Genomic DNA, 46,165 nt, shown 5'->3' on the forward strand with positions numbered 1-46,165 from the left:
TGGCCGACATCAGCGCCGCCTCGGCCGAACAGAGCACCGGCATCGAGCAGGTCAACCAGACCGTGCTGCAGATGGACGAGACCACCCAGCAGAACGCCGCCCTGGTCGAGGAAGCCAACGCCGCCGCCCGCAGCCTGGAGTCGCAGGCCAGTGAACTCAGCCAGGCCGTGGCCGCGTTCCGCCTCGACAGCGGCCGCGCCTCGCCGGTCGCGGCCCAGGTCACCGCCAGGGTCAGCGAAATCGGCGCCAGCAGCACCCGCCGCGAACCACCCCAGCGGCTCGCGCCGAAGAACCCGGCGCCGCAGCGCGCACCGAAACCCGCGCTGGCCCGCGCCGGCGGCGAGCAGGAGTGGCAGGAGTTCTGAGGTTGATCCGGATACCGGATCGGATCGCGGGCCGGGCTCACACCCCGGCCCGCGGTTTTTCCAGCTGCCAAGTACCGGAACGGCGTAGAGCGGAGCTTGCTCCGCTGCCTTGATCTCAACCCCAGCCGAGCAAGCTCGGCTCTACGATTCACGCGCCCCCTGTAGGAGCGCCCCATGGGCGCGACGGTCGCATGTCCTTCAGCGCACCACCCCGCCGACTAATCCAGCTCCCTGCATGTCGACTTTTGCAGCAGAGGGCCGACCTCGGGTGAGCCAAGGCTCCCGTCGCCGTCCGGTCAACCGCAGCCTTGCTCCCCCGCCCCGGTGGCCATCGTAGCGGCCATGAGTTCGGCCACCTCGATGGATCCGCCGATCTCGAAGATCGGGCAGCCCCGCACCATCAGCGCCGCCGCTTCGAGGCTGCCCGCGTCCAGCAGGGTGTAGCCGCTCAGGCGGTCCTCGCCGGGATCGGCGGTTCCTTGAGCAGCATCGGTCACGATCGTCGAGCGGCACAGCACCGCACCCTGGTCGGCGATGGCCGCTCCGAGGCCCGCGGACCATGCCCGCCACCGGCCCATGAAACCGGCCATCTCGTCCTGGTCCACCGGCGGCTTTCCGCCGTGAAATGCAAGTAGGTAACGCGGCATCTTTGTCCCTTTCAGTTGCGCCCCGAACTCAGGGCAACTCCATCCTGACGCGTGACAATTTATGATCAAGAACATATTTTGGCGCAGGCGGCTTTCCTGGCGCGCGCCCATTGGTGGAGATCACTTGCCCTACAGCCCCGATCACAAGAACAAGACGCGCGCGCGCATCGTCGAAGCTGCGCGGTTGCTGTTCAACCGCCATGGCTTTGATTGCGTCTCGATCGACATGATCATGCAAGAAGCCGGCCTGACCCGGGGCGGGTTCTACTCGCATTTCAAGAGCAAGGAGGCGCTGTATTCGGCCGCCGTCGCCAGCTTCCTGATGGGGCGCGGCGCGCAATGGCGTGCCGACGCCGGCGTGGATCCGAACCGCGGTGAGGCGTCGATGGCGGTTCAGATGATCGAAGGGTATCTGTCGGCCGCACACCTGGGCGACCGCGACGGACAATGCCCGATGATCGCGCTGCCGTCCGATATCGCACGCTCCAACCCCGAGGTGCGGCAGGCCTACCAGCACCTGCTGGAATCGATGGTGTGGCTGTTCGAGAGCAATCTGCAGGACGCCACGCCCGAGGGGCGGCAGCGCGCATTGTCGCTGGCCGCGCTCTGCATCGGTGGCATGGTGATCGCCCGAACACTGCCCGATTCCGCCATGGCCGGGGACATCCGCGCAGCGGCGTTCAGCGCGGCCATGCAGCTTGTCGACGGAGCGTCGGAAGCGGCGGACTGCGCCAATTTCAGGACATAGCGGTCAGAGCCATGCTCTTGCGCCGCCAGCGGAACGCAGCCTACAGTTTACGCGCCCCGCAGGAGCGCCCATTGCGCGATGCTTTCGACCTTGGGTCCGCAGAAAAAAACGCGCCGTGCCGGCGCGTTTTTGTTTCAAACCCGGGAGAGAGAGCCCGGCACGCTCAGAGCGTGAAATCCAGCCGCACCTTGCCGCGGCCGCCGCCGGGGGCGAACTCCCACTGCTTGACCGCACGCACGGCGGCCGATTCGAAGGTGCGCGACGGTTTGGCGTTGACCACCGAGACGCTCTCGACCTTGCCGTCGGCGCCGACGGTGAACTCGACCTCGACGAACCCCTCGGTGCCGCCGCGAATCGCGTCCCGCGGGTAATCCGGTTCAACCCGCTTGATCGGCGTGAGATTGGCGTGGGCCGGCATCGCAAGTGCCAGCGCGAGGAACGCGGTGGCAACGACGGATCTACGGGACATGGGGTGCTCCTCCGGTATGGACGGCCGAGTTGCGGTCTGCACTCTTGGCAACGGCCGCGGGCGGGCATTCTTTAGCGTCCGCATGTGCGCGCCGTCGCATATCCACTCGGATGTCCCTATGGGGCTAAATCTCGAAAGTCGCCCGGTCGAGTGGTGGTGGTGGCGCAGCCGAGCAAGCTCGGCTCTACGGAGGCCCACTGTCACGAACCTAAAGTTTCCGCCGCGGCCGCCGTTGCCGGGGGCAGACACAGTCGCGCTTCCCCTTTGCCGAGGTCCCCATGTCCAACCGCCTGCCCTCCTCATTGCTTGACCGCGTACTTGCGCCGGCCTCCCGACTGATGGCGCGCCTGCGCTTCGGCCAGAAGGCGCTGGTGATCGGCGCGTCGTTCATGCTGACCTGCGGCGTGCTCGGCGGCATGCTGATCACCCGCGCCAGCAGCGATCTGGAAACCGCGCGCATGCAGCGCGATGTGATCGATCCGCTCGGCGGGCTGCACCGTTCGATGCTGGCGATGCAGGAATATCGCCAGCTGACTACACGCAACACGTCCGGCGACGCCGTAGCTCCGCAGGCACTCAGCAACGCGTCCGCGCAGGCCAGCCGCGAGCTGGATCGCGTGGAGCAGTGGACCCGGGGCAACCTGCCCGAATCGGCCGCGCTGAAAGCCGCGTTTTCCGAAACCCGGGCCGCCTGGACCAAGGCGACCAGCGGCACCGATGCGAACGCGCTGGTCGAGGAGCGCAACGAGGCGGTGCGCCAGTTGCGCCAGGTGATGGGCCTGATTGCCGACCTCAGCAGCCTGTCGCGGGCCGACCGGGCAGAGATCCTCTACACCGGACAGATCGCCACCGAGTGGCTGCCGACGCTGACCGAGTACACCTCGCAGCAGTCGGCCGTCGCCATGCGCGTACTCGGCGACGGTGCGATCTGGGTCGACGACCGCACCGCCATCTCGGTGACGCGCAACATGCAGGACTTCCTGCGCCGGCGTGCGCAGCTCGACGCGGGCAACGCCGAGCAGGCGATGCCGTCGCTGGCCGAGAGCCTGGGCAAGCGGCTGGACAGCGCGATCGCGGCGGTCGCCAAGCAGGACCAGCTGATCCAGGAGCGCATCCTCGATGCCGATTTCCCGGAGATGCCGGTCAAGGCGATGGCCGCGCGCGAGGAAGCCACCCGCCTGGCGCTGGCGGCCGCGCTGGTCGGCGCCAGCAACTCGCTGTACGCCGCGACCGATGCCGAGATCGGCGCGCTGGAGCGCCAGTTGGCGCTGATGTGGATGTTCATCGCCGGGGTGCTGTTGCTGACCGCCTACCTGTTCCTTGGTTTCACCCGCAGCACGCGCAGCTCGCTGCAGGCGATCAAGCAGGCGGCCGAATCGATCGCCGCCGGCGAGTTCCCGCAGCGCGTCAACGTCAGCAGTAGCGACGAGATGCGCGACATCGCGGTCAGCCTGGACCGTGCGGTCGGCAGCTTGCGCGGCTTCGCGGAGGGGCAGCGCGCCGTGTTCGAGGCGCACCAGGCCGGCAATGTCGACGAGCGGCTCGACGCCAAGGCGTTCCCGGGGTCGTTCGGGGTCATGGCCGACGAGATCAACACGCTGGTGACCTCGCACATCGACCTGCAGACCCGCGTCATCGCGATGATCGATGCCTACGGCCGCGGCGACCTGTCGGAGGACATCGAGCGGCTCCCGGGCAAGAAGGCGCGCATCACCGAGGCGGTCGATGACATCAAGGCCCGCATGCTGGCGGTCAATACCGAGATCAAGGGGCTGGTCGATGCCGCCGTGGCCGGCGACTTCAGCCGCCGCGGTGACGCCGGGCGCTTCGAGTTCGTCTACCACGAGATGATTGAAGGCTTGAACGAGCTGATGATCAGCGCCGACCGCGGCCTGAGCGAGGTCGGCACCCTGCTGGCCGCCGTCGCCGAGGGCGACCTCACCCGCGAAGCCGACGCCAACCTGCCGGGCCAGTTCGGCGAACTCGCCGCCAACGCCAATGGCACCGTGCGCCAGCTGGCCTCCGTGGTCGGCCAGATCCGCCAGGGCAGCGACGCGATCAGCGCGGCCGCCGGCGAAATCTCGGCCGGCAACAGCGACCTGTCCCAGCGCACCGAGCAGCAGGCCGCATCGCTGGAGGAAACCGCCTCCTCGATGGAACAGCTGACCTCCACCGTGCGCCAGAATGCCGACAACGCGCGCCAGGCCAACCAGCTGGCGATCGGCGCGGGCGATGTCGCATCCCAAGGCGGCGAGGTGGTCGGCCGCGTGGTCCACACGATGACCGCCATCAACGCCTCCTCGCGCAAGATCGTCGACATCATCAGCGTGATCGACGGTATCGCGTTCCAGACCAATATCCTGGCGCTCAACGCCGCGGTCGAAGCCGCGCGCGCCGGCGAGCAGGGCCGCGGCTTCGCGGTGGTCGCCTCCGAGGTGCGCTCGCTGGCGCAGCGCTCGGCCGGCGCGGCCAAGGAGATCAAGCAGCTGATCGACGACTCGGTCGGCAAGGTCGAGGAAGGCAGCACGCTGGTCAACCAGGCCGGCAAGACCATGGGCGAGATCGTCACCAGCGTGAAGCGGGTGACCGACATCATCGCCGACATCAGCGCCGCCTCCCAGGAGCAGAGCACCGGCATCGAGCAGATCAACCAGGCGGTGCTGCAGATGGACGAGGGCACCCAGCAGAACGCCGCGCTGGTCGAGGAGGCCTCGGCCGCGGCGCGCAGCCTGGAGCAGCAGTCCGGCCATCTCGTGCAGACCGTCGCCGCGTTCCGGCTGAACCTGGAGGCCAGCGCCGCAGCCAGCGCCCCGCCCACCTCGCGCAGCGCGCAGCCGCCGGCACCCAAGGGCGAGCTGGCGGCCAGGCGCGAGCCGGTGATCGAGTTGGGCGCACGGGTCGCACGTCGCGAAGCCGACGCGCGCCAGGCCGCCTCCGCGCAGGCGCCCAAGCCGCCGGCGCGCAAGCGCGGCAACGGCGCGGTCAACGGCAGCGAGCAGCACTGGCAGGAGTTCTAGGCTGCGACGCGCATCCGGTTGCCGTCACCTTGCGAACGCGCCCTCCGGGGCGCGTTTGTTTTTCGCTCGACCGGGCCGTGTAGGAGCGGGCCATGCCCGCGATCGCCATTCGTAGTAGAGCGATCGCGCCCATGGGGCGCTCCTACGCAGAAGCAGGCCGTTCGCTCGACCGGTTTTTGTAGAAGCGGGCCATGACCGCGACCGCGCTATTCGTAGTAAAGCGATCGCGGGCATGGCCCGCTCCTACGGGTCCTCCGGCGGCTGCGCCTCGCTCAAGTACCGGCCGCGCGCGCCGTTAACGACCGAGGAGACGACGAGCCCCGTGCTCCGGCTCCACAGGATCCGCCTGCCCGCGGGTCCGCCCACGCAATGACGCACCACGCGCCACGATGGCCGGCAGCACGCCCCAAGGACGCTCCATGACCCTGCACAACCCGTTTCAGCCCCGCATTGCAGGTCATCTGGGCGCGCCGTGGAACCGGATCGGCGACGATCTGCTGAGCGATGCGGCGCTGGGTGGAGAGGAATTCGCCGATGTGGTGTCGCTGGCCGCGAAGCTGTGCGGGGCGCCGATCGCGATCCTGGCCGCCGGCCATGGCGAGGCCCTGCGCGTCATCGCGCAATGCGGGCTGGACGAGGCCGCCGCGGCCGGCAGCGCGCTGTACCGTGCGCCCGGGCCGGAGCTGCCGCTGCTGGCGCTGAACGATGCGAGCGGCGACACGCGCTTCCGGGACGATCCGATGGTGCGCCAGGCCGGCGTGCGCTTCTGCCTGGGCCTGGCGCTGTTCGCCGGCGACGGGCAGTGCCTGGGCGTGCTCGGCGTGGCCGACACCGCGGCGCGGCCCGACGTGACCCAGGCCACCGAAACCCTGGAGCGGCTGGGCCGGCTCGCCGCGCGCCTGCTCGAGCGCCATCAGTTGCAGCGGCGCAACCGCATCGCCGCGCAGATCATGCAGGCTGACTTCAGCGCGGTAGTCGTGACCGATGCGCGTGGCGACGTGGTGTTCGTCAACCGTGCGGCGCAGGCACTGTTCGGCAGCGGCGCGCGCGCGATGCGCGGCCAGCCGATCGAGTTGCTGTTTCCGCCGCACCTGCAGGACGACCCCGCCGCCGCGGCCGCATGGCTGCAACCAGCCGGCGCCCCCCCGGCACATCGCGAGGACCCGCTCCACCTGCGCACCGCCGGGCGCGACGGCGAGCCGCGCACGCTGGAGGCGGCGCGTTGCGCCTGGCGGGTCAGCGATGGCCAGGGCGTCGCGCTGATCCTGCGCGACATCACCGAGCATCTGCGCCAGCAGGCGCACCTGCGCAGGATCGCGTTGTACGACACCCTGACCGAGCTGCCTAACCGCAACGCGCTGGTCGAGGCATTGACCGCACGGCTGCACACCGACGATCCGCATGCCCGCCGGCAGACGCTGGCGGTGGCGTTGCTGAAGCTCGACAACTTCAAGAGCCTCAACGACACGCTGGGCCACACGGTCGGCGATGCGGTGCTGCGCGAGACCGCCACCCGCATGCGCGCCATGCTGGACGACGAGGCGATGCTCGCGCGCTTTGGCGGCAACGAGTTCGCGATGCTGTTGCCCAACACTGCGCAGCTGTCCGGGCCGTTACTGTCGGTGCAGCTGCAACCCCTGCTGGCCGCGATCTCGCAGCCGTTCCTGATCGACGGCCATACCATCCACCTCGACGCCAGCATCGGACTGGCCGTGCACGAGGCCGGCATCGGCGGCGACGACCTGATCTCGCGCGCCGACCTCGCGCTGTACCGGGCCAAGACGGTCGGCGGGCGCCAGGTGTGCCTGTTTGACCCCGACATGCGGCAGCAAGTGCTCGACCGCCGCCAGCTCGACATGGAGCTGCGTCGCGCGCATGCCTCTGGCGAGTTCGAGCTGCACTACCAGCCGCAGATCGATCTGCGCACCGGCCGCACCGTCGGCGCCGAGGCGCTGCTGCGCTGGCGCCATCCGCAACGCGGCCTGCTGTCGCCGGTGGCGTTCATCGAGGCGCTGTCGAGCAGTCCGGTCGCCGCCGATGTCGGGCGCTGGATCCTGCAGCGCGCCTGCATTGATGCCGCCCGCTGGCCCCAGATCGGCGGGCGCGATGTCACCATCGCGATCAACCTGTTTCCGGTGCAGGTCAACGACGGCCGGCTGCAGCTCGAGGTCGACCATGCGCTGAGCGCCAGCGGACTGGCGCCGGGCCGGCTGGAACTGGAGATCACCGAGTCGATCGCGCTGCGTCCCGACGACAGCGCGGCGGTCACCCTGGCATCGCTGCGCGATCGCGGTATCCGGCTGGCGTTCGACGACTTCGGCACCGGTTACGCCTCGCTGTCGATGCTGCAGCGGTTCCCGATCGACCGGGTCAAGATCGACCGCTCGTTCGTGCGCGACATGCTCGACAACCACAGCGATGCGGCGATCGTGCGCTCGATCGTGCTGATCTCGCGCAACCTGGACCTGCACGTGGTCGCCGAGGGCGTGGAGACGCTGGGCCAGGCCGACATACTGCGCGGACTCGGCTGCCAGGGCGCGCAGGGCTACCTGTATGCGCCGGCGCTGGACTCGAAGTCGTTCGATGCGTGGCTGGCCCGCCAGCTGCGCGATTCCGGTGGCGGACCGTGGCGCCACCTGTCGGGCAGCGACCTGCCCGACAACGGCATGACGAGTCGCGCCGATGGCTGAGGCTGCTGCCGTCGCTGCGCGCGACGATCACGACGACCGCGCCTTCGCGTTCGATGAGCGGGATTTCCGCCGCATCTGCCGGCTGATCCACGAGCACGCCGGCATCGCGCTGGGGCCGCACAAGCGCGACATGGTCTACGGCCGCCTGGCGCGGCGCCTGCGCGCCCATGGCCTGGAGCGCTTCTGCGACTACCTCGATGCGCTGGAGGCCGGCACGTTGGCCGTCGGCGGGGAGGAAGAATGGCAGGCGTTCGTCAATGCGCTGACCACCAACCTGACCTCGTTCTTCCGCGAGGCGTACCACTTCGATGACCTCATCGCCCACCTGCGCGGCGCCGGCCCGGGGTCCGCCAGCCGGCCGCTGACGATCTGGTGCTGCGCCGCGTCCACCGGCGAGGAGCCCTACTCGCTGGCGATCGCCGCATGCGAAGCGTTCGGTACGCAGGCGCCGCCGGTGCGCATCCTGGCCACCGACATCGACACCAACGTGCTGCAGACCGCCGCGCGCGGCGTGTACTCGCTGGAGCGCATCGCGGCGCTGTCGCTGGAACGCAAGCAGGCGTTCTTCCAGCGCGGCAGCGGACCCAACGCGGAGCTGTGCCGGGTGCGCCCGGCGCTGCAGTCGCTGGTCACGTTCCGGCCGCTCAACCTGCTGGCCGATGATTACCAGCTGCGCGGCGGTTTCACCGCGGTGTTTTGCCGCAACGTGATGATCTATTTCGACAAGCCGACCCAGTACCAGGTACTGGGGCGCATCGCGCCATTGCTGGGACCCGACGGGCTGCTGTTCGCCGGCCATTCCGAGAGTTTCACCCACGCCCACAACCTGGTCGTGCCGTGCGGGCGCACCACCTACCGCGCGGCCGGTGCGACGCCACGTCCGGAAGGACGCGGCAACGGCGTGGCTTTGGGGGCAAGGCGATGAACGCCGCCGTGCTGCCGCTGGCCGAAGCCGCGCCGGATACCTACTACGACAGTGCGCTGCAGACCGAGGCGATCAAGCTGCTGCCGGCCGACTATGTCGTGACCGATCAGCCGCTGGCGCTGGTCACCCTGCTGGGCTCGTGCGTGGCCGCGTGCCTGTACGATCCCGCGCTGGCGGTGGGCGGCATGAACCACTTCATGCTGCCCGACGGCGGCCAGGACCGCGGCGGCGACACCGTCAGCGCGCGCTACGGCATGCATGCGATGGAGCTGCTGATCAACGGCCTGCTCAAGCGCGGCGCGCGCCGGCCGCGGCTGCTGGCCAAGGTGTTCGGCGGCGGCAACGTGCTCAGCGGCTTCCATACCGATCCGATCGGCACCCGCAACGCGCGCTTCGTGCTGGAGTACCTGCAGGCCGAGCGCATCCCGGTGCTGGCGCAGGACTTGGGCGATATCCACCCGCGCAAGGTGTGCTTCTTCGCCCAGACCGGCCGCGCCCTGGTGCGCCGCCTGCCGGCCACCCGCGACAGCGAGATCGCCAAGGTCGAACGCGCCTACTACGGCACCCTGACACGCGCACCGGTGACGGGCAGCGTGGAACTGTTCTGAGGTGGTGGCCGTGCTCCAAGCGCCCGAGGCGAGGCCGCGCATACCCGTAAAAGTGCTGGTCATCGATGATTCGGCGCTGATCCGCAAACTGATGACGGAGTTGCTTGGCGCCGATCCGGACATCGAGGTGGTCGGCGTGGCGGCCGATCCGTTCATCGCGCGCGACAAGATCAAGCAGCTCGCGCCCGACGTGCTCACGCTGGACGTCGAGATGCCGCGCATGGACGGCCTGACCTTCCTGCAGAACCTGATGCGGCTGCGGCCGATGCCGGTGGTGATGGTGTCCTCGCTGACCGAACAGGGCGCGGCGGTGACACTGGACGCGCTGGCGCTGGGCGCGGTCGATTTCATCGCCAAGCCCAAGCTCGATGTCGCCCGCGGCCTGGCCGGCTATGCCCAGCTGCTGACCGAGAAGGTCAAGCAGGCCGCGCAGGCGCGGGTCGCACCGGTGCTGGCCCCATCGGCGGCGCCCCGCAGCGCCGGTCCGATCGCCTACCGCACCACCGATCGCGTGCTCGCGATCGGCGCCTCCACCGGAGGGACCGAGGCGATCCGTCAGGTGCTCTCGACGATGCCGGCCGACGCGCCGGCGGTGGTCATCGCCCAGCACATCCCGGCGGCGTTCAGCAGCGCCTTCGCTCAGCGCCTGGACCGCAACAGCCGCATGACCGTCGTCGAGGCCATGTGCGACCAGCCATTGCTGCCCGGCCACGCCTACCTCGCGCCCGGTGGCCGCCACCTGCGCGTGGAGCGCAGCGGCGCACGCTGGATGGCCCGGCTCGGCGACGACGACATGGTGCGCGGCCATCGCCCGAGCGTCGACGTGCTGTTCGAATCGCTCGCCCGCCATGCCGGCGCCAACGCCGGCGCGGCATTGCTGACCGGCATGGGCAACGACGGCGCCCACGGCCTGCTGGCGCTGCGCCGGGCCGGCGCGGTGACCATCGCCCAGGACCGTGCCAGCAGCGTGATCTGGGGCATGCCCGGCGCCGCCGTGGCGTTGGATGCGGCGCAGGATGTGATTCCCCTGACCCGCATCACCGAACGATTGCTCCAGGCGCCATAGGACGGGCTCTACCGTGACCTGGTGCGCAATCAAAAGCTTTTTGACACGGATCAGCGCGAAAAAAAGCGGATAAGGCATTTCATCCTGGAAAGCTCTATCCGCTTTTTTTCGCTCTGATCCGCGTCGAATGCTCCTGGGTTCGATTCGGCAAAAGCGGAACCGGTCGCTAAAGCCCGCCCCTTCGTGGCCGTTACCGGGAGTGACCGCCCCCGCACGAGAGCAGCGATGGAATCCCGCGTACTAATTCGCCTGGCAGCACCCCTGGCACTGACCCTTCTCCTGTTCTGCGCCGAATTGTTCGGCTGGCCGGGCGCCGCACGCCTGGGCGCGCTGGTGGCGCTGACCCTGGCCTGGCTCGGCTTTGCCTGGACCATGTACCGCCCCGGCGGCCAGCAGATGGTGCTGGCGCGTGAGCAGACCCGCCTGCTCGACGAACTGCGCAGCTTCGTCGGCGCCGAGGTCAAGGGCTCGCACACCGAGATCGAGCGCACCCGCGAACTGATCCGCGAATCGGTCGCCAAGCTAGGCGGCAGCTTCGAGGCGGTCAACCGCAAGTCGCGCCAGCAGAGCGAAGTGGTGGCGCGCATCATCGACCGCACCGGCGACGAGAACGGCGGCGGGGTCGACGTGCACCAGTTCGCGCTGCAGGCCAGCCAGAAGATGGAGCAACTGGTCGAGGCGCTGGAAGCCGTCGCCGGCCAGAGCGGCAACACTGTGACCCATATCGATGCGATGGCCGACCACCTCGACGGCATCTTCTCGCTGCTGGAGGACGTCAAGTCGATCGCCGACCAGACCAACCTGCTCGCGCTCAATGCCGCGATCGAGGCGGCGCGTGCCGGCGAGGCGGGCCGCGGCTTCGCGGTGGTCGCCGACGAGGTGCGCAACCTGTCGGAGCGCTCGACCGCGTTCAACGAGCAGATCCGCAAGCTCGCCCACAGCTCCAAGGACGCGATCGCCAAGGTCCGCGACACCGTCTCGACCATGGCCTCGCGCGACCTGGACCGCTCACGCGGTGCCCGCGCCGAAGCCGCGGCGATGCTGGAGCGCGTCGACGGCATCAACCGCGGCCTCGGCAACGGCATGCGCGAGATCGCCGAGTGCGGCCGCGCTATCGACGGCTCGGTCGCCGAAGCGGTGCGCTCGCTGCAGTTCGAGGACATCGCCACCCAGGCGCTCGGCGCCGCCGGCCTGCACCTGGAGCGGCTGAGCGCGATCAACAAGGAGGCCACCGCGCTGCAGGATCTGCTGCAGCGCAGCCATCACGACGGCGAGATGAAGAAGGCGCTGAGCGGCATGGTCCAGCGCATCGGCCAGATGCGCAGCGACTGGGAGCGTCCGCCGCACAAGCCGGTGATGCAGCAGTCGATGGATGCCGGCAGCGTCGAACTGTTCTGAGTGGCGCCGGGCCTGCCCGGCGCAAGCTCGATGGTGGTTACAGCGGCGGCAGACGGTTGTGGTTCGCGGCTGAAGCCGCTCCTACAAGGCGGGCAAACGCCAGGGCTCTGCTCCACTCCACCCACCGCCGCGCGCGCAAGCCCCACCGGCAACCCGCGCGCGGCATGCGCATCCCGCATCGGCACAAGACGCATTCTCCATGCAGCGTCTCAGCAACCTGCGAAGCCGGTAGTTCCTGCAGATGCACCCGATCGGCATCGGCCCGCCACCCCGCTTGGGCGTGCAGGCCTGGAGGAAGCTCACCGGCGCGCGTGCCACGCTGCCAATAGCACCGCCGTTGCGGCGGCGACATTGAGGCTTTCCACCGCTCCGGTGCCGGCGATCGACAGCCGCAGGTCGCAGGCCGCGGCCAGTTCGCGGTCCATGCCCTCGCCCTCGGCGCCGAGCACGTAGACCATGCGTTCGGGCAAGCGGCCCGCGAATGGATCGTCGCCGCCTTCGACCACCGTCGCGGCCAACGCGAAGCCGGCGCTGCGCAGTTGCACCAGCGCAGTGTCGCTGCGGCCCAGACGGACCAGCGGCACCGCCTCGGCGCCGCCCTCGGCCACGCGTGCGGCCGCGCCCGACAGCGCCAGCGTCGAATGCGCCGGCAGCAGCAGCGCGCCGACGCCGAAATGCGCGGCCGAGCGCAGGATCGCGCCGAAATTGTGCGGGTTGCCTACCCCGTCGAGCCAGATCGCCAGTTGCGGCCCGGCCGGGACTCCACGCAACCAGTCCGCCAGCGGCGCCGGCTCGGTGCGCAGCACGTCGGCGACCACGCCCTCGTGGTGCGAGCTGGCCGCAAGCTTGTGCAGGTCAGACTCCTCGACCACGCGGTACCCGACGCGCTGGGCCGCGCACCACGACAGCAGAGGGCGCAGCTGGTCGACGCGAGACTGCGCCAGGTACAGCTTGCGGATCGCCTCGGGACGCTGGGCGAACACCGCCCGCACCGCATTGAGCCCGTGCAGCCGCAACTCGCGCGGCGGCCTGGCCGGCGCTGGTCCTGCCGGTGTTGATCCTGCCGCCGCGGGCCCTGGCGCGGGCGCATCGTCCGTGCGTTCCCCCGGCCCGCGCTGCGGGCCACGCGTGCGTGCTCCCGGCGGTTTGGCGCGATCCCAGGGACTCGGCGGTCGTTGCCCGGCCATGGTCAGCCGTCGCGGTCTTGGAGCTTCTCGCGCCACAGCTCGGCATGGCGGATGCCGAGCGCGTCGGGGTCGAACACCGGATCGCGCCCGGCCTTCTTCTGCGCCTCGTAGTCGCGCAGCGCCTGGAAAGCCGGTTTCTGCAGGATCAGGATCGCGATCAGGTTGAGCCACGCCATCAGGCCGACGCCGATGTCACCCAGCCCCCAGGCCAGCGCCGCGCTCTTGACCGCGCCGTAGGCCACCGCCGCCAGGATGCCGACCCGCAGCGCCAGCGTCAGCCACGGGCGGTGCACCTTGCGGTTGATGTAGGCGATGTTGGTCTCGGCCATGTAGTAGTAGGCCAGGATGGTGGTGAAGGCGAAGAACAGCAGCGCCAGCGCGACGAAGCCCGCGCCCCAGCCCGGCAGCACCGATTCGACCGCGGCCTGGGCGAAGCCGGGCCCGGCCTCCACGCCGGGCAATGCGTTGACCAGTATCGCCCCATCGGGACCGACCACGTTGTACATGCCGGTGGAGAGGATCAAAAACGCGGTGGCCGAGCACACCAGCAGCGTGTCGACGTAGACCGAGAACGCCTGCACGTAACCCTGCTTGGCCGGGTGCGAGACTTCCGCCGCGGCCGCCGCATGCGGGCCGGTGCCCTGCCCGGCCTCGTTGGAGTAGATGCCGCGCTTGACCCCCCATTCGATCGCGAGGCCGAGCACCGCGCCGAAACCGGCATGCCAGCCGAAAGCACTGTTGAGGATCAGCATGAACATGTCGGGCAGGCGATCGACGTTGAGCAACAGGATGCCGATCGCGATCACCATGTAGGCCAGCGCCATGAACGGCACCACCACCTGGGCGAAGTGCGCGATGCGCTTGACCCCGCCGAAGATGATGAAGCCCAATACCGCCACGACCGCGGTGGCGGTCGCCCACGACGGGATGCCCCAGGCGGTGGTCAGCCCCGAGGAGATCGCGTTGGCCTGCACGCCCGGCAGCAGCAGCCCGGTGGCGATGATGGTGACCAGCGCGAACAGCCACGCGTACCACTTCTGGCCCATCGCCTTTTCGATGTAATAGGCCGGGCCGCCGCGGTACTGGCCGTTGTCGTCCTTCTCCTTGTAGATCTGCGCCAGGGTCGATTCGACGTACGCCGTCGATGCGCCGAGGAATGCCACCACCCACATCCAGAACACCGCGCCGGGCCCGCCGAAGGCGATCGCGGTGGCGACGCCGGCGATGTTGCCGGTGCCCACCCGGCCCGACAGCGAGATCGCCAGCGCCTGGAACGAGGACACTCCGGCGTCGGACGATTGCCCACGGAAGATCAGCCGGATCATCTCGCCGAAGCCGCGCACCTGCATGAAGCGCGTGCGAATCGAGAAGTACAGGCCGGCGCCCAGGCACAGGTAGATCAGGGCCGGGCTCCAGATGACGCTGTTCAGCGCGTTGACCAAATTTTCCACGTGGCGTTGTCCCTTGGAAGCGTTAGTGGATGCATTGAAAGCGCCGGCGCGCCGGCGGCAGACCCGCACCTTAACCGGATTTGCGGATATCAAGGAAACCGGTGTCGCGATTCCCTGTAGGAGCGGCCCATGGCCGCGACCGGCAATCAAACGCGATGCGATCATCCACCGGGCCGCGTGCAGAAAAGCATCGCGGGCATGGCCCGCCCCTACCGGGGATTACGCGGCTCTAGGCATGGCCGCCGACCGGCGGGGTCTGCGCCTCGAGCCGCTCGAGCTCGTGCGAGACCGCATCGGGCGATCGGGTGTACCTGGCCAGCAGCACGTAGAACGCCGGCACGATGAACAGCGACAGCAGGGTCGAGAACGACACCCCGAAGATCACCACTACGCCGATCGTGGCGCGGCTGGCCGAGCCCGGCCCGCCGGCCAGCACCAGCGGCAGCGCGCCGACCGCGGTCGCGATCGAGGTCATCAGGATCGGCCGCAGGCGCGTGGCGGACGATTCGACGATCGCCTGGTGGATGCTGCGACCCTGGTCGCGCAACTGGTTGGCGAACTCCACGATCAGGATGCCGTTCTTGGCCGCCAGCCCCACCAGCATCACGATGCCGATCTGGCTGAACAGGTTGAGCGTGCCGCCGGTCACGGCCAGGCCGATCAGCGCGCCGAGCACGCCCAGCGGCACCGTCAGCATGATCACCAGCGGATGGATGAAGCTCTCGAACTGCGCCGCCAGCACCAGGTACACCACCAGCAGGGCCAGGGTGAAGGTCAGCAGCACCGCGCCGCCGGCCTTCTGGTACTCGCGCGACTCGCCCTTCCAGTCGATCTGGGCGTGCTCTGGCAGTTCGGTTTCCACCACCTGGTTGAGGAACTCCAACGCCTCGCCCATCGTGTAGCCCGGCGCCAGGCCGGCGGTGATCGTGATCGCGCGCAGGCGGTTGAAGCGGTTGAGGCTGCCGGCCTCGGCCAGCTCGGTCAGACTGACCAGGTTGGACAGCGGCACCAGCTCGCCGCTGCGCGAGCGCACCTCGATCGCGGCCAGGTCGGCCGGCGATGCGCGTCCGGCGCGTCCGGCCTGCACGATCACGTCGTACTCCTCGCCGTCCTGCACGAAGGTGGTAACGCGGCGGCTGCCCATCATGGTCTCCAGCGCCTGGCCGATGTCGGTCACGCTGACGCCCAGGTCGGCGGCGCGCTGGCGGTTGATCTGCACGCGCATCTGCGGGCGCGTTTCCTGGTAGTCCGAATCGACCGAGAACAGGCCCGGGTTGTCCTCCATGCGCTGCATCATGACGTCGCGCCACTGCGCGATCTCGGCATACTCGGGGCCGCCGAGCACGATCTGGATCGGCTGGCCGCGGCTGCCGACCAGGCCGCCGCCGACCCGCGGGTTGGCGCGCACGCCGGTCAGCTCGTCCAGGTCAGCGCGCAGCGATTCGGCGACCTCGCTGGTGTGCTTGTCTCGCTCGTCCCAGTCCTGCAGGAACACGATCACGTTGCCGGTGTGCATTTCCTCGCTCGCCCCCCAGCCGCCCGGCACGCGGGTGTTGAAGCGGCGGATCGCAGCGTCCTCGCCGCTGTGGCGGGCGAACACCTCCTCTACCTGCTGGATCTGCTCGACCGTGTAGTCGAAGCCGGCACCCTCGGGGCCGACCACCGAGACGAAGAACGCGCCGCGGTCCTCGGCCGGCGCAAGCTCGGAGGGCACCCACTTGAACAGGCCGAAACTCAGCGCCAGCGCGCCCAGCATCAGCGCCGCAAACAGCCACGGCCGGTCGACGCTGCGCTCCAGCCAGCGGCTGTAACGCGCACGCAGGCCGTCCAGCCGGGCGTTGATCCAGCGGTGCACGCGGTTGGACTTCTCGTGGCTGTGCGGGCGCACCAGCTTGGACGACATCATCGGGGTCAGGGTCAGCGCGACGAACGCCGAGATCGCCACCGCCCCGGCCAGCGCCACCGACAGCTCGCGGAACAGGCGCCCGGCGTTGCCCTCCATGAAACCGACCGGCAGGAACACCGCGACCAGCACGGTGGTGGTGGCGATCACCGCGAACGCGACCTGCCGGGTGCCGCGCCGCGCGGCGACCAGCTTGGGTTCGCCCAGGTCGGCGCGGCGCTGGATGTTCTCCAGCACCACGATCGCATCGTCGACCACCAGCCCGATCGACAGCACGATCGCCAGCAGGGTCAACAGGTTGATCGAGTAGCCGAACAGGTACAGCGGCAGGAATGCCGCGACCAGGCACACCGGCACCGTCAGCGCCGGGATCAGCGCCGCGCGGAAGCTGCCCAGGAACAGCCAGATGACCAGTAGCACCAGCGCGATCGCCTCGACCAGGGTCAGGTACACGCGCTTGATCGACTGCTCGATGAAGACCGTATCGTCGTATGCGACGAAGATGTTCATGCCCTCCGGCAGCGTCCTCTGGATGGCCTCGGCCTCGGCACGCGCCGCGCGCGCCACGTCCAGCGCGTTGGCGGTGGAGGTCTTGACGATGCCCAGCCCGATGTTGGGCTGGCCGTTGCTCTTGTAGTAGGCGCGGCGCTCGGCCGAGGCCAGCTCGACCTGCGCGACATCGCCGATCCTCACCACGTAGCCGTCGGCGCCGCTGCGGATCGGGATCTGGGCGAAGTCGCTCGGGTTCTGGTACTCGCGCGCCACGCGCAGGGTGAAGTCGCGGCTCTCCGATTCGATCCGGCCCGCCGGCAGTTCCACGTTCTCGGCGCGCAGTGCAGCGGCGACATCACTGGCGGTGACGCCGCGCGCGGCCATCGACGCGCTGTCGAGCCAGATCCGCATCGCGTAGCGCTGACGCCCGCCGATGCGGACCTGCGAGACCCCGTCCAGGCTCGACAGCCGGTCGACCATGTAGCGCTCGGCGTAGTCCGACAGCTGCAGCGCGTCCATGTTGGTCGAGCTCATGTTGAGCCAGATCACGGTGTCCGAATCGCTGTCGGCCTTTTCCACCTCGGGCGGATCGGCCTCGTCGGGCATGCGGTCGGCGACGCCGCTGATCGCGTCGCGGACGTCGTTGGCGGCCGCCTCGATATCGCGCTCCAGGGTGAACTCCAGGTTCACCGAGGCGCGACCGTTGACGCTGCGCGACTGGATCGTCTCGATCCCCTCGATGCCCGACAACGCATCCTCCAGCACCTGGGTGACGCGGGTCTCGATCACCGCCGCCGAGGCGCCCGGGTAGTTGACATCGACCGAGACGATCGGCGGGTCGATCGCCGGCAGCTCGCGCAGGGTCAGGCGCGAGAACGCCATGACGCCCAGCACGATCAGCAGCAGGCTCATCACGGTGGCGAACACCGGGCGGCGGATCGAGAGGTCGGAGATGTTCATGGCCGGTCAGCCCTGCTGCGGCCGGATGGCGGTCCCGCCGGGGGCCTGCTCCTGCACCGGCTCCTGCGGCGGCGTGGCCGGCGCGCTGTCCTCGGTGATCGTGCTGCCGTTGCGCAACTTGCCGGTGCCGTCGACCACGATGCGGTCCCCGGCCTCCAGCCCGCCAGTCACCTCGGCCAGGCCCTCGCGCCGGGTGCCGATCTCGACATCGGCCTGCTCGACCGTGCTGTCCTGCTCGACCCGGTAGACGTAGGAATTGCTGCCGACCTGCACGATCGAGATCTCCGGCACCAGTATCGCCTCGCGTTCGGGGCGGCTCTGGGTGACCTGCAGCAGCATGCCGGGGCGCAGCACGCGGCCCGGGTTGTCGAACGCGCCGCGTACGGTGACCGCGCGCGTGGCCGGGTCGATGCGCGAGTCGACCGTGCTGACCGCGCCCTCGAACTCGACTCCGGGATAGGCCGCGGTGGTCCCGCTCAGGTGCTGGCCTTCGGCGAGGAAGGCCAGCATGGTCTCGGGCACCGGGAAGTCGACATAGACCCGCTCGGTATCGTCCAGCGTGGCGATCGGCGTGCCCGGGGTCACCAGTGCGCCGGGGCTGACCTGGCGCAGGCCGAGCACGCCGGCGAACGGCGCCCGGATCACGCGGTCGGCCAGTTGCGCCCGGATCTGGGCCACCCGGGCGTTGGCGGCATCGCGGATCGCACGCTGTGTGTCGAGCGCCGAGCGTGCGATCAGTTGCTGGCTGGCCAGTTCGCTCTGGCGCTGGAACAACTGCTCGGCCTCGTTGGCCGCGGCCTGCGCCTGGACCAGTTCGGCCTGCTGCGCCTGCCCGGTCAGGGTGACCAGCGGCGCGCCGGCCTCGACCACATCGCCGCTGGAGAAATGCACATCGCGCACCGTCTCGCTGACCTTTGCGGTCACGGTGACCGACTCGCGCGCCTTGACCGTACCCAGCGACACGACGGTGTCGCTCCAGGGCCGCATCTGCACGCGCTGGGTGGTCACCGGGACCGCCCGGCCCTCGCCGCCGGCGCGGCGGCTCTCGTTGCTGCCGCAGGCAGCCAAAACGGAAACGAGTGCAAGGACGCCGAGGGCGCCGAGTCGGGATTCGGTTCGCATGCCTCTCTCTGGAGGGAAGGGGCGGAAAAGCGGGAAAAGACAGGGCGGCGAGTGTAGCCGCGTGCAGGTAACGCTTGCGTGGGCCAAAGGTTGACAGCCGATGCCGCAAAACCCGCGACCCGCTGCGGCACGGTCTTGACGCCGGCGGTGTGACCGCTGTGGCACTCTTCGGCATGCTGCGGCTGCCGCGCGGCGAGCCTGGGCAGCCAATGATGACCAAACGTGATGCCGTTGAGCCAGGGGCACCGGCAGCATCGAGCACCCGCCCCCACCGGGCATGCCTGCCCTCCACGCACCTCCAGGAGCACGCCGCAATGATCCACGACAGCATCCTCGACACCATCGGCCGCACCCCGGTGGTGCGCCTGCACCGGCTCGCGCCGGCCCACGTCGCGCTGTACGGCAAGATCGAGTCATTCAACCCCGGCGGCTCGGTCAAGGACCGGCTCGCGCTGGCGATCATCCTCGACGCCGAGGCGCGCGGCCTGCTCAAACCGGGAGACACGGTGGTCGAGGCGACCTCGGGCAACACCGGGGTTGCGCTGGCGATGGTCTGCGCGGCGCGCGGCTACAAGTTCGTGGCGACCATGGCGGAGACCTTCTCGATCGAGCGCCGCAAGCTGATGCGGGCCTACGGCGCCAAGGTCATCCTGACCCCGGCCGCCGAGCGCGGCAGCGGCATGGTGCGGCGGGCGGAGGAACTGGCGAAACAGCACGGCTGGTTCCTCGCGCGCCAGTTCCAGAACCCGGCCAACCCGGCGTACCATCGGCAGACCACCGCGGCGGAGATCCTGCAGGACTTCGCCGGCGGCCGGCTCGATCATTTCGTCACCGGCTGGGGCACCGGCGGCACCCTGACCGGCGTCGGCGAGATGCTCAAGCTGGCGCGGCCGGAGGTGCGCATCACCACCTGCGAACCGGCCGTGGCCTCGCTGCTGACCGGCGCGCAGTGGCAGCCGCACAAGATCCAGGGCTGGACCCCCGATTTCGTGCCCGAGGTGCTCAACCGCGAGGTCGCCGACGCGATCGTGCCGATCGACGACGTGCTGGCCCGCGACACCGCGCGCCGGCTGGCGCAGGAGGAAGGCCTGTTCGTCGGCATCTCCGCAGGGGCCACCGTGGCCGCGGCGCTGCAGGTCGCGAAGGATGCCGGCGATGGCGCGGTGATCCTGGCGATGCTGCCCGACACCGGCGAGCGCTACCTCAGCACGTTCCTGTTCGAGGACGTCAATGAGGGCTCGGACGACGAGTGGCTGGCGGGGCTGTAGTAGTCGGCCGAGCCAACAGCAAATCCTCCCCAGCCCTCCTTTTCCAAAGGAGGGAGCCACAGCAAGCCACTGCGCGGCCCAGGAAAAGCACTTGGCTGTTTCCCCCTTTGGAAAAGGGGGGGCAAGGGGGATTTGCTCTTGCTTTCGATTCTAGATCGTTAAACAAGAACGCCGGCATGCGCCGGCGTTTTTGGTGACGTAGCGATCCGAATTACGCCGCCTTCCACTGCCCCAGCGCCGCCAGGCCGTTGTCGCGGGCACGTGCGAACACGGTGTCCTGCGCCTTGCCGACATTGTTCGCAATGTCCTGCGACCACAGCTTCAGCGCCGCCGACTGCATCGCGCGACCGTAGGAGAACGACAGCGGCCAAGGGTGCGGGCCGAAGCGGTTGATCGCGTCCAGGTGCGCGGTCGCGTCCTCGTCGGACTGGCCGCCGGACAGGAACACGATGCCCGGCAGCGTCGCCGGCACGGTCGACTTGAGCACCTGCAGGGTCGACAGGGCGACCTCGTCGACGCTCGCCTTGTCGCCGCTGTTCGAGCCGGGCAGCACCATCGAGGCCTTCAGGATCGTGCCCTCCAGCATCACGCTGTGCTCGTAGAGCGCGCCGAACAGCGAACGCAGCGTGACCTCGGTGACCTCGAAGCAGGTCTCGATGTCGTGGCTGCCGTCCATGATCACCTCCGGCTCGACCATCGGCACCAGCCCCTGCTCCTGGCACAGCGCGGCATAGCGCGCCAGGGCGTGGCTGTTGGCCTCAATGCAGGTGCCGGTCGGCAGCTCGTCGGAGATGTTGATGACCGCGCGCCACTTGGCGAAACGCGCACCGAGCTTGTAGTACTCCTCCAGCCGCGCGCGCAGCCCGTCCAGGCCCTCGGTCACCACCTCACCTGGGAAGCCGGCCAGCGGCTGCGGGCCCTTGTCGACCTTGATGCCTGGGATGATGCCGTTGTCGGCCATCAGTTTGGTGAAGGGAACGCCGTCGCGGGTGGACTGGCGGATGGTCTCGTCGAACAGGATCGCGCCGGAGATGTAGTCGCCCAGTTTCGGGGTCGACAGCAACAGCTCGCGGTAGGCCCGGCGGTTTTCCTCGGTGCACTCGATACCCACGCCATCGAAACGCTTCTTGATGGTGTTGTTGGACTCGTCGATCGCGATGATGCCCTTGCCCGCGGCGACCATGGCCTGGGCGGTTTCGGCAAGCTGTTCGATGCTCATGGATGTCCTGCGGCTGCGGTGGGAAGCGGCCGATTATAGCCGGGGCCCCACGTGCCGGCCATGTGAACACCTATGCCCACACCATGCCGACATCCATGCAGAACAGGCAGTTACACGCGCCGCAAGACAGCAACCCAGGTCTTCGTAGGCTGGGCTGGCAAGCCCAGCGGCCGCGTCATTGCCGATGCTGGCCTTGCCAGCTCAGCCTACGCAACCGCCAACGGCTCAGAGCTCGCCGAGCCCTTCGGCCTGGCCACCGGCGCCGACCTGCAGCAGGCGCAGCGTGTTGGTCGCGCCGTGATGCTCCATGTGCTCGCCGCTGGTGAACACCAGCCGGTCGCCCTCCTCGAGCATGCCGGCCTCGAACAACTGCCGGATCGAGACGCGGGCGGCATCGCGCGAGGCCAGGCCGCGGCTGTCGAAGTCGAACGGCAGCACCCCGCGCATCATCGTCATCTTGCAACGCGTGCCCTCGTGCCGGGACAGCGCGAACAACGGCGCCGGCGAGCGGAACCGCGACAGGAACCGCGCGGTGCCGCCGGACTCGGTCATCGCCACGATCGCGCGCACGCCGATGTGCTCGGACAGGAACATCGCCGCCATCGCGATCGCCTGGTCGGCCTTTTCCAGGTTGCGCGGGGCCTTCTCGAAATCGGTATCGGCCTTGAACTGGCGCTCGGCGCCCAGGCAGATGCGCACCATCGCCTCGACCGCCTTGACCGGATAGCGGCCGGCCGCGGTTTCGGCCGACAGCATCACCGCGTCGGTGCCGTCGATCACCGCATTGGCGACATCGAGCACCTCCGCGCGCGTGGGGATCGGGCTTTCGACCATCGACTGCAGCATCTGGGTGGCGGTGATGACCACCCGGTTGCGCGCCAGCGACTCGCGGATGATCTTCTTCTGCAGGCCCGGCAGTTCGGCATCGCCGATCTCCACGCCCAGATCGCCGCGCGCGACCATCACCACGTCGCTGGCCTCGATGATCTCGACCAGGTTCTCGATCGCCTCGGCGCGCTCGATCTTCGACACCAGCGCGGCGTGACTGCCGGCCGCGCGTGCGATCCGGCGGGCGTCGTGCATGTCCGCGGCGTTGCGGCAGAACGACACCGCGATGAAATCCGCGCCGGCTTCGGCCGCCACCGCGATCAGTTCCTCGTCGCGCTCGGTCAGCGCGCCCAGCGACAGTCCGCCGCCCTGCTTGTTCAGTCCCTTGCGGTCCGACAGCATGCCGTCGTTGAGCACCGTGCAGGCGATGCGCTCGCCCTCGACCGTGTCCACGCGCAGCTGCAGCAGCCCGTCGTCGAGCAGCAGGTGGTCGCCCGGCGTCACGTCACCGGGCAGGCCTAGATAACTCACGCCGACCTGGTGCACGTCGCCCGGCGGCACATCATGGCTGGCGACCAGGTCGAAGCGCTCGCCGGCGGTGAGTTCGACCCGGCCCTCGGCGAAGCGGTCGATGCGGATCTTGGGCCCGGGCAGGTCGGCGAGGATGCCGACCTCGCGCCCCACCCGTTTGGCCGCCTCGCGCACCGCGGTCGCGCGCGCCATCTGCGAGGCCGGGTCGCCGTGGGAGAAGTTGAGCCGGACCACATCGACCCCGGCGGCGAGGATCGCATCGAGCACGCCGGGCGCATCGGTGGCCGGGCCGAGGGTGGCGAGGATCTTGGTGCGGCGGGGATTGGCGGACATGTCAGAATTCCATGAGTGCAGCTGCGCGCTGGCCAGCTCACGCTAGCACAGCCATCGCACCGTCCGAACGCGCCATCAAAGCCGGAATCCAACGATGAACCACGCCCCTGCAAATGCGCCCGATGCCCCCGCCGCTGCGGCACCCGACGACCTGCCGGTACTGACCGGAGAGCGCCTGCGCCTGCGTGGATTCCGTGAAGACGACCTGCCGGATTTTTTCGCGGTGCACTCCGATCCCGCGGTCAACCGCTACTGGAGCTTCCCGGCCTGGACCGACATCGCACAGGCACGCGACTACTTCGCCGACGCCATCGCCGCGCGCGATGCGACGCGCATGCTGTGCTGGGTGATCGCCGAACGCGACAGCGACCGCCTGATCGGTGCCGCGACCCTGTGCGCGATCCATCGCGAGCAGGGCCGCGCCGAGATCGGTTATGCGCTGCGCTCCAGCCACTGGGGTCGCGGGTACGCCCAGGATGCGCTGCGGCTGGCGCTCGCGCACGCGTTCGAGGGCCTGGCACTGCGGCGCGTCGAGGCCGACATCGACCCGCGCAACCAGGGCTCGTGCCGGCTGGCCGAGCGTCTGGGTTTCGTCCGCGAAGGCCTGTTGCGCGAACGCTGGCACGTGGCCGGCGAGCTGTGCGATTCGGCGCTGTATGGGTTGCTAGCGCGGGAGTGGCATGCCGTGCCGAGCGATCAGGCAGCGAGCAGTGCCGGCAGTTGTGCGGGGCTCGCCGCCAGGTGATCGGCGCCGGCGGCGCGCAACTCCGACTCGCCGCCGAAGCCCCACAGCACGCCGATGTTGCGCATGGCGTGGTGGCGCGCACCTTCGATGTCCATGCGGCGGTCGCCGATCATCCAGCAGTCCGCCGGCGCCAGCGCCAGCCGCTGCAGCGCCTCGCCGATCAGCTCGGGCTTGTCGCTGAGCCGCCCGTCCAGGGTCGCGCCGATCACGTCATCGAAGCGATGCCCGAACGGCAGGTGGTCGATGATCTTGCGCGCATGCGGCTCGTTCTTCGCCGTGACCACCACCAGACGATGTCCGGCGGCGTGCAGTGCCTCGATGACCCCGTCGATGCCCGGATACGGCTCGTGCTCGGCCCAGCCGTGGCGCTCGAACCGGTCGCGGTAGTGCTCGACCGCGTGCTCGACATGCGCGGGGTTCTCGAACAGCGGACCGAAGCTGGCGCGCAGCGATGGCCCGATCCAGCGGCGCAGTTCAATATCGGACGGCACCGGTTGCTGCATCTGCGTCAGCGCATGGGCGACACAGCGGGTGATGCCGACCGCGGAGTCGATAAGGGTGCCGTCGAGGTCGAACAATAAGGTGGTCATACGTGGCTCACTCAGTTTTTACTCCCCTCCTGTATGCGCTCCCCTCTTTGAAAAAGAGGGGTTGGGGGAGATTGGCTTTGGCTTTGCGTAGGGAGATGAAGCAACAGCAAATCTCCCCTGGCCCCTTTTTGATAAAGAGGGGAAGCAAAAAAAGCCGCAGGATGGTCAGCCGCCGCGCCGCTTCAACGCCGTGACCGCCGGCAATTCCTTGCCTTCGAGGAACTCCAGGAACGCGCCACCACCGGTGGAGATATAGCTGACCTCGTCGGCGATCCCGTACTTGTCGACCGCCGCCAGGGTGTCGCCGCCGCCTGCGATCGAAAATGCATTGCTCGCGGCGATCGCGCGCGCCAGGGCTTCGGTGCCGTGGCCGAACGCGTCAAACTCGAACACCCCGACCGGCCCGTTCCAGACCACAGTGCCGGCGTGCCTGATCAATTCGGCGTAGCGCGCGGCGGTGTCCGGGCCGATGTCCAGGATCATGTCGTCGGCCTGGACCGCGTCGATCGGCTTGACCGTGGCCGGTGCATCGGCGGCGAACTTCGGCGCGACCACGACATCGGTCGGCACCGGAATATCGGCGCTGCGCGCTTTCGCGTCGGCCATGATCTGTTTTGCGGTGTCGATCAGATCCATCTCGACCAGCGACTTGCCGACGCCGTAGCCCATCGCGGCGATGAAGGTGTTGGCGATGCCGCCGCCGACGATGAGCTGGTCGACCTTGCCGACCAGCGAGGACAGCAGTTCGAGCTTGGTGCTGACCTTGGAGCCGGCGACGATCGCCAGCAGCGGCCGCGCCGGGGTCTCCAGCGCCTTGGCCAGCGCGTCGAGTTCGGCCATCAGCAGCGGGCCGCCGGCGGCGACCCTGGCGTGTTCGACCACGCCATGGGTCGAGGCCTGCGCGCGATGCGCGGTGCCGAACGCATCCATCACGAACACATCGCAAAGCCGTGCGTAGGCCTTGGCCAACGCCGCATCATTGGCCTTCTCGCCGACGTTCATGCGGCAGTTCTCCAGCAGCGCGATCTGGCCCGGCTTGAGCTCGACCCCGCCGACCCAGTCCTTGATCAGTGGCACCTCGATGCCGAGCAGTTCGCCCAGGCGCGCGGCGACCGGCGCCAGCGAATCGTTCTGGCTCCAGGTGCCTTCGGTGGGCCGTCCCAGGTGCGACATCACCATGACCGCCGCGCCTTTTTCCAGCGCCAGCTTCAGCGTCGGCAGGGCGGCGGTGATGCGCTGCTCGGAGCTGATGCGGCCATCCGCGTCGATCGGCACGTTGAGGTCTTCGCGGATCAGCACGCGTTTGCCGGCGAGGTCGAGATCGGTCATGCGGACGATGGTCACGTGGGCCTCCTGGGGCGTGGATGGCGCAACGCGCCGGCCCGCGTATTGTCGCGGCGTGTGCGCTCGATGGAAACCGAAGCCCTCAGAACTCTCCCCACAGGGTGTGCGTCGCTTCAGGCCCTCCCCTTCAAGGGGGAGGGTTGGGTGGGGATGGGTTTGATCTGCGCGAAGACCAGCAACAACCAGGTCCAACCCATTCCCATCCCGGCCTTCCCCTTGAAGGGTAAGGAGACAAGCGGCCAAGCGCCCGAAAGGCGAGACAGTCAGTCTTGAGTCGTGCGCGGCGCGCGCAGCAGACTCGCCGCAAGCCCTGCCACCACCAGCGCACCCAGACCGAGCACGCCCCACAGCAACCAGGTTTTCCAGTCGCGCGACGGCTGCAACGCGGCCTCGCCGGCCAGCACCTGCGGGGTCCCGAGATATGCCGGCGCCGGGCGCCAGGCCGGACCGTTCTGTTCGCGCAGCGCGGTGACCAACTGCGGCAGCGGCGACTCGGCACGCCGCGCGCGTGCGCTGCCAGCGACCAGGCGATACGGCGTCGGACCTTGCGCGAGCAACACCACGACGTCGGGCCGATACCCCAGCCGCAGGACCGGCTCGCCGGCTGCGACGTCGCTGCTCGCGCGCAGACGCCAGTAGCGGTCGCGCACGCTGCCGCCCAACGTGCGCGCACCGGATCGGCGGCCCCGTCCGGCGTCGTCGATGTTGTAGGTGACCCACGGCCCGAGCCGCGGCCGCCAGTCGGCATCCATGGCATCCCGGCTTTCCAGCCGCCATTCGGCCGCATGGTTGCCCGGCATCGCGATGTCGACCTGCTGCACCGGAAACCGGCCGCCGCTGTCGTATTCGAACGTGCCCGCGCTAGACGTACGCAGCGGTTGCAGCGCGAGCCACTGCGGCGCCGCTTGCACCGTCGCGTCGGCGAGCTCCGCGTTGAGCGCGGTGACCTCGATCGGCTGGCCGTTGCGGTCCGGCGTCAGGCGCAGGTAACGCGCGGGTCGATGCCGCAGGCCGGTCAACTCGATGCGCCGCTGCAGCAGGCGGCGCTCGTCGCGGCGCAGGTCGACCAGCCGCCCCTGCGTCTGCAGCGTACGCCAGTGCTGGAGATCGTCGCTGACCTCAACGCGGTAACCCAGATCGAGCGCGTCCACCGGCTTCCATTGCAGCTCCAGCGCCACGATCGGCTCGCGCACCCGGCTGAGATCCAGCAGCAACGCGGTGCGCGGCAGCGGTAGCGCGGTCGCATCGTCGGTGCGCACCTCGACCCGGCGCAGCCGTCCGTCGGCGTCGGCTTCGCTGATCAGACGCCAGCCTGCGGCGGCGCCATCGGCGGCAGCCGCCGGCAATGCGAACCACGGCAGCGGCACACGCCGCGCCGGTTTCGCCAGCGGCTGTTCCGGCGCGAACACTGCGGCCGGCATCGCCACACCATCAGCGTTGATTACTTCGAAATCGCGCAGGTCGGGCGTCTGCAACTGCCGGTACACATGTTCGTCGAGCACCACCCGGTACGCACCGGCGTCGTCACGACTCAGGATCAGCGGCCATTGCGTTGCGTAGTCGTCACGGACCGCCGCGAGTGCGACCAGCGGCAGCAGCACGGCGACCAGCAGCATGGCGGCTAGCAGCAGGCGTTTCATGCACAGCGGGCGACTCATGGAGTGTTCTCGCCGAGTTGGAAACCGCGCACCTCCGCGCGCGGCGGCGCCGGCGCGAAGTACCCGACCACCGTGCACAGCAGGCCGTAGGCGATGAACGACAGGATGCCGAGCAGGTTGCCCAGGTGCTGGCGATCGACCATCAGCAATTTGCCCAGCACCACCGCCATCAGAACCGCTCCGGCCAGCCACAAGCCGCGCTGCCCGCGATGCGAGCCGAGGATCCAGCTAATAACCCCGAGCAGGCTCCACACCACGGTCAGGCTGGTCTGCACCAGGCTCATCGAGAACATCGTGATGCCCCACGGCGCGTCGCCCAAGTGATGGGCGGCGCGCAAGGTCACCACGCTGACCAGCGCGAAACCCGCGATGGCCAGCAGCGGGATGTGCCGCGACGCGAGCTCGTCACCGATCTGCGGCGATCGCAGCCATGCCGCGAGCACAAGCAGCATCACCACCTGCACCAGTTCGAGCGGGTTGAGCAGCGGCAACCACGGCAGCGGCGCGCTGTCGCCAGCTAACCACAGCCCGTTGCACCAGCTTAGCGCGAGGCCTATCGCGAGCAGCCATTGCAGTCCACCACGCCACTCATCGAACCGCTCCGTCAGCGGCGACGATACGGACTGCGGCCGCCATTGCAGCGCCGCCGCGAGCGCGAGCCACGGCAGCATCGTGATCGCGAACAGCCAGCCCGAACCGAGCCCTGCCGCGTCGACCAGCTGATGCAGCGACAGCGACGCCACCAGCGCCCACCCGAGCAGCCACGCGCCGTGGCCGAGGCCGACCGCGCTCACCGGCTGCTCGCGCAGGCTCGCCAGGATGCGCCAGCCCGCGATCGCGAACAGCAGCCACGCGATCGCGCCGTGGCCCGCCAACGGATGGGTGTGTGCGTCGACCTGCGCGAAGGCTAGCGGCAGCGTTGCCAGCAGCGCCAATGCCGCGGTCCACACCAGCGCGGCCGACGGCAGGCGGCGGTGCACTTCGGCCGCAAGCCAGCCGGTGACCAGCGTCAGCATCAGCACAAAGTCGATCTCGACAGCGCCGGTCGCGAACCTGTCGATCTCGTGCAGCCCATTGCCGAACCACCAGGCCAAGCCCCACACGTAGTAGCACCCCGCGGCCTGCCCCACGTCCGCGAGGCGATAGCTCCAGGCACTCGCGAAGCCGGCCAGCGCGATCAGCAGCGCCGCCATGAACGGTGCATTCGCGATGAGCACCTGCGCCGGCCAGGTCACATCGCCCACGCCGATCGCAAAGGCGACCGCCGCACCCACCTGCAATGCCGCGCCCGACCACTGCTGCAGCCGGTTGCGTTGGCGCAGCCCAAGCCAGGCGAGCGCCGCGCCTTCGAGCGCGAACACGCAGGCGGTCGCATGCGCCGCCACAGCCAGCGGCACCGCGAGCGTCGCAAAACCGACCGCGAGCACCGCATACGGCGCGACCAGTCGCTGGAAGTGCTCGCGCCGCCGCAACCACGCCGCGAGCAATGAGTAAATCGCTCCGAGCCCGAGTGCGCAGTACGCAAGCGGCAGCCGCTCGCCCTCGAGCAGGCCGGCCTGCAGCGAGAACGCGACCAGCGGGGTGCCGAACAGCAGGCAGCTGTCGATCACGTCGCGTCGGCCCGCAGCGCGGCGGCGCGCGTACAGGACCGGAATCAGCAGGTAGAACGCGAAGAACAGCAGCAGGAACGGCTGGGTGGTTGCGAAGTCTTCCGGGCGATATTCCAAAACGCCCCACAAGCTGCCGATCGCGAAGGTGAAGACGAACCCCAGCACGTTGAGCGCACGCCACGGACGCCACCACGCGATCGCGAAGATCGCCGCGTTGAGCACCGCGTAGTAGCCGAACAGCGCGACATGGTTGCCCTGCCCGGTGGACAGCCACAGCGGCGCGAGAAACCCCGCGAGGATGCCCAGCAACGCCAGCGCCACCGCGTTCTGCGCCACCGCCAGTACACCCGCGCCCGCGACCAGCACGATGCTCAGCGCGAACGCGGCGCCGGCCGGCAGCAACGGCACCAGCTTGAACGCTGCGAACACCACCAGCAGCAGCACGCCGATCGCGCCGCCCTGCAGGCTCAACGCAAAACCGCGCCGGGTCTCGCGCTGGCGCCAGCCGAATACCAATGCCGCGAGCGCGGCCGCCGCCACGCTTGCGAAACGCAGCTCGACCGGCAGCGACACCCAGCCCTGGTCACCCGCGTACTTCAGCAACGCCGCGACGCCGGCGAACAACACCAGCATGCCGACCTTCACCGGCACGTTGCCCTCGCTGAACCACCGTCGCACCGCGCGTGCGGCGAGCGTGAGCGGATCTGGCGACTGCAACTGCGACTGCGACCGACCCGATCCGGAAGCCGCGTGCGCCGGGAGCGGACGCGCGGAAGTCGCACTGGCTGCCGACGGCAGCGGCGGTGGCGATGCGGCTTTCGACGAGGATGCTCTCGACGAGGATGTTGTCGATGCGGTGGCCGACGATGCAGGGGCGGGCGGCGTCGGTACGGCTGGTGTGGTTGCGCTCGGTGCAGGTCCGGGCTCGGTTGCCGCGCGCGGCTCGGGCGCGACCGGGCGCTGCGGCGCGGTGCGCTGCGCCTGCATCAGTTCGGCCAGCGTCGGTTCGTGCATGGCGGCGTCCGGCGCCTGCGCGTGCGCGGCGGCATGGCGCCGGGCGAGCTGTTCTTCCAGCGCGGTCACGCGCCTGCGCAGCCCGCCGATCATCGCCAGCGCAACGACCAGCAGCACCGGCACGGCCAAGACCACCAGCACAAGCAGTCCGATCAACCCTTCCATAGCCTGTCCCCCTGTCCCTTCCCAGCGCCGAACGTTACACCACCGCCACCGCGTATGGCGAAATCCGGTGATGGCGGCCATGGGGCACATTTTGTGTTGACCGCACGCATCGTCCACATTATGTTGTGGCCGTCGGTGCCGACCTCGGTCGGCTTAAAACGGGAAGCCGGTGCGGATCGAACGATCCCATTCCGGCGCTGCCCCGCAGCGGTAGTGGAAACGACCGCCGTCATGGCACTGGGGCGCCAAACCCTGGGAAGCGACGGCCAGTAGGTGAAGTCGGTTTTGTTTTTCGTAGGAGCGGCTTTAGCCGCGATGCTTCTGGCATGCGATCGCGGCTAAAGCCGCTCCTACGAGAACGCCGTCTCGCGTCCAGAGCCCGAAGACCTGCCGACAGCCGCGCGATGCACACCGCGCGGTGACCGGCCAGCGAGTCTTCGGGGGAAGACGGCCGGTGTCGCAACCGCATCGTTCGATGCGGACAGGTGGCCGCGTCTCGGCCCGCGCGACACCCGCATCCCACCCTGTCGACTCCGCGCCCGCGGGGGCGTGGCCGTGCCGCCGAAACCGCGCTGCGGTGCCGGCCGGTGCGTCCGCGCCTGCGTGCGTCGTCCTTCGAGGGGAGGCCGACGAACCGTGCGCCCACGCACCGGAGTCACCTTATGTCCATGCACGATGCAGACGCTGCCGTTGTCGAGCACGCCGTCGACACGACCACGACCGTTCGCACCACCCACGCGCACCACGACGACAGCCCCGGCTTTGCGCTGACCCCACCCGCCGCCGCGTCCAGCATGAGCGTGACCAAGCGCAACGGCGCGCGCGAGCCGGTCGACCTCAACAAGATCGTGCGCGCGATCACCCGCTGCAGCCAGGACCTGTATGCGATCGATCCGATGCGCGTCGCCACGCGCACGATCTCCGGGCTTTACGACGGCGCCAGCACCCGCGAACTCGACGAGTTGTCGATCCGCACCGCCGCGCTGCTGACCGCCGAGGAGCCCGAGTACGGCCGGCTCGCCGCGCGCCTGCTGGCCGGGGTGATCGAGAAGGAAGTCGCGGCGATCGACATCAACGCGTTCTCGCAATCGGTGCAGCGCGGCTTCGATCTGGGACTGGTCAACCCGCGCCTGCTCGGATTCGTGCAGGCCAACGCGCGCAAGCTCAATGACGCGATCGACCACAGCCTTACCCATCGCTTCGACTACTTCGGCCTGCGCACGCTGTACGACCGGTATCTCTTGCGCCACCCGACCGCGCGGACGGTGATCGAGACGCCGCAGCAGTTCTTCCTGCGCGTGGCCTGCGCACTGTCGGAGGACGTGGCCGATGCGCTCGCGCTGTACCGACGCATGGCGCAGCTCGACTACATCCCGAGTTCTCCGACGCTGTTCAATGCCGGCACCACCCACGAGCAGCTGTCGAGCTGTTTCCTGCTCGATTCGCCCGAGGATTCGCTGGAGGCTATCTACCAGCGCTACATGGACGTGGCCAAGCTCAGCAAGTTCAGCGGCGGCATCGGGCTGAGCTACACGCGGATCCGCTCGCGCGGTTCGCTGATCCGGTCGACGAATGGATTGAGCAACGGCATCGTGCCGTGGCTGAAGACGCTTGATGCCTCGGTCGCGGCGGTCAACCAGGGCGGCAAGCGCAAGGGCGCGGCCTGCGTCTACCTGGAGCCGTGGCATGCCGATGTCGAGGAGTTCCTGGAGCTGCGCGACAACACCGGCGACGAGGCGCGCCGCACCCACAACCTCAACCTCGCCAACTGGATCCCCGACGAGTTCATGCGCCGGGTCGAGAGCGATGCGACGTGGTCGCTGTTCGACCCCCACCAGGTGCCGCAATTGACCGACCTGTTTGGCGAGGCGTTCGATCGCGCCTACTTTGCGGCCGAGGCCGCCGGTCTGGCCAGCAAGCAGGTCAAGGCGCGCGAGCTGTACGGCCGGATGATGCGCACGCTGGCCCAGACCGGCAACGGCTGGATGAACTTCAAGGACAAGTCCAACCGCGCCTGCAACCAGACCGCGCGCGCCGGCAACGTGGTGCACCTGTCCAACCTGTGCACCGAGATCCTGGAGGTCACATCGCAGGACGAAACCGCGGTATGCAACCTGGGCTCGATCAACCTGTCGCACCACGTCGAGCTGCTTGACGACGGCAAGGCCGCGTTCGACTTCGAGAAGCTCGCCGAGACCGTGCGCCTGGCGGTGCGCCAGCTCGACCGCGTGATCGACCTTAACTTCTATCCGATCGAGACCGCGCGCCGCGCCAACCTCAAGTGGCGCCCGGTCGGGCTGGGCGTGATGGGCCTGCAGGACGTGTTCTTCAAGCTGCGATTGCCGTTCGATTCCGAACCGGCGCGGCAGCTGTCGCGCGGGATCGCCGAAGCGATCTACTTCCATGCGTTGTCGGCGTCGAACGAGCTGGCGCTGGAGCAGGGGCGCCACCCGGGCTTCGACGACACCCGCGCCGCCCGCGGCGAGTTGCAGTTCGACGCATGGGACGCCACCCCGACCGACGGCGCACGCTGGGACGCCCTGCGCGAGCGGATCAAGCAGCACGGCCTGCGCAACTCGCTGCTGGTCGCGATCGCGCCGACCGCGACCATCGCCTCGATCGCAGGCTGCTACGAATGCATCGAGCCTCAGGTGTCCAACCTGTTCAAGCGCGAGACGCTGTCGGGCGATTTCCTGGTGGTCAACAGGTATCTTGCCGAGGAGCTCAAGCAGCTCGGGCTGTGGACGCCGGAACTGCGCGACGCGATCAAGCTGGCCGAGGGCTCGGTCCAGGGCATCACCCAGATCCCCCAGTCGCTGCGCGCGGTCTACCGCACAGTGTGGGAGGTGCCGATGCGCTCGCTGATCGACATGGCCGCCGAGCGCGGCGCGTTCATCGACCAGAGCCAGTCGCTGAACCTGTTCATCGAGAGCCCGAACATCGGCGCGTTGTCGTCGATGTACATGTATGCGTGGAAGCAGGGATTGAAGACGACGTATTACCTGCGCTCGCGGCCGGCGACACGGATCGCGAAGTCGACGGTGAGTGCGATGGCGGCGCCTGAAGCAGCCATCGCGTGCTCGCTCGAGAATCCCGCGTCCTGCGAGGCCTGCCAATAGCGATGCCGCTGTAGGAGCGGCTTCAGCCGCGATCGGGAGCCGGCGCGCGCGATTGGAGATCCGATCGCGGCTGAAGCCGCTCCTACGCAGTCCGAACATCCAGGAAAAATCATGTCCAACCTCCTACTCTCCCCCGGCTTCGACCTCACGCTGCGGCCGATGCGCTATCCGCAGTTCTACGAGATGTACCGCGACGCGATCCGCAACACCTGGACGGTCGAAGAGGTCGACTTCTCGCTCGATGTCAACGACCTGCGCGACAAGTTGGGTCCGGCCGAGCGCCACCTGGTCGAGCGGCTGGTCGCGTTCTTCGCCACCGGCGACAGCATCGTGTCCAACAACCTGGTGCTGAACCTCTACCAGCACATCAACGCGCCCGAGGCGCGCATGTACCTGTCGCGGCAGCTGTACGAGGAAGCACTGCACGTGCAGTTCTACCTCACTCTGCTCGACACCTACCTGCCCGACCCGGCCGAGCGCGCCAAGGCTTTCGACGCAATCGAGAACATCCCCTCGATCCGCGCCAAGGCCGAATTCTGCTTCCGCTGGATCGACTCGATGCAGGAAATTCAGCGCATCGAGACGCGCGAGCAGCGCCGCCAGTTCCTGCTCAACCTGATCTGCTTCGCCGGCTGCATCGAGGGCCTGTTCTTCTTCGCCGCGTTCGCCTACGTGTATTACCTGCGCTCGCGCGGGCTGCTCAATGGCCTGGCCTCGGGCACCAACTGGGTATTCCGCGACGAAAGCGGGCACATGACGTTCGCGTTCGAGGTGATCAAGACCGCGCGCGAGGAGGAACCCGACCTGTTCGATGCCGACCTGCGCGCGCAGGTGATCGATATGTTCGAGCAGGCGGTCGAATGCGAAACCCTGTTCGCGCAGGACGTGTTGTCCGGCGGCGTGGTCGGCCTGTCACCCAGGGACATGCGCCAGTACCTCGAATACTGCGCCGACCAGCGCCTGGCCCAGCTCGGCATGCCCAAACACTTCGGGTCGAGCAACCCGTTCGGCTTTATGGACCTGCAGGACGTGCAGGAGGTGACCAATTTCTTCGAGCGCCGGGTGTCGGCCTATCAGGTGGGCGTGCAGGGCGAAGTTGCGTTCGACGCGGCGTTCTAGCTCGCGTCTTTCGTAGGAGCGGCTTCAGCCGCGATCGTGACGGCATTCGCACGCGCCGGTTTCCGATCGCGGCTGAAGCCGCTCCTACGGGCGCCGGAACGAAAAAGCCCCGCTACTGCGGGGCTTCTCCATCCAACTGCGATGCCGGCTTACTTCGCCGCCACCACCCGGGCCATCTCCAGGCACTTGTTCGAATAACCCCACTCGTTGTCGTACCAGCTGACCAGCTTGACGAAGGTGGCGTCCAGCGCGATGCCGGCGCCGGCATCGAAGATCGAGGTGCGTGCATCACCGCGGAAGTCGGTCGCGACCACCATGTCCTCGGTGTAGCCCAGGATGCCCTTCAGCGCGCCTTCGCTCTGCGCCTTCATCTCGGCGCAGATCTCGGCATAGCTGGCGTCCTTTTCCAGCTCGACGGTCAAATCGACCACCGACACGTCCGAGGTCGGCACGCGGAAACTCATGCCGGTGAGCTTCTTGTTGAGCTCGGGGATGACCTTGCCGACCGCCTTGGCCGCGCCGGTGCTGGACGGGATGATGTTCTCCAGGATGCCGCGGCCGCCGCGCCAGTCCTTATTGCTGGGGCTGTCGACGGTCTTCTGGGTCGCGGTGGCGGCGTGCACGGTGGTCATCAGGCCGCGCTTGATGCCCCACTTGTCGTTGAGCACCTTGGCCAGCGGCGCCACGCAGTTGGTGGTGCAACTGGCATTGGAGAGGATCGCCTCGCCGTTGTAGCTCTTGTGGTTCACGCCGAACACGAACATCGGCGTGTCGTCCTTGGAAGGGGCCGACATGATGACCTTCGATGCGCCGGCATCGAGATGCTTCTGCGCGGTGTCCTTGGTCAGGAACAGCCCGGTGGACTCGATCACCACCTCGGCGCCGACCTCGTCCCACTTCAGGTTGGCCGGGTCGCGCTCCTGGGTCAGGCGGATCTTCCGGCCGTTGACGATCAGATGGCTGCCCTCGACCGCGACCTCGCCCTTGAAGCGCCCGTGCACCGAGTCGTACTGGAGCATGTAGGCGAGGTAGTCCGGCTCGAGCAGATCGTTGATCGCGACGATCTCGATGTCGCCTGCGAAGTTCTGCACGGCCGAGCGCAGCACATTGCGTCCGATGCGGCCGAAGCCGTTGATACCAACCTTGATCGCCATTTCGGGGCTCCTGACAGGCGGATGACATGAAAGCCCGGTATTTTAGCGTCTCGGGTGGAATCCGTTCACCCCGCATCCGGAATGCTGCCATGCGCCTTGTGCATCTGACTGCGATCTTGCCGAAACTCCCGCCCAGACGCCTGCCTGTCGTGCTGCTCACTGTGTTGCTGGTCTTTGCCGGACCGGCGACCGCCTGGGGGCCGCTGGGCCACCGGCTGGTCGCGGCGCTGGCCTGGGACGACCTGACGCCGCAGGCCCGCACGGACATCGCCGACCTGCTCGCGGCCGAAGCCGAGCCGAGCCTGCCCGGCGTGGCCACCTGGGCCGACCAGGTGCGTGCCAACGATCCGGACCTGGGCAGGCGCAGCGCGCCGTGGCACTACGTCAACATCGCCGAACACGATTGCCGGTATGACGCCGAACGCGCCTGCGCCGGCGGCGACTGCGTGGTCGAGGCGATCAACGCCCAGGCCGCGATCCTCGCCGACCGTACCCAGCCCCGCGCCGCGCGCGTGCAGGCGCTGAAGTTCGTGGTGCATTTCGTCGGCGACGTGCACCAGCCGCAGCACGCCGGCTACGGCGACGACCGCGGCGGCAACGATGTCGAGGTCACCCTGCCCGACGCCCACGGCGAGGACGACGGCAGCAATCTGCACGCGCTGTGGGACAGCGGCTTGTTGCGCACCGCCGCGCTCGACGAGGCGGCCTACCTGCACCGGCTGCGCGCCATGCCGCTGGCGGTGTCGGCCGACGGCGATGCCGCGGCCTGGGCGGAAACCTCGTGCCGGATCGCGGTGCAGACCTACCCGGCGCAGGCGGCCATCGCGCCGGCCTATGTCGAGCGCTGGCGGCCGGTGGCCGAGGCGCAGCTGCGCCGCGGCGGGAGCCACCTGGCGGCCATGCTCAACGCCGCGCTCGGCGGCTGAGCGCTGCAGGAGCGGCTTCAGCCGCGATCGTGAGCAGACCGGCTGCGCCGATTCCGGATCGCGGCTGAAGCCGCTCCTACCGGGGCGAAGGGTCCGGCTTTCAATCACGACCGGAGCGGCAAGGACATTCGACGCGGATCAGAGCAAAAAGAACGCGGATCAAAGCAGGTGGGAAGGTAAGAGCGCCTTTATCCGGTTTATCCGCTTCATCCGCCTTTTTTCGCTCCGATCCGCGTCAAAATATCTTACCGATCCAGCAATTCGATCGCGGCTGAAGCCGCTCCTACGGGGGATTACGGCGCGCTCGCGTAGCATGCGCGCGCATGGGCGAGACCGAACTGCTCCTGGCGCTGCTGTTGCTGGTCGTGGCGACGCTGTATTCGTCGGTCGGCCATGCCGGCGCCAGTGGGTACATCGCGGCGATGGCGCTGCTCGGGTTCGCGCCCGAGCAGATGCGCCCGACCGCGCTCGCGCTGAACCTGCTGGTCGGCGGCATCGGCCTGATCCGCTTCTGGCGGAACGGGCACGTGCGGTGGCGCAACGTGCTGCCGTTCGTGCTGAGCTCGGCGCCGGCGGCGTTCTTTGCCGCGCAGGTGACGCTTGCGCGCGAGAGCTATTCGATGCTGCTGGGCGCGGTGCTGCTGGTCGCGGCGTTCGGTGTCTTCCGCAGCGCGGCAAACGCCGAGTCCGAGGACGTCCGGGCGATCGGGCGTCGCGTGCCGTGGCTGCCGGGCCTGCTGGCCGGCGGCGCGATCGGGGTGCTGTCGGGGCTGACCGGCACCGGCGGGGCGATCTTCCTGACCCCGCTACTGTTGTTCGCGCACTGGATGCCGACGCGCGAGGCCAGCGGCACTTCGGTCGCGTTCGTCTGGATCAATTCGCTGACCGCCCTGAGCGGCCTGCTGCATGCCACCGGCACGCTGCCGGTCGCCTTGCCGGCGTGGCTGATGGCAGTGGCGCTCGGCGCACTGATCGGCACGCAGCTGGGCCTGAAGTGGCTGCCCGTGAAGATGCTGCGGCGAGCGCTCGGAGTGGTGCTGCTGATCGCCGCCGGCAAGCTGCTGCTGGCGTAGGGTGGGCACGGTCTTTGTGCCCGCCGACCGGGAACGGCGATGGTGGGCACCGATAGCGTGCCCACCCTGCGGTCCTCGCCGCAATGCAGCGAGTGGCCGCCGAGATCGCTCAGCCCTGCACTTCTGCCGGCTTATCCGGTTCGAACGTGACCGGCACCCGCACCCGGCTGGCCACCGGCTTGCCATCCTGGATCTTCGGGTTGAACGACCACTTCCACGCCGCCTCGACCGCGGCGGTATCGAACACCCCGGCCGGTGTGGCGCTCTCGACCTCCACTGCGGTCGGCTTGCCGTCGGCGCCGATGTCGACCAGCAGCACCACCTTTCCACCCACGCGCTGTTCAGCGGCTTGTGCTGGATAGCGCGGCGGGTGCAGCGCTCTGGCGGCGTTGCCGGCGTCAAGCAGTGCGGGTGGCGCGGGTGGTGCCGGCGGTGCAGGCGGCGCCGATGGTGCAGGCGGTGCCGCCGATCCCGGAGCTGGAAGTGCCGCAGGCGGCGCAGGCGGCGCGGGCGGTGCGGGTGGCCGCGGAGGCGGCGGCGCAGGCGGCGGGTTCGATGTCAGCCTTAGTCCGAGCTCGATTGCTTCCGAGCCCCCCGTCGAAGCTTTGCCAATCCTGATTCCGGAAGCCTCTCCATTCCGAACGATCAGACGCGGCGATCCCACTACTGCGCCGTCCCGGGCAATGGAAGAGCGGAAATCGATCGTTCCATCGGGTCGCGGGGCCGCCGTGGCCGTCACTTCCCACAGCTGACCGTTTTCCCGCACGTTGAATGAAAACGGCTGGCCGGCGGGGTTGGCCAATGTGAAGTCATGCATGTCCCCACTGCCAATCTGCAGCGTGACATCGGCTCGGACCATTCCTGCGGCTGCGCCGTCAGCAGCAATGGACTCGCTGCGCTTGGGCTGCGCGGCCCAGGCCGAGACACCGGCGGTCACCGTCAGCACGGTCACCACCAGGCTGCCGGTAATCCAGCGGGACAACGAGGGAGCAGGTTGCTTGAGCATGGCGATTCTCTCCTTGAGCGGATGGGCGCGGCTGCCGTCGTAAGCCAGCCAGTGACACCCCAGCGGCAGCGGCTGCGCGGCGAGCTGGGTCCTGAACATCGCCTCGCCGTAGGCGCGGCGCGATTGCGGGTGGCGCGCGATCACGCGCTGGTCGCAGGCCAGTTCCTGGTCCTGGCGAAAATGCCGCGCGGCCAGGTGCAACAGGGGGTTGAACCAGAACAGGCAGCGCAGCGCGGCCGCCAGCGCATTGACCTGCAGGTCGCCGCGGCGGATGTGCAGGCGCTCGTGGGCCTGCATCAGCGCCTGCTGCTCGAGGCTGTAGCGGGTGTCGAAATCGGCCGGCACCACGATCCGCGGGCGCCACAGGCCCAGCGCCGCCGGCAACCCGTCGACCCCGCGGGCCTGCTGCAGGCCATCGCTGCGCATGCGCAGGGGACCCAGCGCGCGGCAGAAGCGGCGCTGCTGCCGGACCAGGCGGCCCGCCAGCGCGAGCGCGCCGAGCGCCCACAACACCGCAAGCCAGAGTTGCCAGTCGATCACGCGCACCGCCCCGGTCGCGAGCACCTGCGGGACCGGGGTGCCGACGGTCACCATCGACACCGGCACCGGCGCGACCGTCGCCGCCGGCAACAGCACCGCCAGCAACGCCGCAGGCACCAGCAGCCAGAGGCAATACGCGAGCGCCGCACCGAAGCGGCGGCGCAACGGCCGGCGCAGTGCCAGCACCAGCAACACCGCCACGCTCGAGGCCAGCGTGGTCTCGACCAGCAGCGCGATGGTGTCAGCGATAGCGGTCTCAGCGAGGCTCATCATCGATCTCCTCCAGCAATTGCCGCAGTTCGGCGATGTCCTCGCGGCTGAGCCTGCGGTGCTCGCTGAAATGCGCGACCAGCGGCGCGATGCGGCCGTCGAACAGTCGCTCCAGCAGCCCCTGGCTTTCGCCGAGCAGCCAGTCCTTGCGCTGCAGCTGCGGGGCGTAGAGATAGCGGCGACCGTGCCGTTCGGCGCTCACCGCGCCCTTGTTCAGCAGGCGGTTGAGCAAGGTCTTGATGGTCGGTTCCTGCCACTGTTGGCTGTCGGCGAGCGCCGCGACCACCTGATCGGCGGTCAGCGGATGGCGGCGCCACAGCACGTCCATCACGATCGATTCGGCTTCGCTGATCTGCATCGTTTACATCCGTAATTTTCATACAGATTACGCCTGTAAACGCCTCTGTCAAGCCCCTTTGCCGCCGCTGCGGCTGCCTGCCACCGTGCGTGTCGGACTCAAGCCCGCCGCGGCGTTGCCGATAATCACAGGACAATCCACCCGCCACGGACGACCGCCGCCCGCCATGACCCACTTCCCACCCTCGCTGCAGGACCAGGTCGGGACCGGGACCACCAACGGCCGCGTGTTGCTGATCGAGAACTCGCGCTTCTACGCCGGGATGCTGGCCAGCGAATTGCGCGAACGCCTCGGCGTCGACGTTGTTGTGGTGGCATCACTGACCGCGGCCAGACAGGCTCTGGAAACCCATGCCGCCACGCCGTTCTTCCTGGCCCTGACCGGCCTGGTGCTGCCCGACGCCGGTGGCGACCAGATCACCGGGCTGTTGATCGCCCACCGCGTCCCGACCGTGGTGGTGACCGGCGTTTACGACGAGACCGCGCGCCAGCGCCTGGCCGAACAGCCGATCATCGATTACGTACTCAAGGATGCGCCGGGCAACATCGATTACCTGGTATGGCTGGTGCGCCGGATCGAACGCAACCGCAGCATCACCGCGCTGGTGGTCGACGACCTGGCCGAGACCCGCGCGCAGGTGGCCGACCTGCTCGATCTGTACGGCTTTCGCGTGCGCTGCGCCGCGGACGCGGCGGCGGGGCTGGCGGCCCTGTCGGAGGATGCCTCGATCCGCTTGATCGTGGTCGAGCACGACCTGCCCGGCACCGACGGCATCGAGTTCATCCGCCGCGCGCGGCAGGCGCACGCGCGCGACATGCTGTCGATCGTCGGCACCTCGGCTGGCGGCGGGCCCTCGCTGGTCGCGCGCTTCCTCAAACAAGGTGCCAACGACTTCGTGCGCAAGCCTTTCTCGCGCGAGGAGTTCTTCTGCCGCATCTCGCAAAATGTCGACAACCTGGAGCTGATCGGCACCTTGCAGGACCTGGCCACGCGCGACTATTTGACCGGCCTGCCCAACCGGCGCCACTTCTTCGACCAGGGCACGCGCGCGCTGGCGCGGACGGACGCACCGATGACCGTGGCGATGCTCGACCTGGACCGCTTCAAGCAGATCAACGACCACTACGGCCACGACGCCGGCGATGCCGCCCTGCGCGCGGTGGCCGCGGCGGTGGCGCAGCACGCACGCGCCGGCGACCTGGTGGCACGTTTTGGCGGCGAGGAGTTCTGCATGCTCGCCGCGGAACAGTCCAGCGAGGCGGCCAGCGCCTCCCTGGAAGCCCTGCGCGATGCGATCGCGAAGCTGCGCATCATGTACAAGCAGCACACCATCCGCGTGACCGTGAGCATCGGCGTCTGCCATCGCCAGGACACCGACCTGCACGGCATGCTCACTGACGCGGACCGCCTGCTTTACCTGGCCAAGGCGCGCGGCCGCAACCGGGTGGTGTGCGAATCGTGGCTGCCGGCCTGATTCGCGAGCGCGGGCGCCGGGCTAGTCGCGGGGACCACACAGCTCTGTCGGCAATACCGGACGGGCGCGTCGTCGCACCCGCCCTGCACCCTCAGCCCAGCGCTTTGGCGGCCTCGACCACCCGCTCGACGGTGAAGCCGAAGTGCGGGAACAGCTTCTCCGCCGGCGCGCTGGCGCCGAAGGTGTCGATGCCGACCACCGCGCCATCCAGGCCGACGTACTTGCGCCAGAAGTCGCTGACGCCAGCCTCGATCGCGACCCGCCTGCGACAGGCGTTGGGCAACACCGATTCGCGGTAGGCGGCATCCTGCCGGTCGAACACGTCGCTGCACGGCATCGACACCACGCGCACGCCGTCGCCCAGTCGCTCGGCCGCCTGCATCGCCAGGCCGACTTCAGAACCGGTCGCGATCAGGATCAGCTCCGGGTTGGCGCCACCGCCGCGCAGCACGTAACCGCCGCGCGCAATGTCGCCCACCTGGCGCTGGTCGCGCGCCTGGTGAGCAAGGGTCTGGCGCGAGAACACCAGGCAGCTCGGGGCATCAAAGCGCTCGATCGCCATGCGCCACGCCACCGCCGACTCGACGGCATCGCACGGCCGCCATACGTCGTTGCCGGGGATGTAGCGCAGGCTTGCCAGGTGTTCGATCGGCTGATGGGTGGGGCCGTCCTCGCCCAGTCCGATCGAGTCGTGGGTATAGACGTGGATCGCGTGCGCTCCCATCAGCGCGCTCATGCGCACCGCGTTGCGCGCGTAGTCGCTGAACACCAGGAAGGTCGCGTCGAACGGAATGAAGCCGCCGTGCAGGTTCAGGCCGTTGCTGATCGCGGTCATCGCGAACTCGCGCACCCCGTAATAGACGTAGTTGGCGTCCGGGTCGTCGCTGTTGACCGATTTGCTGCCACTCCACAGGGTCAGGTTGGAATGGGCCAGGTCGGCCGAGCCGCCGACCAGCTCAGGCAGCAACGGCGCGAATTCGGCAATCGCCATCTGCGAGGCCTTGCGCGAGGCGATGCTGGGGCCTTCGGCCTGCAACCTGGCGACGAACGCATCGGCCGCGGCGGCGAACCCGGCCGGCAGCTCGGCGTGCGAGCGCCGCACCAGTTCCTCGGCCAGTTGCGGGTGGCGCTGCGCGTACGCGTCGAACTGCCGGTTCCACTGCTCCTCGCGCGCGGTGCCGGCGTTGCCCGCGCGCCAGCCGTCGTAGATCTCCTGCGGGATCTCAAACGGCTGGTGCTCCCAGCACAGGCCGCTGCGGCATGCGGCGATCTCGTCCAGGCCCAGCGGCGCCCCGTGGCTGGACTCCTTGCCCGCCTTGTTGGGCGAGCCATAACCAATGGTGGTGCGGCAGCAGACCAGGGTCGGCTTATCGCTGCTGGCGAGTGCCTGCTCGATCGCGGCCTTGATCGAATCACTGTCGTGCCCGTCGACACCGCGGACCACGTTCCAGCCGTAGGCCTCGAACCGCGCCGGGGTGTCGTCGGTGAACCAGCCCTCGACATTGCCGTCGATGCTGATGTGGTTGTCGTCCCAGAACGCGACCAGCTTGCCCAGGCCCCAGGTGCCGGCCAGCGAGGCGGCCTCGTGCGAGATGCCTTCCATCAGGCAGCCATCGCCCATGAATACCCAGGTGCGGTGGTCGACGATTTCCATCTCCGGCCGGTTGAAGCGCTGGGCCAACAGCTTCTCGGCCAGCGCCAGGCCGACCGCGTTGGCGAAACCCTGGCCGAGCGGGCCGGTGGTGGTCTCCACCCCCGGGGTCATGAAGTTCTCTGGATGACCCGGAGTCTTGGACTCGAGCTGGCGGAAGTTCCTGAGATCCTCGACCGAAAGGTCATAGCCGGCCAGGTGCAGCAGTGCGTACTGCAGCATCGAGCCGTGGCCGTTGGACAGCACGAAGCGGTCGCGGTTGAACCACTTGGGGTTGTTCGGGTTGTGGCTGAGGTAGTCGTTCCACAGCACTTCCGCTATGTCGGCCATGCCCATCGGCATGCCCGGATGGCCGGAGTTGGCGGCCTGCACCGCGTCGATGGCGAGGAAACGGATGGCGTTGGCGAGGTCGCGACGGGCAGGCTTGGCGGAGGCGGGCGTGGGCATGGGCAATAGGTCTTCGCGGCGGCGGGAAGCCCCCCTCCTTGTGGAGCGGGGCTGGGGTGAGGGGTCGGCGGAGCGCCGGTGAGAGTCGCAGCCGGCACGCGGCATGCTGGCACTTCATCACCGCGCCACCGTCCGCCTTCTCCCCGGGGAGAAGGTTGGAACGGGCGCCATTGTCCCATCCGTCCGCCGCGCTGTCGCGCCGGATCGCTGATCGCACACCACAGGGCCCGCCGCAGCGGGCGTCTGGCTCTACGCGACTGGCGGCGGGCTCGCCTGCGCGACCTTCTCAGTGCCCTGGCCGAACTCGCTGCGGCCGATCACCACCGAGCCGACCATGTCGCCGCCGACGTTTACCACCGTGCGACACATGTCGAGCAGCCGGTCGACGCCGAGGATCAGGCCGATGCCCTCCGGCGGGATGCCGAACATCACCAGGATCATCGCGATCACCGGCAGCGAACCGCCTGGCACGCCGGCCGCACCGATCGAGCCGAAGATGCACAGCACCAGGATCATCGCCTGCTGTACCAGGCTCAGCTCGACGCCGAAGAACTGGGCGAGGAACAGCACGGTGATGCCCTCGAACAAGGCGGTGCCGTTCATGTTGGCGGTGGCGCCGAGCGTGCAGACGAAGCGCGCGACGCGCCGCGGCACGCCGAGGTTGTCCTCCGACACCTTCAGCGTGGTCGGCAGGGTTGCGCTGGAGGACGAGGTCGAGAACGCCGTCAGCAGCGCTGGTTGCGCGTTGCGGAAGAACGCCAGCGGCGACATCCCGCCGAACACCCGCAGCAGTATCGGAAACACGATGAACAGGTGGATGCCGAGCGCCAGCAGCACGGTGCCGACGAAGCGCGCGAGCTGGACCAGCACGTCGAAACCGAGCACTGCGGTGATCGAGAACAGCAGCGCGGCGACCGCATATGGCGCCAGCTCGATCACCCAACCGATCAGCTTCAGGCAAATGTCGTAGATGCCCTGCACCGCGCCGACGAAGCTGCGCGTGCCGTCGCTGCGGATCACCGTTGCGGCGATGCCGAACATCAGCGCGAAGAACATCACCGCGATCAGGTCGCCCGCGGCCGCGGCGGCCACCGGGTTGCGCGGCACGATGTTGAGCAGCAGGTCGATGCCGGAAATGGTGCCGCCGCTGCCGGCGATCTCGGCCGAACGCGCACTGGACTCGGCCAGCAGCGTGTCCGCGACCTCCGGCGGCAGCCCGAGGCCGGGCTGCAGCACATTGACCAGGAGCAGGCCGATGGTGACCGCGATGCTGGTCACCGCCAGGATCCACAGCAGCGTCTTGCCGCCGATGCGGCCCAGCGAGTGCGGGTCGCCGATCTCCACCACGCCCAGCACCAGCGCCGAGAACACCAGCGGGATCACCAGCATGAACAGCAGGCGCAGGAACAGCTGGCCGATCGGATCGGTGACATAGGTCACCAGCGTGTCCAGCCAGCCGGCATCGGCGGCGAACAGGTTGGCCAGGATGCCGGCGCCGGCGCCGAGCACGAAGCCGATCAGCATCCGGGTGTGCAGCGCCATCTTCGGCTTGCCGGCGCCGGCGGCGGTGTGGTGTTCGGACATGCGTCTATTTCCCCCAGTGATCGGGCGAGCTTAGCAAACCCCCGGCAGGCAAAAACCGCTGTGGGCGCATCGCCCTGGCTCTCCTGCCGGGCTTCCCGGGCGCAACGTGTTTCGCCGGCGCTTGGCGAAGAGCATCGCGGCCATGGGCCGCTCCTACGGGGCCGATCGCGATGGCCGTGCGATCGCGATTTCCGTAGAGCCGAGCTTGCTCGGCTTCGTTCCCGCACGCGACATCGTTGCCGCCCGTGGCGGCGCAGCGGAGCAAGCTCCGCTCTACCGAGCCCGGCGGGTTGTTGTGCCCCGACGGCCTTTCGTAGGAGCGGCCCATGGCCGCGAGCTTTTTGTTCAGATCGCGACAAGCCCGTCCGGACGCGGAAGGCCCCAATACGCGACCGCGTTTCGCCGGCGCGGGAAAAGCATCGCGGCCATGGGCCGCTCCTACAGGAGGCGATCGCGTTGTCCGTGCAATCGCGATTTCCGTAGAGCCGAGCAAGCTCGGCTCTACGGACGCGTGGCGGCGCGGCAACGCCGCCCGGATCACCGCTTACCTCGCGGGCGAGCGGTGATCAGGCCCCGGGATAAAGCGGCGGCAGCGGCGAGGCTTCCGGCGCAGAGACCTCATGCCAGTGTGGCCCGCGTGCGAATGCCGCGCGCAGTTGCGCACGCGCGGCCACGCCGTCGCCATCGCCCCAGCGCGCGCGCTGCATCGAGGCGAGCGCCTCGCGCTGGGCCGGATCGCTGAGCCGGTCGATCAGCGCATCGACGTCGCGCGCGGGCGGCTGCGCCATCGCGCAGAGGATGTCGGCGAGCTCGCCGAAGTCGCCGGTGTCGAGCGCACGCTTGAGCGCGGCCGAGCCGGGTGCCGGTGCATGCCGGGCGTTGGCGGACACCCTGCCGGAAGCGGCTGGCGCGGCGCCGCCGTGCCGTTGGCGCTGCAGGGCCCACAGCAGCGTGACTAGCCACAACGCGGCAAAGACCAATGCAGCGGCCGCCCAGGCGCGATGTACCCCGCCATCCGCTGCCGCCGAGGTGATCGACGGATCGCCCGCAAGCGACGCGGGTTCGCCCGCCGGCGCCGGCGCCGGCGCCGA

General features: G+C 68.8%; 32 protein-coding genes, 1 pseudogene and 1 riboswitch (1 of these 34 running past the window's edge). Of the genes and pseudogenes, 15 read left to right on the forward strand and 18 right to left on the reverse strand.

The features are described 5' to 3' along the window. A protein-coding gene (locus ACJQWM_RS09625) for a methyl-accepting chemotaxis protein (RefSeq protein WP_332705878.1) crosses the window boundary here: on the forward strand, positions 1-365 show its final stretch. The gene continues 1,909 nt to the left of window position 1, outside the view; the window shows 365 of its 2,274 coding nt (coding positions 1,910-2,274); the start codon falls outside the window, past its left edge; its stop codon occupies positions 363-365. Positions 366-661: 296 nt separating this feature from the next. Here ACJQWM_RS09625 and ACJQWM_RS09630 read toward each other — a convergent pair whose 3' ends face one another. After that, entirely contained in the window at positions 662-970 is a 309-nt protein-coding gene (locus ACJQWM_RS09630; RefSeq protein ID WP_332705881.1) for a YciI family protein, read from the reverse strand. A gap of 103 nt (positions 971-1,073) precedes the next feature. On the opposite strand from ACJQWM_RS09630, the gene ACJQWM_RS09635 reads away from it, so the two are divergent. Further along, entirely contained in the window at positions 1,074-1,760 is a 687-nt protein-coding gene (locus ACJQWM_RS09635) for a TetR/AcrR family transcriptional regulator (RefSeq protein ID WP_332705884.1), read from the forward strand. Between the two features lie 163 nt (positions 1,761-1,923). On the opposite strand, the gene ACJQWM_RS09640 is transcribed toward ACJQWM_RS09635, so the two are convergent. Then, on the reverse strand, positions 1,924-2,229 hold the full coding sequence (locus tag ACJQWM_RS09640) for an energy transducer TonB (RefSeq protein ID WP_411306788.1): 306 nt from the start codon (positions 2,227-2,229) through the stop codon (positions 1,924-1,926). 278 nt (positions 2,230-2,507) lie between these two features. Between ACJQWM_RS09640 and ACJQWM_RS09645 the strand changes: the two genes are divergently transcribed. The 6 genes from ACJQWM_RS09645 to ACJQWM_RS09670 all read left to right on the forward strand — a co-directional run bounded on the left by ACJQWM_RS09645 (position 2,508) and on the right by ACJQWM_RS09670 (position 11,933). Next, a complete protein-coding gene (locus ACJQWM_RS09645; RefSeq protein WP_332705889.1) occupies positions 2,508-5,246 on the forward strand; it encodes a methyl-accepting chemotaxis protein in 2,739 nt (912 codons plus the stop codon). 419 nt (positions 5,247-5,665) lie between these two features. Then, positions 5,666-7,936 (forward strand): putative bifunctional diguanylate cyclase/phosphodiesterase, encoded by a 2,271-nt coding sequence (locus ACJQWM_RS09650; protein ID WP_332705891.1) that lies wholly within the window; start codon positions 5,666-5,668, stop codon positions 7,934-7,936. Further along, entirely contained in the window at positions 7,929-8,861 is a 933-nt protein-coding gene (locus ACJQWM_RS09655; RefSeq protein WP_332705895.1) for a CheR family methyltransferase, read from the forward strand. Before ACJQWM_RS09650 ends, ACJQWM_RS09655 begins: the two co-directional genes overlap by 8 nt. Further along, positions 8,858-9,469, forward strand: a complete 612-nt coding sequence (gene cheD / locus ACJQWM_RS09660) for a chemoreceptor glutamine deamidase CheD (protein ID WP_332705898.1) — start codon at positions 8,858-8,860, stop codon at positions 9,467-9,469. Before ACJQWM_RS09655 ends, cheD begins: the two co-directional genes overlap by 4 nt. Before the next feature lie 91 nt (positions 9,470-9,560). After that, complete coding sequence (locus tag ACJQWM_RS09665) at positions 9,561-10,535, forward strand: protein-glutamate methylesterase/protein-glutamine glutaminase (RefSeq protein WP_411306794.1); 975 nt, start codon at positions 9,561-9,563, stop codon at positions 10,533-10,535. A 225-nt stretch (positions 10,536-10,760) separates the two neighbouring features. Continuing rightward, complete coding sequence (locus tag ACJQWM_RS09670) at positions 10,761-11,933, forward strand: methyl-accepting chemotaxis protein (RefSeq protein ID WP_332705901.1); 1,173 nt, start codon at positions 10,761-10,763, stop codon at positions 11,931-11,933. A 299-nt stretch (positions 11,934-12,232) separates the two neighbouring features. Here ACJQWM_RS09670 and ACJQWM_RS09675 read toward each other — a convergent pair whose 3' ends face one another. The 4 genes from ACJQWM_RS09675 to ACJQWM_RS09690 all read right to left on the reverse strand — a co-directional run bounded on the left by ACJQWM_RS09675 (position 12,233) and on the right by ACJQWM_RS09690 (position 19,048). Further along, complete coding sequence (locus ACJQWM_RS09675; RefSeq protein WP_332705904.1) at positions 12,233-13,120, reverse strand: TrmH family RNA methyltransferase; 888 nt, start codon at positions 13,118-13,120, stop codon at positions 12,233-12,235. Positions 13,121-13,122: 2 nt separating this feature from the next. Further along, positions 13,123-14,571 carry an alanine/glycine:cation symporter family protein gene (locus ACJQWM_RS09680; protein WP_332705907.1) on the reverse strand — a complete coding sequence of 483 codons (1,449 nt, stop codon included), beginning with the start codon at positions 14,569-14,571 and terminating at the stop codon, positions 13,123-13,125. A 229-nt stretch (positions 14,572-14,800) separates the two neighbouring features. Continuing rightward, positions 14,801-17,926 carry an efflux RND transporter permease subunit gene (locus ACJQWM_RS09685; RefSeq protein WP_332705910.1) on the reverse strand — a complete coding sequence of 1,042 codons (3,126 nt, stop codon included), beginning with the start codon at positions 17,924-17,926 and terminating at the stop codon, positions 14,801-14,803. 6 nt (positions 17,927-17,932) lie between these two features. Beyond that, complete coding sequence (locus tag ACJQWM_RS09690; protein WP_332705913.1) at positions 17,933-19,048, reverse strand: efflux RND transporter periplasmic adaptor subunit; 1,116 nt, start codon at positions 19,046-19,048, stop codon at positions 17,933-17,935. A 314-nt stretch (positions 19,049-19,362) separates the two neighbouring features. Between ACJQWM_RS09690 and cysK the strand changes: the two genes are divergently transcribed. After that, positions 19,363-20,316, forward strand: a complete 954-nt coding sequence (gene cysK, locus ACJQWM_RS09695; protein WP_332705916.1) for a cysteine synthase A — start codon at positions 19,363-19,365, stop codon at positions 20,314-20,316. A gap of 211 nt (positions 20,317-20,527) precedes the next feature. Here cysK and ACJQWM_RS09700 read toward each other — a convergent pair whose 3' ends face one another. Next, positions 20,528-21,535 carry a class I fructose-bisphosphate aldolase gene (locus tag ACJQWM_RS09700; protein ID WP_332705919.1) on the reverse strand — a complete coding sequence of 336 codons (1,008 nt, stop codon included), beginning with the start codon at positions 21,533-21,535 and terminating at the stop codon, positions 20,528-20,530. A 225-nt stretch (positions 21,536-21,760) separates the two neighbouring features. After that, a complete protein-coding gene (pyk, locus tag ACJQWM_RS09705) occupies positions 21,761-23,227 on the reverse strand; it encodes a pyruvate kinase (protein WP_332705922.1) in 1,467 nt (488 codons plus the stop codon). A 94-nt stretch (positions 23,228-23,321) separates the two neighbouring features. Here pyk and ACJQWM_RS09710 point away from each other — a divergent pair, with 94 nt between their 5' ends. Continuing rightward, complete coding sequence (locus tag ACJQWM_RS09710; protein ID WP_332705925.1) at positions 23,322-23,972, forward strand: GNAT family N-acetyltransferase; 651 nt, start codon at positions 23,322-23,324, stop codon at positions 23,970-23,972. Here ACJQWM_RS09710 and ACJQWM_RS09715 read toward each other — a convergent pair. The 4 genes from ACJQWM_RS09715 to ACJQWM_RS09730 all read right to left on the reverse strand — a co-directional run bounded on the left by ACJQWM_RS09715 (position 23,924) and on the right by ACJQWM_RS09730 (position 30,353). After that, the gene (locus ACJQWM_RS09715) at positions 23,924-24,562 is read right to left on the reverse strand and encodes an HAD hydrolase-like protein (RefSeq protein ID WP_332705927.1); all 639 of its coding nucleotides are present in this window, start codon (positions 24,560-24,562) and stop codon (positions 23,924-23,926) included. The two genes, ACJQWM_RS09710 and ACJQWM_RS09715, sit on opposite strands and share 49 nt — an antisense overlap. Positions 24,563-24,727: 165 nt before the next feature. Continuing rightward, a complete protein-coding gene (locus ACJQWM_RS09720) occupies positions 24,728-25,906 on the reverse strand; it encodes a phosphoglycerate kinase (RefSeq protein ID WP_332705930.1) in 1,179 nt (392 codons plus the stop codon). 263 nt (positions 25,907-26,169) lie between these two features. After that, positions 26,170-27,546: a DUF3999 domain-containing protein gene (locus ACJQWM_RS09725; RefSeq protein WP_411306789.1), complete on the reverse strand. Its 1,377-nt coding sequence runs from the start codon at positions 27,544-27,546 to the stop codon at positions 26,170-26,172. A gap of 14 nt (positions 27,547-27,560) precedes the next feature. Next, positions 27,561-30,353 carry a DUF2339 domain-containing protein gene (locus ACJQWM_RS09730; protein ID WP_411306790.1) on the reverse strand — a complete coding sequence of 931 codons (2,793 nt, stop codon included), beginning with the start codon at positions 30,351-30,353 and terminating at the stop codon, positions 27,561-27,563. Positions 30,354-30,469: 116 nt separating this feature from the next. After that, a riboswitch (cobalamin riboswitch) is annotated at positions 30,470-30,762 on the forward strand. A gap of 385 nt (positions 30,763-31,147) precedes the next feature. Here ACJQWM_RS09730 and ACJQWM_RS09735 point away from each other — a divergent pair. Further along, complete coding sequence (locus ACJQWM_RS09735; protein WP_332707261.1) at positions 31,148-33,472, forward strand: ribonucleoside-diphosphate reductase subunit alpha; 2,325 nt, start codon at positions 31,148-31,150, stop codon at positions 33,470-33,472. A gap of 111 nt (positions 33,473-33,583) precedes the next feature. Then, positions 33,584-34,591 carry a ribonucleotide-diphosphate reductase subunit beta gene (locus ACJQWM_RS09740; RefSeq protein WP_332707234.1) on the forward strand — a complete coding sequence of 336 codons (1,008 nt, stop codon included), beginning with the start codon at positions 33,584-33,586 and terminating at the stop codon, positions 34,589-34,591. A 149-nt stretch (positions 34,592-34,740) separates the two neighbouring features. Here ACJQWM_RS09740 and gap read toward each other — a convergent pair whose 3' ends face one another. Beyond that, complete coding sequence (gene gap / locus ACJQWM_RS09745; RefSeq protein WP_332707237.1) at positions 34,741-35,745, reverse strand: type I glyceraldehyde-3-phosphate dehydrogenase; 1,005 nt, start codon at positions 35,743-35,745, stop codon at positions 34,741-34,743. A gap of 89 nt (positions 35,746-35,834) precedes the next feature. Between gap and ACJQWM_RS09750 the strand changes: the two genes are divergently transcribed. Together ACJQWM_RS09750 and ACJQWM_RS09755 are read left to right on the forward strand one after the other, a co-directional pair. Then, positions 35,835-36,671 (forward strand): S1/P1 nuclease, encoded by an 837-nt coding sequence (locus ACJQWM_RS09750; protein ID WP_411306791.1) that lies wholly within the window; start codon positions 35,835-35,837, stop codon positions 36,669-36,671. A gap of 323 nt (positions 36,672-36,994) precedes the next feature. Then, the gene (locus ACJQWM_RS09755) at positions 36,995-37,744 is read left to right on the forward strand and encodes a sulfite exporter TauE/SafE family protein (protein ID WP_332707243.1); all 750 of its coding nucleotides are present in this window, start codon (positions 36,995-36,997) and stop codon (positions 37,742-37,744) included. A 109-nt stretch (positions 37,745-37,853) separates the two neighbouring features. Here ACJQWM_RS09755 and ACJQWM_RS09760 read toward each other — a convergent pair whose 3' ends face one another. Both ACJQWM_RS09760 and ACJQWM_RS09765 read right to left on the reverse strand, forming a co-directional pair. Beyond that, positions 37,854-39,560 carry a TonB family protein gene (locus tag ACJQWM_RS09760; RefSeq protein ID WP_411306792.1) on the reverse strand — a complete coding sequence of 569 codons (1,707 nt, stop codon included), beginning with the start codon at positions 39,558-39,560 and terminating at the stop codon, positions 37,854-37,856. After that, positions 39,547-39,918, reverse strand: coding sequence for a BlaI/MecI/CopY family transcriptional regulator (locus ACJQWM_RS09765; RefSeq protein WP_332707249.1), 372 nt, complete (start codon positions 39,916-39,918; stop codon positions 39,547-39,549). Before ACJQWM_RS09765 ends, ACJQWM_RS09760 begins: the two co-directional genes overlap by 14 nt. A 166-nt stretch (positions 39,919-40,084) precedes the next feature. Between ACJQWM_RS09765 and ACJQWM_RS09770 the strand changes: the two genes are divergently transcribed. Continuing rightward, positions 40,085-41,392: a diguanylate cyclase gene (locus ACJQWM_RS09770; protein WP_332707252.1), complete on the forward strand. Its 1,308-nt coding sequence runs from the start codon at positions 40,085-40,087 to the stop codon at positions 41,390-41,392. A 91-nt stretch (positions 41,393-41,483) separates the two neighbouring features. Here the strand turns inward: ACJQWM_RS09770 and tkt are convergent, their stop codons facing one another. From tkt to ACJQWM_RS09785, 3 genes and pseudogenes are all read right to left on the reverse strand, one after another. Beyond that, positions 41,484-43,490: a transketolase gene (tkt, locus tag ACJQWM_RS09775; RefSeq protein ID WP_332707255.1), complete on the reverse strand. Its 2,007-nt coding sequence runs from the start codon at positions 43,488-43,490 to the stop codon at positions 41,484-41,486. 249 nt (positions 43,491-43,739) lie between these two features. Next, positions 43,740-45,074, reverse strand: coding sequence for a dicarboxylate/amino acid:cation symporter (locus ACJQWM_RS09780; protein ID WP_332707258.1), 1,335 nt, complete (start codon positions 45,072-45,074; stop codon positions 43,740-43,742). Between the two features lie 566 nt (positions 45,075-45,640). Beyond that, a pseudogene (locus ACJQWM_RS09785) lies at positions 45,641-46,165 on the reverse strand (BatD family protein); the annotation flags it as partial.

The organism is Novilysobacter longmucuonensis (genome assembly GCF_046600735.1).
In the GTDB taxonomy this organism is placed as follows: domain Bacteria; phylum Pseudomonadota; class Gammaproteobacteria; order Xanthomonadales; family Xanthomonadaceae; genus Novilysobacter_A; species Novilysobacter_A longmucuonensis.

Coding starts and splice junctions, on each gene's coding strand:
- ACJQWM_RS09635 (WP_332705884.1), top strand. CDS start 1,074: ATGATCAAGAACATATTTTGGCGCAGGCGGCTTTCCTGGCGCGCGCCC.
- ACJQWM_RS09640 (WP_411306788.1), bottom strand. CDS start 2,229: ATGTCCCGTAGATCCGTCGTTGCCACCGCGTTCCTCGCGCTGGCACTT.
- ACJQWM_RS09645 (WP_332705889.1), top strand. CDS start 2,508: ATGTCCAACCGCCTGCCCTCCTCATTGCTTGACCGCGTACTTGCGCCG.
- ACJQWM_RS09650 (WP_332705891.1), top strand. CDS start 5,666: ATGACCCTGCACAACCCGTTTCAGCCCCGCATTGCAGGTCATCTGGGC.
- ACJQWM_RS09655 (WP_332705895.1), top strand. CDS start 7,929: ATGGCTGAGGCTGCTGCCGTCGCTGCGCGCGACGATCACGACGACCGC.
- cheD (WP_332705898.1), top strand. CDS start 8,858: ATGAACGCCGCCGTGCTGCCGCTGGCCGAAGCCGCGCCGGATACCTAC.
- ACJQWM_RS09665 (WP_411306794.1), top strand. CDS start 9,561: ATGACGGAGTTGCTTGGCGCCGATCCGGACATCGAGGTGGTCGGCGTG.
- ACJQWM_RS09670 (WP_332705901.1), top strand. CDS start 10,761: ATGGAATCCCGCGTACTAATTCGCCTGGCAGCACCCCTGGCACTGACC.
- ACJQWM_RS09675 (WP_332705904.1), bottom strand. CDS start 13,120: ATGGCCGGGCAACGACCGCCGAGTCCCTGGGATCGCGCCAAACCGCCG.
- ACJQWM_RS09685 (WP_332705910.1), bottom strand. CDS start 17,926: ATGAACATCTCCGACCTCTCGATCCGCCGCCCGGTGTTCGCCACCGTG.
- ACJQWM_RS09690 (WP_332705913.1), bottom strand. CDS start 19,048: ATGCGAACCGAATCCCGACTCGGCGCCCTCGGCGTCCTTGCACTCGTT.
- cysK (WP_332705916.1), top strand. CDS start 19,363: ATGATCCACGACAGCATCCTCGACACCATCGGCCGCACCCCGGTGGTG.
- ACJQWM_RS09700 (WP_332705919.1), bottom strand. CDS start 21,535: ATGAGCATCGAACAGCTTGCCGAAACCGCCCAGGCCATGGTCGCCGCG.
- pyk (WP_332705922.1), bottom strand. CDS start 23,227: ATGTCCGCCAATCCCCGCCGCACCAAGATCCTCGCCACCCTCGGCCCG.
- ACJQWM_RS09710 (WP_332705925.1), top strand. CDS start 23,322: ATGAACCACGCCCCTGCAAATGCGCCCGATGCCCCCGCCGCTGCGGCA.
- ACJQWM_RS09715 (WP_332705927.1), bottom strand. CDS start 24,562: ATGACCACCTTATTGTTCGACCTCGACGGCACCCTTATCGACTCCGCG.
- ACJQWM_RS09725 (WP_411306789.1), bottom strand. CDS start 27,546: ATGAAACGCCTGCTGCTAGCCGCCATGCTGCTGGTCGCCGTGCTGCTG.
- ACJQWM_RS09730 (WP_411306790.1), bottom strand. CDS start 30,353: ATGGAAGGGTTGATCGGACTGCTTGTGCTGGTGGTCTTGGCCGTGCCG.
- ACJQWM_RS09735 (WP_332707261.1), top strand. CDS start 31,148: ATGAGCGTGACCAAGCGCAACGGCGCGCGCGAGCCGGTCGACCTCAAC.
- ACJQWM_RS09740 (WP_332707234.1), top strand. CDS start 33,584: ATGTCCAACCTCCTACTCTCCCCCGGCTTCGACCTCACGCTGCGGCCG.
- gap (WP_332707237.1), bottom strand. CDS start 35,745: ATGGCGATCAAGGTTGGTATCAACGGCTTCGGCCGCATCGGACGCAAT.
- ACJQWM_RS09750 (WP_411306791.1), top strand. CDS start 35,835: ATGCGCCTTGTGCATCTGACTGCGATCTTGCCGAAACTCCCGCCCAGA.
- ACJQWM_RS09755 (WP_332707243.1), top strand. CDS start 36,995: ATGGGCGAGACCGAACTGCTCCTGGCGCTGCTGTTGCTGGTCGTGGCG.
- ACJQWM_RS09760 (WP_411306792.1), bottom strand. CDS start 39,560: ATGAGCCTCGCTGAGACCGCTATCGCTGACACCATCGCGCTGCTGGTC.
- ACJQWM_RS09765 (WP_332707249.1), bottom strand. CDS start 39,918: ATGCAGATCAGCGAAGCCGAATCGATCGTGATGGACGTGCTGTGGCGC.
- ACJQWM_RS09770 (WP_332707252.1), top strand. CDS start 40,085: ATGACCCACTTCCCACCCTCGCTGCAGGACCAGGTCGGGACCGGGACC.
- tkt (WP_332707255.1), bottom strand. CDS start 43,490: ATGCCCACGCCCGCCTCCGCCAAGCCTGCCCGTCGCGACCTCGCCAAC.
- ACJQWM_RS09780 (WP_332707258.1), bottom strand. CDS start 45,074: ATGTCCGAACACCACACCGCCGCCGGCGCCGGCAAGCCGAAGATGGCG.